This is a genomic window from Luteibacter sp. P1_D3 (genome assembly GCF_056406135.1).
The window spans coordinates 57333-114545 of the sequence record NZ_JBFUAT010000029.1; the positions used below are offsets into that span (position 1 = coordinate 57333).

General features: G+C 65.9%; 47 protein-coding genes (1 of these 47 cut by a window edge). 33 read left to right on the plus strand and 14 right to left on the minus strand.

Annotation, left to right across the window (positions count from 1 at the left end; translation table 11 throughout):
* The 6 genes from AC1DYM_RS17230 to AC1DYM_RS17255 form a co-directional block, all read right to left on the minus strand.
* Positions 1-1391 carry the 5' portion of a CocE/NonD family hydrolase gene (locus tag AC1DYM_RS17230; RefSeq protein WP_477340396.1) on the minus strand. The gene continues 553 nt to the left of window position 1, outside the view, so the window shows 1391 of its 1944 coding nt (coding positions 1-1391); the start codon lies at positions 1389-1391; its stop codon lies off the left edge, out of view.
* Positions 1392-1401: 10 nt separating this feature from the next.
* Complete coding sequence (locus AC1DYM_RS17235) at positions 1402-4422, minus strand: TonB-dependent receptor (RefSeq protein ID WP_477340398.1); 3021 nt, start codon at positions 4420-4422, stop codon at positions 1402-1404.
* 118 nt (positions 4423-4540) lie between these two features.
* The gene (locus AC1DYM_RS17240) at positions 4541-5296 is read right to left on the minus strand and encodes a DeoR/GlpR family DNA-binding transcription regulator (protein WP_046968943.1); all 756 of its coding nucleotides are present in this window, start codon (positions 5294-5296) and stop codon (positions 4541-4543) included.
* Positions 5286-6944, minus strand: a complete 1659-nt coding sequence (locus AC1DYM_RS17245) for an ABC transporter permease subunit (protein ID WP_477340400.1) — start codon at positions 6942-6944, stop codon at positions 5286-5288. The genes AC1DYM_RS17240 and AC1DYM_RS17245 overlap by 11 nt, the downstream gene beginning before the upstream one ends.
* Positions 6941-7942: an ABC transporter ATP-binding protein gene (locus AC1DYM_RS17250; protein ID WP_477340402.1), complete on the minus strand. Its 1002-nt coding sequence runs from the start codon at positions 7940-7942 to the stop codon at positions 6941-6943. Before AC1DYM_RS17250 ends, AC1DYM_RS17245 begins: the two co-directional genes overlap by 4 nt.
* Before the next feature lie 28 nt (positions 7943-7970).
* Positions 7971-8972: an ABC transporter substrate-binding protein gene (locus AC1DYM_RS17255; protein ID WP_477340404.1), complete on the minus strand. Its 1002-nt coding sequence runs from the start codon at positions 8970-8972 to the stop codon at positions 7971-7973.
* Positions 8973-9142: 170 nt separating this feature from the next.
* Between AC1DYM_RS17255 and hisN the strand changes: the two genes are divergently transcribed.
* The 14 genes from hisN (at position 9143) to AC1DYM_RS17325 (ending at position 24417) form a co-directional block, all read left to right on the plus strand.
* Positions 9143-9934, plus strand: a complete 792-nt coding sequence (hisN, locus tag AC1DYM_RS17260) for a histidinol-phosphatase (RefSeq protein ID WP_477340406.1) — start codon at positions 9143-9145, stop codon at positions 9932-9934.
* Positions 9935-9942: 8 nt separating this feature from the next.
* Positions 9943-12090, plus strand: coding sequence for a phosphocholine-specific phospholipase C (locus tag AC1DYM_RS17265; RefSeq protein WP_477340408.1), 2148 nt, complete (start codon positions 9943-9945; stop codon positions 12088-12090).
* A gap of 208 nt (positions 12091-12298) precedes the next feature.
* A complete protein-coding gene (gene prmB, locus AC1DYM_RS17270; protein WP_477340410.1) occupies positions 12299-13219 on the plus strand; it encodes a 50S ribosomal protein L3 N(5)-glutamine methyltransferase in 921 nt (306 codons plus the stop codon).
* An 18-nt stretch (positions 13220-13237) separates the two neighbouring features.
* Positions 13238-14353, plus strand: a complete 1116-nt coding sequence (aroC, locus tag AC1DYM_RS17275) for a chorismate synthase (protein ID WP_477340412.1) — start codon at positions 13238-13240, stop codon at positions 14351-14353.
* On the plus strand, positions 14346-15344 hold the full coding sequence (locus tag AC1DYM_RS17280; protein ID WP_477340414.1) for a 2-hydroxyacid dehydrogenase: 999 nt from the start codon (positions 14346-14348) through the stop codon (positions 15342-15344). The genes aroC and AC1DYM_RS17280 overlap by 8 nt, the downstream gene beginning before the upstream one ends.
* Before the next feature lie 31 nt (positions 15345-15375).
* Positions 15376-16404, plus strand: coding sequence for an aspartate-semialdehyde dehydrogenase (locus AC1DYM_RS17285; protein WP_477340416.1), 1029 nt, complete (start codon positions 15376-15378; stop codon positions 16402-16404).
* Complete coding sequence (locus tag AC1DYM_RS17290) at positions 16404-16694, plus strand: hypothetical protein (protein ID WP_477340417.1); 291 nt, start codon at positions 16404-16406, stop codon at positions 16692-16694. The genes AC1DYM_RS17285 and AC1DYM_RS17290 overlap by 1 nt, the downstream gene beginning before the upstream one ends.
* Positions 16695-16863: 169 nt before the next feature.
* Positions 16864-19356, plus strand: a complete 2493-nt coding sequence (locus tag AC1DYM_RS17295) for a motility hub landmark protein FimV (RefSeq protein ID WP_477340419.1) — start codon at positions 16864-16866, stop codon at positions 19354-19356.
* 226 nt (positions 19357-19582) lie between these two features.
* Positions 19583-20350 carry a tRNA pseudouridine(38-40) synthase TruA gene (gene truA / locus AC1DYM_RS17300; protein WP_477340421.1) on the plus strand — a complete coding sequence of 256 codons (768 nt, stop codon included), beginning with the start codon at positions 19583-19585 and terminating at the stop codon, positions 20348-20350.
* On the plus strand, positions 20347-20958 hold the full coding sequence (locus tag AC1DYM_RS17305) for a phosphoribosylanthranilate isomerase (protein ID WP_477340423.1): 612 nt from the start codon (positions 20347-20349) through the stop codon (positions 20956-20958). Before truA ends, AC1DYM_RS17305 begins: the two co-directional genes overlap by 4 nt.
* A 10-nt stretch (positions 20959-20968) precedes the next feature.
* A complete protein-coding gene (gene trpB, locus AC1DYM_RS17310) occupies positions 20969-22180 on the plus strand; it encodes a tryptophan synthase subunit beta (RefSeq protein WP_046981935.1) in 1212 nt (403 codons plus the stop codon).
* Entirely contained in the window at positions 22180-22980 is an 801-nt protein-coding gene (gene trpA / locus AC1DYM_RS17315; protein ID WP_477340425.1) for a tryptophan synthase subunit alpha, read from the plus strand. The genes trpB and trpA overlap by 1 nt, the downstream gene beginning before the upstream one ends.
* Positions 22981-23017: 37 nt before the next feature.
* Positions 23018-23896, plus strand: coding sequence for an acetyl-CoA carboxylase, carboxyltransferase subunit beta (accD, locus tag AC1DYM_RS17320; protein WP_071924995.1), 879 nt, complete (start codon positions 23018-23020; stop codon positions 23894-23896).
* 182 nt (positions 23897-24078) lie between these two features.
* Positions 24079-24417 carry a helix-turn-helix domain-containing protein gene (locus tag AC1DYM_RS17325; RefSeq protein ID WP_477340427.1) on the plus strand — a complete coding sequence of 113 codons (339 nt, stop codon included), beginning with the start codon at positions 24079-24081 and terminating at the stop codon, positions 24415-24417.
* 269 nt (positions 24418-24686) lie between these two features.
* Here the strand turns inward: AC1DYM_RS17325 and AC1DYM_RS17330 are convergent, their stop codons facing one another.
* On the minus strand, positions 24687-25229 hold the full coding sequence (locus AC1DYM_RS17330) for a phosphatase PAP2 family protein (protein ID WP_477340429.1): 543 nt from the start codon (positions 25227-25229) through the stop codon (positions 24687-24689).
* Positions 25201-26361, minus strand: coding sequence for a glycosyltransferase family 4 protein (locus tag AC1DYM_RS17335; RefSeq protein WP_477340431.1), 1161 nt, complete (start codon positions 26359-26361; stop codon positions 25201-25203). Before AC1DYM_RS17335 ends, AC1DYM_RS17330 begins: the two co-directional genes overlap by 29 nt.
* A 133-nt stretch (positions 26362-26494) precedes the next feature.
* Here AC1DYM_RS17335 and gltX point away from each other — a divergent pair, with 133 nt between their 5' ends.
* The 6 genes from gltX to AC1DYM_RS17365 all read left to right on the plus strand — a co-directional run bounded on the left by gltX (position 26495) and on the right by AC1DYM_RS17365 (position 30609).
* Positions 26495-27898 carry a glutamate--tRNA ligase gene (gene gltX, locus AC1DYM_RS17340; RefSeq protein WP_477340433.1) on the plus strand — a complete coding sequence of 468 codons (1404 nt, stop codon included), beginning with the start codon at positions 26495-26497 and terminating at the stop codon, positions 27896-27898.
* Complete coding sequence (locus AC1DYM_RS17345) at positions 27891-28208, plus strand: hypothetical protein (protein ID WP_477340435.1); 318 nt, start codon at positions 27891-27893, stop codon at positions 28206-28208. The genes gltX and AC1DYM_RS17345 overlap by 8 nt, the downstream gene beginning before the upstream one ends.
* A gap of 39 nt (positions 28209-28247) precedes the next feature.
* A complete protein-coding gene (locus tag AC1DYM_RS17350; RefSeq protein WP_046977562.1) occupies positions 28248-28721 on the plus strand; it encodes a transcriptional repressor in 474 nt (157 codons plus the stop codon).
* 169 nt (positions 28722-28890) lie between these two features.
* The gene (locus AC1DYM_RS17355) at positions 28891-29358 is read left to right on the plus strand and encodes a MerC domain-containing protein (RefSeq protein WP_477340438.1); all 468 of its coding nucleotides are present in this window, start codon (positions 28891-28893) and stop codon (positions 29356-29358) included.
* A gap of 36 nt (positions 29359-29394) precedes the next feature.
* Positions 29395-30360, plus strand: coding sequence for a cation diffusion facilitator family transporter (locus AC1DYM_RS17360; protein WP_477340440.1), 966 nt, complete (start codon positions 29395-29397; stop codon positions 30358-30360).
* 84 nt (positions 30361-30444) lie between these two features.
* The gene (locus AC1DYM_RS17365; RefSeq protein WP_071924997.1) at positions 30445-30609 is read left to right on the plus strand and encodes a 30S ribosomal protein THX; all 165 of its coding nucleotides are present in this window, start codon (positions 30445-30447) and stop codon (positions 30607-30609) included.
* Between the two features lie 63 nt (positions 30610-30672).
* Here the strand turns inward: AC1DYM_RS17365 and AC1DYM_RS17370 are convergent, their stop codons facing one another.
* The 5 genes from AC1DYM_RS17370 to AC1DYM_RS17390 form a co-directional block, all read right to left on the minus strand.
* Positions 30673-31401 carry a class I SAM-dependent methyltransferase gene (locus tag AC1DYM_RS17370; protein WP_477340442.1) on the minus strand — a complete coding sequence of 243 codons (729 nt, stop codon included), beginning with the start codon at positions 31399-31401 and terminating at the stop codon, positions 30673-30675.
* Between the two features lie 20 nt (positions 31402-31421).
* The gene (locus AC1DYM_RS17375; protein ID WP_477340444.1) at positions 31422-33203 is read right to left on the minus strand and encodes a hypothetical protein; all 1782 of its coding nucleotides are present in this window, start codon (positions 33201-33203) and stop codon (positions 31422-31424) included.
* Positions 33204-33309: 106 nt separating this feature from the next.
* Positions 33310-34548, minus strand: coding sequence for an imidazolonepropionase (gene hutI / locus AC1DYM_RS17380; RefSeq protein WP_477340446.1), 1239 nt, complete (start codon positions 34546-34548; stop codon positions 33310-33312).
* Entirely contained in the window at positions 34545-35900 is a 1356-nt protein-coding gene (locus AC1DYM_RS17385) for a chloride channel protein (RefSeq protein ID WP_477340448.1), read from the minus strand. Before AC1DYM_RS17385 ends, hutI begins: the two co-directional genes overlap by 4 nt.
* Complete coding sequence (locus AC1DYM_RS17390) at positions 35897-37468, minus strand: GNAT family N-acetyltransferase (protein WP_477340450.1); 1572 nt, start codon at positions 37466-37468, stop codon at positions 35897-35899. Before AC1DYM_RS17390 ends, AC1DYM_RS17385 begins: the two co-directional genes overlap by 4 nt.
* 54 nt (positions 37469-37522) lie before the next feature.
* Between AC1DYM_RS17390 and AC1DYM_RS17395 the strand changes: the two genes are divergently transcribed.
* On the plus strand, positions 37523-38884 hold the full coding sequence (locus tag AC1DYM_RS17395) for a formimidoylglutamate deiminase (RefSeq protein ID WP_477340452.1): 1362 nt from the start codon (positions 37523-37525) through the stop codon (positions 38882-38884).
* Here AC1DYM_RS17395 and AC1DYM_RS17400 read toward each other — a convergent pair.
* On the minus strand, positions 38848-39276 hold the full coding sequence (locus AC1DYM_RS17400) for a hypothetical protein (protein ID WP_477340453.1): 429 nt from the start codon (positions 39274-39276) through the stop codon (positions 38848-38850). The genes AC1DYM_RS17395 and AC1DYM_RS17400 overlap by 37 nt on opposite strands.
* 321 nt (positions 39277-39597) lie before the next feature.
* On the opposite strand from AC1DYM_RS17400, the gene asnB reads away from it, so the two are divergent.
* The 12 genes from asnB to treS form a co-directional block, all read left to right on the plus strand.
* Positions 39598-41268: an asparagine synthase B gene (asnB, locus tag AC1DYM_RS17405; protein WP_477340454.1), complete on the plus strand. Its 1671-nt coding sequence runs from the start codon at positions 39598-39600 to the stop codon at positions 41266-41268.
* A gap of 161 nt (positions 41269-41429) precedes the next feature.
* A protein-coding gene (prfB, locus tag AC1DYM_RS17410; RefSeq protein ID WP_125903080.1) for a peptide chain release factor 2 occupies positions 41430-42555 on the plus strand; the annotation gives its coding sequence in 2 pieces (ribosomal slippage) (positions 41430-41504 and positions 41506-42555; 1125 coding nt in all).
* Between the two features lie 57 nt (positions 42556-42612).
* Complete coding sequence (lysS, locus tag AC1DYM_RS17415; RefSeq protein ID WP_477340456.1) at positions 42613-44145, plus strand: lysine--tRNA ligase; 1533 nt, start codon at positions 42613-42615, stop codon at positions 44143-44145.
* A gap of 80 nt (positions 44146-44225) precedes the next feature.
* A complete protein-coding gene (locus tag AC1DYM_RS17420; RefSeq protein WP_477340458.1) occupies positions 44226-44921 on the plus strand; it encodes a hypothetical protein in 696 nt (231 codons plus the stop codon).
* A gap of 49 nt (positions 44922-44970) precedes the next feature.
* On the plus strand, positions 44971-45705 hold the full coding sequence (locus tag AC1DYM_RS17425; protein WP_477340460.1) for a hypothetical protein: 735 nt from the start codon (positions 44971-44973) through the stop codon (positions 45703-45705).
* Between the two features lie 52 nt (positions 45706-45757).
* Positions 45758-46057: a YciI family protein gene (locus tag AC1DYM_RS17430; protein WP_046980791.1), complete on the plus strand. Its 300-nt coding sequence runs from the start codon at positions 45758-45760 to the stop codon at positions 46055-46057.
* A complete protein-coding gene (locus AC1DYM_RS17435; RefSeq protein ID WP_477340463.1) occupies positions 46054-46317 on the plus strand; it encodes a BolA family protein in 264 nt (87 codons plus the stop codon). Before AC1DYM_RS17430 ends, AC1DYM_RS17435 begins: the two co-directional genes overlap by 4 nt.
* A gap of 146 nt (positions 46318-46463) precedes the next feature.
* Positions 46464-49964, plus strand: coding sequence for a chromosome segregation protein SMC (gene smc / locus AC1DYM_RS17440; RefSeq protein WP_477340465.1), 3501 nt, complete (start codon positions 46464-46466; stop codon positions 49962-49964).
* Positions 49965-49986: 22 nt separating this feature from the next.
* A complete protein-coding gene (gene zipA, locus AC1DYM_RS17445; protein WP_477340467.1) occupies positions 49987-51075 on the plus strand; it encodes a cell division protein ZipA in 1089 nt (362 codons plus the stop codon).
* Positions 51075-51713 (plus strand): FMN-binding negative transcriptional regulator, encoded by a 639-nt coding sequence (locus AC1DYM_RS17450; protein WP_477340469.1) that lies wholly within the window; start codon positions 51075-51077, stop codon positions 51711-51713. Before zipA ends, AC1DYM_RS17450 begins: the two co-directional genes overlap by 1 nt.
* A 400-nt stretch (positions 51714-52113) precedes the next feature.
* Positions 52114-55386, plus strand: a complete 3273-nt coding sequence (locus AC1DYM_RS17455) for a maltotransferase domain-containing protein (protein WP_477340471.1) — start codon at positions 52114-52116, stop codon at positions 55384-55386.
* A gap of 3 nt (positions 55387-55389) precedes the next feature.
* Positions 55390-57213 (plus strand): maltose alpha-D-glucosyltransferase (treS, locus tag AC1DYM_RS17460; RefSeq protein WP_477340473.1); only part of this gene is annotated, 1824 nt, incomplete at its 3' end.

Here is a 57213-nt window from a genome sequence, read left to right on the forward strand (position 1 = left end):
GACCACGCCTGGATCGGGCGGACCCGATAGGGCACGGGCTTGGCCGGATCCGACACGTAATCGTCCGACCCCTGCGCCGGCGCCGTGACACCGAGGCCGCCATCCGCTTCCGCATACCAGCGTTGCATCGTCGGCGCGCAACCGGAGCGGCAGGCCGACGGCCAGGTGTCCAGCTTGCGCCACGTGTTGTCGCCGGTGACGAACGCGTTGACCGGGGCGATATCCGCCTTGGGCGCGTCGTCCTTCAGGTACTGGGCGAGGAAGGGACGCAGGATGTCCTGGCGGAAGGTCGTGCCGGTATCGCTGCCCAGGTCGAGCGCGCCGATCGTATTGGCCTTCTCCCAGGTCTTGGCATGCCGCCACGGCCCGATCACCAGCCACACTTTCTTGTGATCCGGATCGCGCGGTGCGAGCGCGCGGTAGACGGCCATGTCGCCGTAGTTGTCTTCCTGGTCCCACAGGCTGTGCACGAGCATCGTCGGCACCGTCATGGGTTCCTTCGCGGCGATCTTGTCCAGCGCCTGGTCGGACCAGAAGCTGTCATAGGCCGGGTGGGCGAGTACTTTCTGCCAGAAGCCGAGGGCCTCCATGCCGTAGGCGCGACCGATGTCACCGGCCGAGCCGCCGCGCAGATAGAGGTCGTAATCGTCGCGGTAACCGCTGGTCCAGCCGATGTTGCTCTCGCGCGAGTTCACCATGCCGTAGATGTAGGGAATCATCTGCTGGCGGAAGGCGCCCCTGTGGAACCAGTCGTCACCCATCCAGCCGTCGATCATCGGGTTGATCGGTACGGCGACCTTGAGCGCGGGGTGCGGATGGATCGTGGCGATCATCGCCTCGAAGCCGTCGTAGGAAATGCCGATGATGCCGACCTTACCGTTCGACTCCGGCACATGCTTCACCAGCCAGTCGATGGTGTCGTAAATGTCCGAGGATTCGTCGACCGGTGTGGGATTGCCAGGGCCGATCGGCGGCCGGTTCATCACGAAGTCGCCTTCGGAACCGTGCTTGCCGCGGATGTCCTGGATGACGCGAATATAGCCGTCCTGGACGATCACGTCCGACGGGTTGTCGTAACCGCGCAGGGTAGGGCCGAGGTGTGGGCTATCGCCCCGATGACCCATGCCGTCGGCGCCGTAGGGCGTACGTGTGAGCAGCATGCCCGCGCGCGTCGCGCCCTTGGGCAGCAGGATCACCGTATGCAGCTTCACCCCGTCGCGCATGGGGATGTCGACGGTGCGGCGTTCGAAATCGAAGCCCGCCTTCGTCGGCGTGAAATGGGCCGGCGTCTCCGTCGGCAGGTCTTTGTAGGTTTTCTCGCCGCCGACCGCCGGGGTCGCGAGGACCCCGGCGGCAAGCGCGACGATACCCAGTCGCAGTAGTGCGTGCATGACGTCCCCGTCAGAAGTCGTACGTGATGCCGAAACGGGCGTAACGCGGCTGCGTGTAGCTGATCACCTGGTTGTAGCCGTCGTTCACCGAGTTGGTGCTGCCGGAAACCGGGTTGAGTGCCTGCGCGCGCTGCTGGTTGAGCAGGTTGAACACCGAGACGTTGAAGGCGAGCTTGCGGTCGGCCCACAGCGGACGGTACTCGACATTCGCGTCGATCAGCTCCTCCCAGGGGTTGCGGCCCTTGTCGCCCGGCCGCGACGGCACGCCGAAGCAGTAGTGGTAGTAGCTGCCGTAACCGGACGGATCGCTTTCATCCGCGCCGTAACGACCCAGGCACGACTTCGGCGTACCCGACTGCACGATGATGTTGGCCGAGACCAGCCATTCCGGGGTGATCTGGTACGAGCCGTACAGCTTGATCTGGTGCTTGCGATCGTTAGCGAGGTTGCCGTTGGCATATTCCATCAGCGTGGCGTAATCCCAGTCACGCGTCGCCGATACCGAGCCCTGGCCCACGTCCGAACGCACCTGGCCTTCCGTGTTGCCGTAGCTGCGCGAATACAGGTAGTCGATCTTGGCCGACCACGTCCCGTCGAACGGGTGCGAGAGATAGGTGTCCAGGCCGTAGTAATTGCGCTTGAGCTGGGTGAAACCGAAGTCGTCGTTGGTGACCGTGACGTTGTAATACCCGCCACCCTGTTGGGCCAACTGGTACACGTTGGCGCGGCCGGGATTGGAGAGGTAGCAGCTGCCCACCGTCGTCGCATCGATGTCGGCGCCCTGGGCCACGGCGGCGCGGGTGATCGCACCGTTGTCGCAGACGTCATCCAGTGCGTTGCGCAGCTTGCGTACCGTCGCCTTGGTACCCCACACCCACGACGCATTCAACTGCTGGTCGAAGCCAAGGATGAACTCGTCCTGGTACTCGGACTTGATGTTCTTGGCGCTGACCGTGCGGGGGTCGGGCGGCTGGCCGTACTCGCCGTTGGGAGACACGGCGCCACCGGTGGCCGACTTCACGAAGGTCATGCCGGTCGGCATGCCACTGGCATCGATACCCGTATAGGTGAAGTACTGGTTGGTGGCGAGCGAGCCGGCCGAGGTGCGCAGGGCGACCGAGGCGGGCATCGCCAGGAAGTAGCGACCCGCGTTGCCGTAGATCTTCATGCTCGAATCGCCGAGCACGTCGTAGCTGAAGCCCAGGCGAGGCGCCCACTGCGGCTTGGTCAGGCGAAGATACGGCTGGCCGCTGGGGTTGTAGTTGGTGAATTGGTCGTTGCGGATGCCGAGCGAGAGCAGCAGCTTGTCGCTCACCTGCCAGTCGTCCGTGACGTACTGCGCGCGCTGCTTCACGCGGACCGAGGCCAGGGTGTTGTAGTGGCGAATATAGCCGTAGTAACCGTTTTCGCCGCCGGGATAGTTGCCCGGCTTGTCGACGAAGGGGCTGTCGCTGATGTTGAGGTTCGGATCCTGCTTCGCGTACCACAGCTCGTAACCGTCGCCGCCGATGGTGGTGCCATCGTCGATATCGTGCGAATCCTGGTTATCGATACCGGCCGTGATCGAGTGGCTGCCGATCTTGTAGTTCAGGTCGACGCGCAGGTTGCGGTTGGTCGAGGTGTGGTCCGGATTGTCGACGGTGTCCAGCGTCTGGCCATTGGTGATCGGCACGCCGCCGGTCAGCGCCAGGTTCTCGCCGCTCGCGTTGCCGATGAAGGGACCGGTGACGCCGGTGTCTGGCGGCTCGTTGTAATAGGTGAGCTTGGACTTGCCGTACAGCGCGGTCAGCGTCAGGTCGTCGGTGATGTAGCTGGTGAACTTGGCGACATAGACCATGGCCTTGGTCTTGTACGTCGAGTCGGTGCTGACGAAATCGCCCTTGGTATCCGTCTGGTAATCGTAGTCGTACTTGTTACCGTTGGAGCGGTGCGTCTGGTTCACCCCGGTGAGCTCGAGGATGTTGCTGTCGTTGATGTTCCAGTCGATCTTGCCATACCACTTCGGATCCTTGTACGTGTACTTCGTATCGTAGGAGTGATTGATGTCACCGACCGTGTTGCCTTCGCTGCGCGCCATTTCCACGGCGGTGAAGACATAGAGCTTGTCCTTGATCAGCGGGCCGCCGGCGTACGCACTTACCGTAGAGGTCCACTCGTGGTTCTCGTCGTTGCGCTGCTCGATCGTACCCGGCGGTTGCGGGTTGTTCTGACCGAAGGTGATATTGCGTGCATCGGCACGGGCGAAGTCCGGCTCCCAGAGGACCTGGGCGCCGAAATGCCATTCGTTGGTGCCGCGCTTGCCGACCTGGCTGATCACGCCGCCGTCGGAGCGGCCATACATGGCGGAATAACCGCCGCTGAGCACTTCCTGCTGATCCACGGCGCCGTAGGGCAGGCTGATGCCACCGAAGCCGCTGAGCGGGTCGGTCGTGTTCATGCCGTTGATGTAATAGGCGTTCTCGGTCACGGACGAGCCGGAGAAGCTGACCAGGGAGTTGCCCATGGCGCCCTTGAAGCTGCTGCTACCCGGCGAAGCGCCCGGTGCGAGCAAGGCGATGCCTTCGGCGGTGCGGGTCAGCGGCAGGCGAGCGAGATCGGCCGAGGTGATGACCGTGCTCGAGGCCACCGTCGCCACGTCGATGGTCGGCAGCTTGTTCGCCGAGACCATGACGCCCGACAGGTCCTGAGCGTTGCTGGCATCTGCCGAAGCGCCGCTCGCGAAGGACACGTCGGTGGCGGCACCGACGCGCAGCGTGATGTTGTCGCGCGAGTCGACGACGGCGCCATTCGCTTTCAGCGAGACCTTGTACGTCGCAAGGGGCAGGGCTTCGGCGCTGTAACGGCCGCGTGCGTCCACGTTGACTTCGCGGACGATGCCGTTGCTGCCTTCGATGAGGACGGTTTCATTGGCGGCGACGGGGGCCTGGCCTGCGATACGGCCGGTCGTCGACTGGCCGTGGGCAATGCCGGTAAGCGAGGCCGCGACGGCGGCGCAGAGAAGGGTGCGTCGGAGGGTGATGCGGGAACTCATGGGATGCTCCGGAAGGGCTTTTAACATGATGGTGAGGATTCAATCGATCCAAGTAACAGGCGGAACAGGCCTTCCTGGCGCGTTCTTGTTTCAGGTGGTGCGGGTGGGGCTAGGTCGATCAGGCATAGGCGATCTCCCCGATGGCTTTGCCGATGCCGGCGATCGCGCGCGATTTTTCCGAGCGCCGGTCGGTGACCAGCACGTCGATACGATCCGCGGGGCACCACGCGACGCGACTGCGTACGCCGATCTTCGAGTGGTCGGCCGCGATGACGATGCGGCGTGCATTCGCGCACATGGCCCGTGCGATTTCGGCTTCTTCCATTTCGAAACTGCTGGCTCCGGCTTTCGCCTCGATACCCACGGGCGACAGGATCGCCAGGTGTGGCTGGTAGCGGGCGATCTCGGCGATGGTCGCCGAGCCGTTGGTGCATCCGATCTGCGCGTTGAAGCGGCCGCCGAGAAAATGGACTTCATTGCCCGTGCGCGCTGCAAAGCGTGCGGCGACGTCCACCGCGTTGGTGACGATAGTCAGGCCGCTGCGCGTGGCGAGCGCTTCGGCGACCAGGGTCATCGTGCTGCCGGCGTCCATGAAGATGGTCTGCCCGCTTTCGACAAGGCTCGCGACCTTCTTCGCGATCGCCCGCTTCTCGCGTACGCGGGTGGCATGGCGCACATCGATCGGCGGTTCGTCACCGGTGAGCACCGCGCCGCCGTGTACGCGACGGATCTCGCCGCGCTCGGCGAGTTCGACGAGGTCGCGGCGGATGGTCTCGCGCGATACGCCCAGCTCGGTCACGATCCGTTCGACCGACACCTGGCCGCTGGTGCGGAGCAGGTCGCGAATTCGGGTATGCCGTTCTTCATGCCACATGGCGTCGGTCCTTGAGTACGTGGAGGAGGAGGCGCATCGTCCCGAGGGCGAGCGCGCCGGCGACGACGACGCACATGGCGTACGCCGCGGCCTGGGCGAGGAACCCGTTCTCGTCCAGTCGCATGACGGCGACGGACGCGAGTCCCAGACCGGGTGTCACGAGGAAGATCACGCCCGACAGGGTCACCAGCGAGCGCATGAACAGATAAAAGAACGCCGAGACGGCCGCCGGCATGGCGAAGGGCAGGACCGCGTCGCGTAGCACGTGGCGTGTGTCGCCGCCGAACGATGCGACTGCGTCCTCCAGGGCGTCGGGCACCTGGCGCATGCCGGTCTGCATCGTGAGGAAGGCTTGTGCGTGATAGTGGTAAAGGCTGCACGCGGCCACGATGGCGGCGCTGCCGTAGAACCAGCCCGACAGGGCGCCGTGGTTGAAGGTCAGTACGTAGCCCAGGCCGAGCACCATGCCCGGCACGGCGGCGGGCAGCGAGGCAAGCACCTGGAGCGGTCGCGCGATACGCGGCGACGCGCGGCGCAGTCCCGCGGCGAGGGCGAAGATCATCACCACGCCGACAACGGCGGCGAGCAGGGAGACGCCGAGCGAGGTGGCCACCGGACCATAGCCATCGGGCATGCCGCCGGTGTAGTTGGCCAGGGTGAGTGTGCGGTCGTAGGGCCACAGTTTCACGATGCTCACATAAGCCACGGTACCGACCACCGCGACGACCGGCACCAGGGCGAGCACGGCGAGGGCCCCGAGCAGGATGTCGCGTAGCCGATGCGGGGCAGGAACCAGCGCGCGTCCCGGACTGGCATCGCCGCTGTCCTGCCGGCGCTTGGCGAGCCGGCCGAGCCACACCGAGAGCAGCGCCGGGGCGAGCAGTACGACGCCCAGCGTGGCGCCCATCGAAAAGTCGAGCTGACCGACCACCTCGCTGTAGATTTCCATCGCCAGCACGCGGTAGCTGCCACCGACGACGACGGCACTGCCGAAATCGGTGAGCGTCTCGGTGAAGACGAGGAAGGCCGCGGCGAGCAGGGCAAAGCGCAGGCGTGGCACGGTGACGTCGATGAACTGACGCCAGGGTGTGGCGCCCATGGACTCGGCGGCGTCGTAATGGCGCGCCGGCGTACGTTCGAGCGCGGCCGACACGATGATGACGATCTGCGGGAGTCCGTACAGCGTATTGGCGATCAGCAGGCCCCAGAAGCCGTAGATATCCGTGGGTAAGCCGGTGAGTCGATGGATCAGGCCGTTGCGACCGAGCAGGCAGACCAGCCCGAGGCCGAGCACGAGGGACGGCGCAAGCATGGGTAGCAGCAGGGTGCCGCGGATCAGGAACTTGCCGGGCAGCCGCGAGCGGTGAAGCGCCATCGCCAGGCCGAGGCCGAGCGCCATCGTGGTGCACGTCGTGGCGACGCCGATGCTCAGGCTGTGCAAGGCGGCACGCGGCAAGCCCGGGTCGTCGAACAGACGCGCGTAGTTGGCGAGGGTGAACGCGCCATTCGCGTCGGTGACGCTGCGCCAGAGCACGGTGAGCAAGGGATGGACGAAGAAAAACAGCAGGCCCAGCACGGGCAGGGCGAGCAAGAGAGCGGCGCCGACGCGTGGGCGTGCGACAGCGCGGGGGATGGCGATGCTGCTCACGTGTTCACCCAGGCGCCGCGGACGGCGTCGATCGACACGGCTTCGCCACGCACGAGCGGGCTGCGTCCGGGCAACTCGGCGAGGATACGGCGGCCGCGCCAGGCGACGTTGACGCGTGCCAGGTTGCCGAGGAAGGTGATGTCCTCGATCACGCCTTCACCGCGCGGATCGGCATCGACCACGAGGTCTTCGGGTCGCAGGCAGAGTTCGAAGGTTGCATCCGCACCGGGCGGACGGCGTTCGAGGAAGGCCGGCAGCGTCTCGCGGACGAAGTCCGTCGGCAGCAGGTTGGCGTGGCCGATGAAGTCGGCGACGAAACGGGTCTTTGGGCGCTCGTAGAGACATCGCGGCGTACCGATCTGTTCGATCCGTCCCTGGTTCATGCAGACGATGGTGTCGGCCATGGCCAGCGCTTCGTCCTGGTCATGCGTGACCATGATGGTCGGGATGCCGAGCGAACGCTGGAGCGCGCGAATCTCGCCGCGCAGCTGGCCGCGGATGGCCGGATCGAGCGCGGACAGGGGTTCGTCGAGCAAAAGCATGGACGGGTTGGCGGCCAGCGCGCGCGCCAGCGCCACGCGTTGCTGCTGGCCACCGGAGAGCTGGTCGGGAAAACGCGCGGCGAGTGCGCCGAGACCGACGCGCTCCAGCCACTGGCCGGTGTGCGTGGCGATGGCTGCCGGCGATTCGCCGCGCAAACGCATGGGGTAACCGATGTTCGCCGCGACCGTCATGTCGGGAAACAGCGAATATGACTGGAAGACCAGGCCCATGCGGCGTTCCCGCGCGGGCAGGGTGGTGATGTCGCGGCCGTCGAGGATGACCCGGCCGCGGTCGGGCGCGGTCAGTCCGGCAACGATGCGCAGCAAGGTGGTCTTGCCGCAGCCGCTGGGGCCGAGCAGGCAGACGAAATCGCTCTCGCCGGCATGAAACGACACACCGTCGAGCACGGTATGTCCGCTCCAGGCCTTTCCGATGTCATCGATGCGAAGATGCATTCCCCTCGTCTCCCCGGCAGCCGACGCGTCAGCGCGTCAGTTGCTTGAATCTGGCAATGAGTGCCGCGCGCTCGCGCGCTGCGGTGGCGAAGTCGCGCGCAGGAAGCGCCGCGACAAGATGGGCAGGCAGGCCTTGCCGAAGCTGTTCGTCCGTGGGCTCGCTTCCCGGCGTCGCGACGATCTCCTTGAAGCCGCGATACAGCGCGGCGGCGTCGGCCGAGGCGGTCCAGTCGAGAAAACGCCGGGTATCCACGGCGTGCATGCTGTTTTTCATCAGCGCCGAGCCTTCGAGCTCGTAGCCGGCGCCGTCGTCCGGAATCACCATGGTGATCGGGTAACCCTGGCGGATCGACTGCATGGCCGAGAATGCGAACGAGATGCCGATAGGAAACTCACCGATGCGCGCCAGTTTGCAGGGCGCCGACCCGGAGAGCGTTTCCTGACCGACATTGCGCGCGATGTCGGTCACCAGACGCATGCCTTCCGCGTTGCGTCCTGCGTCGGAAAGCGACGAGAGCACCATGTATCCCGTCCCGGAGGAGGCCGGATCGGGCATCGCGATCTGGCCGCGATACATCGGTGAGGTCAGGTCGCGCCACGTACGTGGCATCGGCAGTCCGCGCTCGGCGAGCGCCTCGCGGTTGACACAGAGCGCCGCCAGGTAGCCGGTGGGCGCGAACCACCTGGCGTCGCTGCCACGAAAGCTCGCCGGTATCCGGTCGATGTTGCTACCGTGAACGGGCTCGAGCAGGGCGGCAATGCGGGGGTCGAGCATATCGGTGACGGCCATGCCCCAGATCGCATCGTTTCGCGGCTCGGCCGATTCGGCCAGCAAGCGGGCGGCGAGATCGCCGCTGGACAGGCGGAGCACGTGCACGTCGATATCCGGCAAGGCTTGCTTCGCTGCAGCCAGATAGATGGCTATCTCGTCGCTTTCCAGCGCCGAGTAAACGGTGACGTCGCCGGCATGCACGGTCCCGCCTGCCGCGAGCAGCGCAAGTACGCTTCCGATTTGGCGGTATGCACGCATGGTTGCCGGCCCAGTCCCCAAGGTTGAAAGATGACACATCTGTGTGGCGATTTGGGTATATTTGCAAACATGGGGCATACGGTCCAGCGAAGAATTTTCGTTTTTGTCATCAATCCGAAACGTGCAAACGCTAGATGGCGCACGTTTTTTTCAGCCCGGGAGTGTCATTGATGGAATCGTTGTCCGCCGCGGAGCGGAAGGAATTCGAGGTGTTTGCCACCGGCATCGCCGACAATGCACGCGCCTTCTCGTTGCCGCGCTTCCGCCAGCCGGTCGACGTCACCCTGAAGGGTGACATGAGTCCCGTGACAGCCGTGGACCGGGGCGTGGAGTCCATGCTTCGCGAACGGATCGGCAGCGCCTGGCCGGAGCATGGCCTGCTGGGTGAGGAATACGGGGCGACCCGCACCGATGCCGAGTTCGTCTGGTCGATCGACCCGATCGACGGCACGCGCAGCTTCATCTCGGGCTGGCCGCTGTGGGGTACGCTGCTGGCCTTGCTTCGCAACGGCACCCCCATGCTCGGCATCCTCGATATGCCGGCGCTCGACGAGCGCTGGATTGGCCACGTCGGCGTCGGTACGACGATGAACGGCGCACGCTGCCGCACGAGCGGATGCACCACGCTAGAGGCCGCCACGCTGTACACCACTACGCCGGACATGTTTACCGCCGACGAATGGGCGCGTTTCGACCGGACCAGCCGGGCGGCGTATACCCGCCGCTTCGGCGGCGACTGCTACGGTTACGGCATGCTGGCTTCCGGCCACATCGACGCTGTGATCGAGGCGAATCTCATGCCCTACGACTATCTGGCCATCGCACCGGTGGTCCAGGCGGCGGGTGGCGTCATCACCGACTGGGAAGGCCGCGCGCTGGGCCTCGACAGCGGCGGTCGCGTGGTCGCCGCGGCTACGCCGGCCCTGCATGCCGCCCTGATCGAATCGCTGGCCAGGGACTGAGTCGAACCATGGTTTCCCGCGATCGCCGCCGTTTCCTTCATGCCGCTGGCGCCACGGTAGCCGCGTCCCTGATCGCGCAAGGCGTACCGGCGTCCATCGCGCGTGCGTTGGCGACGCCGGCAGACCGGCGGACCGGCACCATCGCGGACGTGGCCCATGTGGTCATCCTCATGCAGGAGAACCGTTCGTTCGACCATTACTTCGGCAGCCTTCGGGGTGTCCGGGGCTTCGCCGATCCGCGTGTCGTGGAGTTGGCCAATGGCGATCCGATCTGGCGCCAGCCCGTCGCCACGACACATACGAAGTACTGGAAATCGCGTGGCGTGGCCGATGACGTGGCCTGGGTCTATCCCTTTCACCTGGACACGCACGCCAGCGGCGACCACCACGAGGGCACCGACCACGGCTGGAGCACCGGCCACGGGGCGTGGAATCTCGGTCGCAGTGATCGCTGGATCGAGCAGAAGCAGGACGTGCTGACGATGGCGCATCTGCGCCGTGAGGACGCCGCGTTTCATTACGCTCTGGCGGATGCGTTCACCGTCTGCGATGCGTATCACGCGTCCGCACTCGCCGATACGGCGATCAATCGTATCTACCTGTGGAGCGGCACCTCCGATCCGTCCGGACGTCTGGGCAGCAAGGACAACGGCCCGGGTAGCGAGGAGCGTCCCGGCACCAACGGCTATACGTGGACGACGTATCCGGAACGTCTCGAAAAAGCGGGCGTAAGCTGGCGGATTTACCAGGGCGGCACGGGCGAGCCGGGATCGCCAACGGACAACTACACGGACAACTCGCTCGAATTCTTCGCCCGGTACCAGGTGAAGGAAGGCGCCGATCCGACGGGTCCCCTGGTGCGCAACGGGGTGTCGACGCACACGTTGCGCGAACTCCGCGACGACGTGCGGCATGATCGTTTGCCGCAGGTGAGCTGGATCGTCGCACCGTACAAGTACAGCGAACATCCGACCTCGTCGCCCGCGGACGGTGCGTTCTATATCCGCAGCGTGCTCGATGCCCTTACGGCGAACCCGACGGTGTGGGGCCGCACCGTGCTGTTCCTCAACTACGACGAAAACGACGGCTTCTTCGACCACGTCGTGCCACCGGCGCCGCCCCTGGAGAGCGGGCAGGGGGGCGGCGGCGTGGTCTCGGATGACCTGGTCGCGGGTCTTGGCGAAGAGATCATGGATCTCGATGCCCACCCACGCATCGTCGCGCCTCTGGTTCCAGGCAGCGACCCGGGTGGCGAGCAGCCGGTCGGCCTGGGCAATCGCGTGCCGATGATCGTCGTGTCGCCGTGGACACGCGGCGGCTGGGTGTGTTCGGAGACCTTCGATCACACCTCGGTGCTGCGCTTCCTGGAAAAGCGCTTCGGTGTCGAGGAGCCGAATATCAGCAACTGGCGTCGCTCGATCTGTGGCGACCTGACCAGCGCGTTCGATTTTGCCGGGACGACGGATCGCCATGTGCCGAGGATCGCCCTGCCGGAAGGTTCAGTGGGGAAGGCACCGATCCACGTCCCCTCCGCACAGTCGATGCCGACGCAGGAGGCCGGCGTGCGCCCGGCGCGAGCGCTCGGCTACGCGTGGACCATCGAGCACCGTCTCGAAGGGGGCGTAAGCCGCATCGCCATCACCAATACCGGTGTCAACGGCGCGGCGTTTCTTGTCTATGACGGACTGGATCGCGAGGCTGCTCCGCGTCGTTACGCGGTCAGTGCCCGCCAGCGCATCGCCGACGAGTGGAAGCTGGCGCGCGCGGGCGATGCGTATAACCGCCGTGTCCATGGGCCCAACGGGTACCTCGCGGCCATGCGTGGCTTTACCGATGACACGCTCGAGGCAAGCGTTCACGGGGTGGCAGGCGCGCGTGCCGTTGAGGTGGTCCTGACCAATTCTGGCCCCAAGCCGGTCGATTGCCGGGTCGCCAACGCCTACGCCGGCGGGCAAGGTCAAACGCTCACCCTCGCGCCCGGGGCCCGCGGAACGCTCACTCTCGAGCTTTCCGCCAGCGCGGCCTGGTACGACATTGCGATCACGATGCCAGACGTCCCTCGCTACCTGCGACGCTTCGCGGGCCATCACGAGGACGGCCGGCCAGCCACGAGCGATCCCGGCCCTAGCGCCGGTAACGACACGCGGTCCCGGTAGGAGCCGATTCATCGGCGATCCCGCGGCAGCGGGCCAGCGTACTGCTGGCTAGCATGCCGCGAGCACCCATCGCCGATGAATCGGCTCCTACCCAAGCCACGCGAGCACCCATCGCCGATGAATCGGCTCCTGCCAAAGCCATGCCAGGCGGCTCAGCCTCGCTGCGGCCGCTATACTCACGAGCCAGCCACACCGAAAGCCCCCGCCCGTGACCAGCGAACTGTCCTCCATCATCGATTTCATCCGCTACGGCGCCAGCCGTTTCTCGGCCGCCGGCCTGACCTTCGGGCATAGCCACGACAATCCGATCGACGAAGCCACACACTTGGTCCTGGCCGCACTGCACCTGCCGCCGGACCTGCCGCCGGCCTATGGCGCCGGCAAGCTGGTGTCCGATGAGCGTGAGAAGGTCCTGGCGCTGATCGAGCGCCGGATCGCCGAGCGCGTGCCGGTGGCCTACCTGGTGGGCGAGACCTGGTTCGCCGGCCTCAAGTTCAAGAGCGACCGTCGTGCCCTCGTGCCGCGCTCGCCCATCGCCGAACTGATCGAGAGCCGCTTCACCCCGTGGCTGGACGACCGTCACGTGGAACGCGCGCTCGACCTCTGTACCGGCTCGGGCTGCATCGGCATCGCCATGGCCGAGTACAACACCGACTGGCAGGTCGATCTGGTCGACGTCAGCGACGACGCCCTGTCGCTGGCCAACGAGAACATTGCCTTCCAGCACGCCGAAGACCGCGTGCGGGCGATCAAGTCGGACCTCTTCGATGGCGTGAAGGGCGAGGTCTACGACCTCATCGTGTCCAACCCGCCGTATGTCACGAATGACGAATACGCCGCCATGCCGGCCGAATACAGCCATGAACCGGTCCTCGGCCTGACATCCGGCGATGATGGACTGGACATCACGCTGCGCATCCTCGACGAAGCCGCCGACCATCTCAGCGAAGATGGCCTGCTGATCGTCGAAGTGGGCGATAGCGAGCATGCGCTGGTCGCGCTGCTGCCGCGCCTGCCCTTCGTCTGGCTGGAGTTCAAGGTCGGCCAGATGGGCATCTTCGCGCTGGAGCGCCGCGACCTGCTCGAGCATGCCGCTGATATCGCCGCTGCGCGCGCCGCGAGAAACTAAACCCTTATCGGAAGCACCGTGTCCTCCAATACGTTCGGCAAGCTCCTCTCCGTCACCACGTTCGGCGAAAGCCACGGCCCGGCGATCGGGTGTGTGATCGACGGCTGTCCTCCCGGCCTCGCGCTCGATGCCGGTGAGTTCCGTGCCGATCTCGAACGGCGCGCCACCGGACGCTCGCGACACACGTCGCAGCGCCGGGAGGCGGACGATATCGAGATCCTCTCGGGGGTCTACGAAGGCGTCACCACGGGTACGCCGATCGCCTTGCTAATCCGCAACACGGATGCCCGCAGCAAGGATTACGGCAACATCCTCGAGACGTTTCGTCCCGGCCACGCCGACTACACCTATTGGCAGAAGTACGGCGTGCGCGATCCGCGCGGCGGCGGCCGTTCCTCGGCGCGCGAGACGACCATGCGCGTCGCCGCCGGTGTCGTGGCCAAGAAATGGTTGGCCGAGCGTTACGGCGTCACCGTCCAGGGCCATGTCTCGCAGATCGGCGAGGTCGTGCCCCGCGGGTTCGACGCCGCCGCCATCGAAACCAGTCCCTTTTTCTGGCCGGACGCCGCGCAGATTCCCGAACTCGAGTCCTATATGGATGCCCTGCGCAAGTCGGGCGACTCGGTGGGTGCCCGGGTCACCGCGGTCGCGGACAACGTGCCGGCGGGTTGGGGCGAGCCTATCTACGGCAAGCTCGACGGCGAACTGGCTGCGTCCATGATGTCGATCAATGCGGTGAAAGGCGTGGAGATCGGTGACGGTTTCGCCGCCGTGGCCCAGCGGGGCAGCCAGCACCGCGATGAAATGACCGCCGACGGTTTCCTGTCCAATCATGCGGGCGGGATCCTCGGCGGCATCGCCTCGGGCCAGCCCGTGGTGGTTTCGGTGGCCTTCAAGCCGACGTCGAGCATCCTGATTCCCGGCCGCAGCGTGGACCGGGCGGGGGAAGCGACCGACGTCGTCACCAAGGGTCGCCACGATCCCTGTGTCGGGATTCGCGCGGTACCCATCGTCGAAGCCATGCTCGCCCTGGTCCTGATGGACCAGGCCCTGCGCCACCGCGCCCAGTGCGGCGACGTCGGCGCGGTACCGCCGCGCATCCCCGGAACGCTTCAGGGCGCATCGCATGACTAAGCCGAAAGTCTGGATCTCCCGGCCGTTCTTCCCCGATATCGTCGACCGCCTGCGCGAGCATTTCGACGTGCGCGCCGAACCTGAAGAACGCGCCTTCTCCGCCGCCGAACTCGCCGAGCGTCTCGCCGATAGCGACGCGGCCATCGTCGGCCTCGCCGACAAGATCGATGGCAAGGTGCTCGAGGGTGCCCCGAAGCTTCGCTTCGTGGCCAACCTGGGCGTGGGCTACAACAACCTCGACATCGATGCCCTGACCCAGGCGGGCGTCGGTGCCTCGAACACGCCCGACGTCCTCAACGAGACGGTGGCCGACTACGCCTGGGCGCTGATGCTTGCCGCGGCCCGTCGCGTCGGCGAGGCCGAGCGCTGGCTGCGCGATGGCCAGTGGCATGGCTCGCGGTTCGAGGGCTGGCTGGGCGCGGATGTCCACGGCAAGACCATCGGTATCCTCGGCATGGGCCGCATCGGCCAGGCCATCGCCCGCCGCGCCGCCGGTTTCCGGGCGAGGGTGATCTATCACAATCGTTCACGGCTCGATGCCGGGCTCGAGCGCGAATGCGCCGCGACCTATGTCGACAAGGCCAGCCTGCTGGCCCAGTCCGATCATTTGATCCTCGTGCTGCCCTACACGCCGGCCAATCGCCACGCGATCGGCGAGGCCGAACTGAAGGCCATGAAGCCGACGGCGGTGCTGGTCAATATCGCCCGCGGCGGCATCGTCGACGATGTCGCGCTCGCCCGTGCCCTCGCTGCCGGCACCATTGCCGCGGCGGGGGTCGATGTGTTCGAAGGGGAGCCCTCGGTGCACCCCGATCTGCTGAAAATCGAAAATATCGTGCTCAGTCCGCACATCGCCAGCGCAAGTCGCGACACACGTCGCGATATGGCGGCGCTGGCTGTGGACAATGTGCTGGCGGCGTTCGGACATGGTCCTCACGCCGGCCGGCCACCCACGATCATCAATCCGGGTGCGCTGGCCGACGCCAGCTGACCTGTTTCTCCACGCCCTGACGAAAGCGAAAATGAGCAAGAAGACGAGTTACAAGGTGGCCATGGTGGGTGCGACCGGCGCGGTCGGCGAAACCCTCCTCTCGATCCTCGCCGAGCGGGACTTCCCGGTCAGCGAACTGGTGCCCCTGGCGAGCGAGCGCTCGGCGGGCGGCACGGTCGACTTCGCCGGAAAACCTTACATCGTCCAGGATCTCGCCAAATACGATTTCGAGGGCGTGGACATCGCCTTCTTCTCGGCCGGCGGGTCGGTCAGCCGGGAGCACGCGCCGCGCGCCGCCGCGGCTGGCGCCGTGGTGATCGATAACACCTCCGAATTCCGCTACCAGGACGACATCCCCCTGGTGGTCTCGGAAGTGAATCCGCATGCCATCGCCCAGTACACGGTGCGCGGGATCATCGCCAATCCGAACTGCTCGACCATGGGCATGCTGGTGGCGCTGGCGCCGATCCACCGCGAGGCGGGCATCGAGCGGATCAATGTCGCTACCTATCAGTCGGTGTCCGGCGCCGGTCGCAGTGGCCTGGAGGAATTGGGCAAGCAGACCGCCCAGATGCTCAACTTCCAGGAGGTCGAGACCTCCAAGTTTCCCAAGCAGATCGCCTTCAACGTCATCCCGCAGATCGACGACTTCCAGCCCAACGGCTACACCAAGGAAGAAATGAAGATGGTCTGGGAGACCCGGAAGATCCTCGAGGACCCATCGATCCAGGTGAACCCGACGGCGGTCCGTGTGCCAGTGTTCTACGGCCACTCCGAGGCCGTGCACATCGAGACCCGCGACAAGATCACCGCCGAGCGCGCCCGTGAGCTGCTGGAAGCCGCACCGGGTGTGGTCGTGCAGGACGAACGCAAGCCGGGCGGCTATCCGACGCCTGTCGGCGATGTCGCCGGCAAGGATCCGGTCTTCGTCGGCCGCATCCGCGAAGACATTTCCCACGACCGCGGGCTCGACCTGTGGGTCGTCTCCGACAACATCCGCAAGGGTGCGGCACTCAACGCCGTACAGATCGCGGAGATCCTGATCGAGGACTATCTGTAATGAACCATCGCGCCGCCATCGCCTGCCTGCTCGTTGTGCTCTCGCCCCTGGCGACCGCCGCCCAGCAATCCCAGACGAAGGCGGCGCAGGCCGACCCAGCCGCCGTGACCCGTGCCAAGGTCGCGGCGGTGCATGGGGAGGCCAAGGCCGAGGACGCCAACGTGAAGCAGCTCAAGGCCCGGGTTGACGCGCTGGAGTCCGATACGCATGCCGCAAGCCGCCAGCTGGACGATCGGGACCGGAAAATCGCCGAACTCGAGCGCGAGCTGGATGCCCAGCGCAAGCCATAACATGTAAGGGGGGCGTGTACAGGCCTCGCGACCGACTCAACGTTGTCGCGTAACTGCCCGTACTCGCTATTGTTAGTTGTTGCTGGGGTGCACTACAGTGGCGCCTTCGCGGCCGACCGCCCGAAAGAGGCGTGCCGTCAGCATGGTATTAGTTCGGGGGAAGCGAGTGATGAACCGTACGTTGAAGCTGTCGATCATGCTGGCGCTTGCCACGGGGGGCGGTCATGCCCTGGCGCAGGACCTGGGCCCGGTCCAGGTGCGCTCGACCATGGACCAGCCGCTGGTAGCGGAAATCCCACTGACTGGCGTATCGAGCAAGATCGATAACGTCCATGTCGCCCTCGCCTCGGAAGAGGCGTTCGCGCGCGCGGGCCTGAACCGCGGCGGCCTGCCGGTGGCGCTCACCTTCGTGGTGGCCAAAAACGCCAGCGGCCAGCCGGTCATCAAGGTGACCAGTTCCGCCCCTGTGCGCGATACCTATCTCGATTTCCTGGTCGAGGTCTCCACCGACGGCAACAAGGTCGTCCGGGAGATCACGATGCTCCTCGACCCGCCGGGTACCCTGGCGTCCACGGTCGGCACGACGGCCAGTGCGCCTGCGGCCAGGCCATCGCGCACCTCGGACGTGCCGTCCCGCGTGCCTGCACGGGCCAGCGAATCGCGTGCTTCGCATAGCGAATCGACGCCGGCTCCGGCTCCGGCTCCGGCCCGCGCCGCTGCGTCATCGAGCGATGGCTCGGTCACCGTTCAGCGCGGTCAGAACCTCTCGACGATCGCTCGCGACCACACCAGTGGCGCCGATATCAACCAGGTGCTGCTGGCGCTGCACAAGGCCAATCCGGACGCCTTCTACCGCGACAACATCAATGCGCTGAAGACCGGCGCCGTGCTGCGCATTCCTTCCGCCGACGACGTCCAGGCCCAGTCGGCCGTGGCGGCGCTCGCCGAAGTGCGCCGCCAGAACGAGGCATGGCGCTCGGGAACGGCTCGTTCGCCCTCCGTGGTCGCCGACGCCGCCTCCACGGGTGCGGCGCAGGCGCCGACCAAGGCGGCGGCGCCCGCTAACGATCGCCTCGCCATCGTCCCTTCGAAGGAAGGCGGTGACGCTGCGTCCACCCGCGCCGGTACCAAGGACGGCAAAGGCGATGCCCAGGTGGCTGGCCTGAAGCAGGAGCTGAGCACCTCGCAGGAATCCGTCGTCTCGCTCAAGCAGCAGGGCGCCGAGCTGAAGTCGCGGATCGGTGACCTCGAAGAGATCAATACCAAGAACCAGCGCCTGATCAGCTTGAAGGACTCGGAGATCGCCGAGCTTCAGCGCAAGCTGGCGGAAACGCGCAAGGCCGCAGGGCAGCCGGCAACGGCCGCCACGGCGGCAACGCCTGCGCAGGCCGTCGCTCCGGTAGCACCGGCCGCCACGCCGGCCGTGCCGGCGACGGCTGCCGTCGTGACCGCGGCCCCGGTCGTGCCCGCCCATGCGGCGACCGTGTCGTCTCCCGCGGCCGTCACGACGCCTGTTCAGGCGCCGGCTCAGACGCCGGTCGCGGCGACTCCCGCGCCGGCTGCCAAGCCGCCCGTGCACAAGGTCACGCCGCCGACGGTCGTCGAGGACGATCCCTGGTACCTGCAGACCTGGGCATGGGGCGGCGGTGCGATCGTCATCCTCCTGCTCCTGGTTGCCGCGGTATTCGGCCGCAAGAAGACCACGGTCGTCGCCGGTCCGGCCTCGGCCTCGCTGGCGGATCGTTTCGCCCGCGAGCCGAACTTCGACACCTTCGGCCACAACGATGCCATGGACCAGGACCAGCGCGAGATCCTCGACGCGCTGGCCGAGCACCCGGATGACATCGGCCTGCACCTGGAGCTGGTGAGCCTGTATTACGGTCGCCGCGACGTCGAGCACTTCGAAGCCGCCGCCGAGGCGATGTTCGCCCACGTCGCCGACCCGGAGCAGCCGGAATGGCGCGAAGTGGTCACGATGGGCGAGGACCTCGCCCCTAGTCACCCGCTGTTCGGTGGCGTGCCGGTGGACGAGATCGATGATCCGTACGATCACGAGGATCGCCTTCCCGACGACCATGACCGTTACAAGCCGGGCGCGGTTCACGCTGTAGACGATGTGGCCGCCGTCGAGCAGTTCGACCTCGGCAACTACGTGACGGGTGCGGACGAGGACGATCGTCCGGCCGTGCCGACGCCGCAGAAGCACAGCGAATATCACTTCAATTTCGACCTGACGCCGGTACAGCGCGCCGAGGCCGAGCGGCGTCCGAACGCACCGGGTGTCTTCGACGCCGACGCGCCGGATTCGCTCTACAGCGAGGCACTGGCACACGGTTCGGCCGGGCATGGTGCGAGCGACTCGGTGCCGGTCAGCGACGACCGCGCCTCCTGGTCGTTCAATGACGAGACCGAAGCGGCTGCCACCTCCGCTCACGACCTTCCGCGTTTCGACGAGCCGACCTTCCCCGACGAAGAGCCGCTTGCCGACCATAACCCGGAAAGCTTCAGCGACGACCCGGTCGACACCAAGCTCGACCTGGCCCGCGCCTACCTCGACATGGGTGACGCCGAGGGCGCCCGCCTCATGCTCGATGAAGTGATGTCGGAAGGCACGCAGATGCAGCGAGACACCGCCAAGCGGATCCTCAACGACATCGTCTGACCCTCTCCGCCCCGCCCCCTGTAGGAGCCGATTCATCGGCGATTCCCTACCTGTGGGAGTCGATTCATCGGCGATGCTCTTCCCAGAAGCCCCGGTCGCCACCGGGGCTTTTTTTGTCTCCGCAGCCTGGCTATCGCCGCTGAAGCGGCTCCCACATGGGGTGCCGTTGGGTGCCGCTGGGGGCAGGGTGCTACCCTTCACGGTTTCCACCGCACCGAACCGCCCCATGCGTATTGCCCTTGGCGTCGAATACGACGGCACCGACTTCCTCGGCTGGCAGCGGCTGAGCCATGCGAAGACCGTGCAGGGTTCGCTGGAGCAGGCGCTCAGCTTTGTGGCCCACACGCCGATCGAGGTGACTGCCGCCGGCCGTACCGACGCCGGTGTGCATGGTCGTTGCCAGGTCGTGCACTTCGATACGGAGGTGGTGCGCGACCTGCGTGGCTGGATCCTCGGTGCCTGTTCCAACCTTCCACACGCGGTGGCGGTGACCTGGGCGCAGCCGGTCCCGGATGACTTCCACGCACGATTCTCCGCGCGGGCCCGCCGGTACCGCTACCGTATCCTGCCGCGTTTCGTTCGTCCCGCCCTCGATGCGCGCTTCGTCGCCTGGGAGCGGCGCCAGATCGATGCCGAGGCCATGAACGAGGCGGCCCAGGCCATCGTCGGCGAACACGATTTCACCGCGTTCCGGGCCATTTCCTGCCAGGCCGCGCATGCGCGCCGCAACGTGCGCTCGATCCGGGTTTTTCGCGAAGACATCCACGTCGTGGTGGAGATCGAGGCTAACGCCTTTCTTCACCACATGGTGCGCAACATCGTCGGCTCGCTGCTGCGGATCGGGCGCGGCGAGGAGGGCGTCGGCTGGATGGCCGAACTGCTCGCCGGCCGCGATCGCGAGGTCGCTGGCGCCACCGCACCCGCGGAAGGTCTGACCTTTCTCGGCCCGCTCTACGAAGCCCATTGGGGTCTGCCGCCGGAAGTGACGCTATGACGCGGATCAAGTTTTGCGGACTTACTCGCCTGGACGACGTGCAGCTGGCCGCGAGCCTGGGCGTCGACGCCATCGGTTTCGTGATGACGCGGCGTAGCAAGCGCTGCGTCGAGCCAGCCGCCGCGGCGCGTCTGCGTGACGCCGTGCCTCCTTACATCACGACCGTGGCCCTGGTGATGGACGACGAGCCGGCGTTCATCGACGAAGTGCTGCGTGTGCTGCGCCCGGACATGCTGCAATTCCACGGCGATGAAACCGACGAGGCATGCGCTGCCTACGGTGTCCGCTATACGAAGGCCATCGCGATGGGCGAGGGCGCGGGTGCGCTCGAGCGGCTGCGTCGATTCCCTCGTGCGGCCGGTCTGCTGCTCGACGGCCATGGCCTGGGCGAGCAGGGTGGTAGTGGCCAGCGCTTCGACTGGTCGTTGATGCCGAAGGATCTTGCGCAGCCGCTGGTCCTTGCCGGCGGCCTCGATGCCGACAACGTGGCCGAAGCCATTCGCGTGGCGCGGCCCTGGGCCGTGGACGTCTCCAGCGGGATCGAGTCGTCGCCCGGCATCAAGGATCGGGCTAAGATGGAACGCTTCATTTCTGCTGTACGACGATAACGAGAAGGCAATGACCGAGATCGCGGATTTCCACGCCTATCCGGATGCGCATGGGCGCTTCGGGGCTTACGGCGGCATCTACGTGGCTGAGACGCTCATGGAGCCGCTCGCCGAACTGACCGCCGCGTACGAAAAGCTGCGGACGGATCCCGCTTTCATCGCCGAACTCGATCGCGACCTCAAGTACTACGTCGGTCGCCCCAGTCCGGTCTATCACGCCGAGCGCCTGTCCGCGCATGTCGGCGGCGCGCGCATCCTGCTCAAGCGGGAAGACCTCAATCACACGGGCGCGCACAAGATCAACAACACCGTGGGCCAGGCGCTGGTTGCCCGGCACATGGGCAAGACGCGGATCATCGCCGAGACCGGTGCCGGCCAGCATGGCGTGGCGAGCGCGACCGTCGCCGCGCGCATGGGCCTGAAATGTGTGGTCTACATGGGCGCGGTGGATATCGAGCGCCAGAAGATCAACGTCTACCGCATGCGCCTGCTCGGCGCCGACGTGGTGCCGGTCACCTCGGGCTCGAAGACACTCAAGGATGCGCTCAACGAAGCGATGCGCGACTGGGTGACCAACGTCGCCGACACCTTCTACATCATCGGTACGGTCGCCGGGCCGCACCCGTATCCGCAGATGGTGCGTGACTTCAACGCCATCGTCGGCCGCGAAGCGCGCGAGCAGGTGCTCGAGCAGTTCGGCCGTCTGCCCGATGTCGTCACCGCCTGCGTCGGTGGTGGGTCAAATGCGATCGGCATCTTCCACGCGTTCCTCAACGACCGCGACGTGCGCATCGTCGGCGCCGAGGCGGCCGGTGACGGTATCGAAACCGGTCGGCACGCCGCCTCGCTCGCCGCCGGCAAGCCGGGCGTGCTGCACGGCAACCGTACGTATGTGTTGTCGGATGCGAACGGACAGATCGTCGAAACCCATTCGGTCTCGGCGGGCCTGGATTATCCCGGCGTCGGCCCCGAGCATGCCTTCCTGAAGGATGCCGGCCGTGCCGAGTACGTCGGCATCACCGACGACGAAGCGCTGGAAGCCTTTCATCTGCTGGCGCGTACCGAAGGCATCCTCGCCGCGCTGGAGTCGAGCCACGCCATCGCCCAGGCGATCAAGCTCGCGCGCGAGTTGCCGAAGGACGGCCTCGTGCTCGCCAATCTTTCCGGTCGTGGCGACAAGGACGTGCACACGATTGCCGAGCGTGAAGGGATCGAACTCTGATGGGCCGCATCGAACGTCGTTTTGCGGCGCTGAAGGCCGCCGGCCGCACCGGTCTGATTCCTTTCGTCACCGCGGGCGATCCGTCGCCCGATGACATGGTGCCGATGCTGCACGCCCTGGTCGCCGCCGGCGCCGACGTGATCGAGCTGGGTGTACCGTTTTCCGACCCGATGGCGGACGGTCCGGTCATCCAGCACGCCAGCGAACGCGCCATCGCCAAGGGCGTCGGCCTGCACAATGTGCTGGCCTGGGTCGCGGCATTTCGTGAGACGGACGACGAAACGCCGATCGTCTTGATGGGTTATCTGAATCCCATCGAGATGTACGGTTACGAGGAGTTCGCCGAAGATGCCGTCGAGAAGGGCGTCGATGGCATCCTGATGGTGGATTGTCCGCTGGAGGAGTCGCACGTGCTCGCACCGCTCCGGGCAGCGGGCCTCGACCAGATCCTCCTGGCGTCGCCGACGACGACGGCGGCGCGGCTGACCGCCCTCAGCGAGGCTGCTGCGGGCTTCCTGTATTATGTGTCGTTTGCTGGCATTACCGGGGCGGCCCAGCTGAGCACCGGCGACATCGCCGAGCGCGTGGCAGGCATCCGGGCCCGGTCGAAGGCGCCGGTAGCCGTCGGCTTCGGTGTTCGCGACGCGGCCAGTGCCGTGGCGATCGGCGCCTTTGCCGACGCCGTGGTCATTGGTAGTGCCCTGGTCGACCGCCTTTCCGGCGCGACGTCGGCAGACGATCTCGCGGGCAGGGCACACGAATTTCTCGCGCCGATCCGCGCTGCGCTCGACGCGCGCTGAACGGCCGTTGCGTTAGAACGGATCCACGGAGAGAACGATGAACTGGCTGCAGAAAATCATGACGCCGAAGACCCGCGCCCAGCAGCGCGCGGCCGGCGACAACAAGGGCAAGGTGCCCGAGGGCGTGTGGGAAAAGTGTGCCGGTTGCGGCACCGTCCTCTACAAGCCCGAGCTCGAGAAGTCCCTGATGGTCTGCCCGAAGTGCGGCCATCATCACGCGATCAGCGCGCGCGTGCGCCTGAACGCTTTCTTCGACGAGGGCAGCACCACCGAGCTCTGGGCGAAGATGGAAGCGGTCGACGCGCTGAAGTTCAAGGACCAGAAGAAGTACAAGGATCGCGTCACCGCGGCGCAGAAAGCCACGGGCGAGAAGGACGCGCTCATCGCGATGTCCGGCCGCCTGCTGGATCGCCCGGTGGTCTCGGTCGCCTTCGAGTTCGCCTTCATGGGCGGCTCGATGGGTTCGGTGGTCGGCGAGAAGTTCGCCCGCGCCGCCGAGCGCGCCCTGGCCGACAAAAGCGCCCTGGTGTGCTTTGCCGCCACGGGTGGCGCACGCATGCAGGAAGGCCTGTTCTCGCTGATGCAGATGGCGAAGACCTCGGCCGCGCTGGCACGCATGCGCGACGCCGGCGTGCCCTACATCTCGGTGCTCACCCATCCGACCACCGGTGGTGTCTCGGCGAGCCTGGGCATGCTGGGTGACATCAATGTCGCCGAGCCGAAGGCTCTGATCGGCTTCGCCGGCCCTCGCGTCATCGAGCAGACCGTGCGCGAGACCCTGCCGGAAGGTTTCCAGCGTCCCGACTTCCTCGTCGAGCACGGCGCCATCGACGTCATCGTCGATCGCCGCGAAATGCGCGACAAGCTCGGCGCGATGCTGGGCATCATGCAGAAGGCGCCCCGCGCCGCAGCGTGACGTGAATGTGTGGGAGCCGCTTCAGCGGCGATAGCAAAAAGCCCGACTCAGTCGGGCTTTTTGCGTTTTGGGCATCGCCCAGGGCGATCGCTGACACAAACTGTCGAAAAGCCTTCAGGGCGCGCACCTTGACGAGCAGCGCCTTGTCGTTAATATACAGAAAACCGTATATCGAGATTCTTATGTCGAATATCCCTAACGACCCGCATCGGCTTCGCTATGAGAATCCCTTCGATGCGATCACGGATGACCCGGCCGAGGCCGCTGACCTCCAGTACCGGTCCCGGGTCATGGCCACGCTCCGCGAATACTTCAAGGCAAAGGGCATGAGTCAGGCGGACATTGGCGAGGTGCTCGGCGTGCCGCAGCCAAGAGTGAGTGAGCTGATGACTGGCAAGATCACGGCGTTGTCCTCCGCAACCCTCAACGGTTACATGGGGCGAATCCGCGTAGGCGTCATGGTGTCGTTCGAGCCGGAGCCTGTCGGTCGGATCGAGGCTCGCGCTGTGGAGTACGTCTAGGCGCGTTAGCTTCTCGTACGTAAGCGTCCCATGAGTTCCTTATAGCGCGCGTTCGGACGAAGAGGGAGGAAGTCCTTGCTGAAGCGAGTCGAAGTCAGACAGGAAAGCCATCTGCTCATCCGTAGGCAATGAGCGAAAATCTCGCTTGGCTGCTGCGGAAACGAATTCGAATCCTTTCTTGACCACGATTTGCTCCGGTAAGTCCGGAGCAAAGCATCGTGATTCGCATCATCCTTGTATGTCGGCATAAACCGCTGGTTGGCCTGGCGTCAAACCAACACGCGCTCCGCCCACAACGACAGCGTACCAAGCCCCGCGCCGATCGCGGTCGCGGCCAGCACATCGCTCGGATAGTGCAGGCCAAGCACCACGCGAGACGCGCCGACCAGCGCCGCAAAGCCGATCAGGAAAGGCGCGAGGATCGGGTAGTGCGCCACCGCGACAACAGTGAAAGCCACGGCCTGCAACGTATGCCCGGACGGGAAGCTGAACTCGTCGAGCGGCGGCACGTGGGCGATGACGCCGGGGCAGGTGCGGAACGGTCGCGKACGACGCGTCCAGCGCTTGAGTACGCGATAAAGCATCAGCGCGGTCAGGCCGGTGACGGCCATCTGCACGGCGACAGCGACGCCACGCCAGCCGCCGACGAGCGCGATGACCGTCATCAGCGAATACCAAAAGACGCCATCGCCGAGCCGGCTGATGGCGCCGAAGAAGATCCCGATCGCCCGACGTGCGCCCCAGCGATTGGCGGCGACGCACATGCGGCGATCGAGGCTCGCCCTACGCGGCGACGGCGGTGCTCCGTTCATGGACATTCTCCTCGGACAGGGATCGCATGATGGCTTCGAAGTCGTTGACGACCGACTCGGGCGAGAGGCTGGCGACAGAAGCGCGTGCGGCGTGCCCCATGGCCGTACGCACGGTGGCATCGGCACCCAGGGTGGCCGCGCGCTCGATCAGGCCGCCTTCGTTACCAGGCGCGACGCGAATGCCGTTCTGGCCGTTGCGGATGAACTCGCGTGCGGCAGCTTCGGCGTAAGCGACGACCGGAATGCCGGAGGCCATGGCCTCGAGCACGACATTGCCGAAGGTTTCGGTGAGGCTGGGAAAGACGAAGAGATCGGCGCTGGCGTAGAACGCGGCCAGTTCATCGCCACGGCGCGTGCCGGCGAAGATCACATCCGGGTTGGCCGCTTCGAGTGCCGCCCGGCCCGGGCCGTCGCCGACGATGACACAGCGCGCGTGGGGCACACGACGGGCCAGTGCGCGGTAAGCCTCGATCACCACATGCAGGTTTTTCTCCGACGCCACGCGCCCGACGCTCAGCACCACCGGCGTGTCGGGACTGGCACCCCAGCTATCGCGCAGGGCCTCGTCGCGATGCTCCGGATGAAAGCGCGCGGTATCGACGCCACGTCGCAGGACGCGCACGTCGTGGACACCGAGATCGTTGAGCTCGCTGGCGAGCTGGCCCGTCGGTACGAGGGTCGTCTGCGCCCGGCGATGGAAGCGGGCCAGGTAGCGGCGGACGATGGGGGTCAGGGCACCGAAGCCGTAGTGGCCGACGTAGAAATCGAAGCGTGTGTGGAAACCCGTGGCGACAGGGATGCCGAGCCGACGAGCGGCGCTGACAGCGGTCCAGCCCAGCGGGCCTTCCGTCGCCACGTAGATCGCATCGGGGCGGTCGGCGCGCCAGCGGCGTTCGATGCGGAAGCGGGCGGGCAGGCCGAAGCGGAGGCCAGCGTAGCGGGGCAGGGCGGCGCCTTCGACGGCGAGGACGTCCATGCCGGCGTCGCTCAGTGGGGGCGTATCCGGATGGATCGGCCGGATGAGATCGACGGAGTGGCCCCGCCGGACGAGCCCGCGGGCGAGCGCCTGGACGGTAAGGGCTACGCCGTTGACCTCCGGTGCGTAGGTCTCGGTGACGATGCCGACTCGCATGGCGGTGCCCCTTCTGGCCTGGCTTGACGCATGCTCGCGCAATGGCGTGTCCGGGCGGTTATCGGGGCATGACCGGCATATGACAGCATGGCTGGGTTAAAATCGCGGTCTTGCCTGCCGAACGACCCTCACGATGACCGTACGTACCCGCTTCGCTCCCAGTCCCACTGGCTACCTGCATATCGGCGGTGCCCGCACCGCGCTGTACTGCTGGCTGGAATCCCGTCGCCGTGGCGGCGAGTTTGTGCTGCGCATCGAGGACACCGACCGTGAGCGGTCCACGCAGGAGGCCGTGCAGGCCATCCTCGACGGCATGTCCTGGCTTGGCCTCGTGCACGACGAAGGCCCGTACTACCAGACCCTGCGCATGGATCGTTACCGCGAGGTCGCCGAGCAGCTGCTGCGTGAGGGGAAGGCCTACTACGCTTACGAGACCAAGGAAGAGATCGAGGCGATGCGCAACGCGGCGATGGCTGCTGGCGTGAAGCCGCGTTACAACGGCTATTACCGCGATCGCAACGAGCCGATGCGTGACGATCCGAACCGGGTCATTCGTTTCAAGAACCCGGCCACCGGTAGCGTCGTTTTCGACGACAAGGTGAAGGGCCGTATCGAGTGGTCCAATGAAGAGCTCGACGATCTCGTCATCTTCCGCTCGGATGGCTTCCCGACCTACAACTTCGCCGTCGTCGTGGACGACATCGACATGGGCATCACCGAAGTGATCCGTGGCGACGACCACGTCAACAACACGCCGCGCCAGATCAACATCTACAAGGCGCTGGGTGCACCCGTGCCCGAGTTCGCCCATCTGCCGATGATCCTGGGCCCGGATGGCCAGAAGCTTTCCAAGCGCCACGGCGCGGTGAGTGTCATGCAGTATCGCGACGATGGCTTCCTGCCGCACGCGCTGCTCAATTACCTGGTTCGACTCGGCTGGTCGCATGGCGACCAGGAGATCTTTTCGGTCGACGACATGAAGACCTTGTTCGACGTTTCCGATGTCAACAAGGCCGCATCGCGTTTCGACGTCAACAAGCTGTCCTGGCTCAACCAGCACTATCTGAAGACGGACGATCCGGCCACGCTCGGTCTCGAGCTGGCCTGGCATCTGGAGAAGATCGGCATCGACCCGGCGAAGGGCCCGAATCCGGCCGATGTCGTTGTCGCCTTGCGTGACCGCGTGCAGACCTTCAAGGAAATGGGCGAGCGCGCGATGATCTGGTACGGCCCGATCGTGACGTGGGACGACAAGGCCATCGAGAAGCACCTGCGCACCGAGACGGCGCCGGCCGCGCTCGAGGCGGCGAAGACCGAGATGGCTGCGCTCCCTGAGTGGACGCCCGAGGCCATTCACGGCGCGGTCGAGCGCGTGGCGGCGTCGCTGGAGCTCGGTATGGGCAAGGTCGCCGCGCCGCTGCGCGTGGCGATGACGGGCACCCAGGTGTCACCGTCCATCGAGCACACCATTTACCTCGCCGGTCGCGAGGGTGCCATCTCGCGCATCGACGAGGCGCTCGCCCGCTCGCGTGGATGAGCTTCTCGCGCGAGCGATGCAAGGGGTCGATCCTGACGACCCCGGTGCGTCGCTGCGCATCTTCAGTAACCTGATGGGCCTGGTGCCCTGGTGGAACCTGATTGCCTGGCAGGTCTTCTTTATCGCCGTCGGCGCCTTACTGGGCTGGTGGCGGGGGAGGACCATGGCGGGCATCATCGGGGCGCTGGTCCTGGGTCCCTTTGGATGGGTCATTCCCTTCATGCCGAAGCGGGGCCCGCCACCGCTGCCGCCGTCATCGCCGGTCGGCGGCCCGCAGCCCCCACCGCTACCGGGCTCGAAAAATCGTTGACGTGGCCTCATGTTAGACTGAAGCACACGAGGACTCGATGTGACCACGCAAGCCGCCCACCGACACGATCATGAGCACCACGACGACGCACGCAGCTTCGTCGCGGCGGTCGAGCACGCCTCGAACGAGCGTGGCCTGCGGTTGACGCCGCTGCGTCGCGAAGTCCTCGAGCTGGTCGCGAGCGCGGGCAAACCCGTCAAGGCCTATGACTTGCTGGATCGTCTTCGCGAGAAGCACGGTAATGCGGCGCCGCCGACGGTCTATCGGGCACTCGATTTCCTGCTCGAGAACAGCTTCATTCACAAGCTGGAGTCGATCAACGCCTACGTGTCCTGCCACCATCCGGCCGAGTCGCATCAGGTGCCCTTCCTGATCTGCGACAAGTGTCAGTGCGCTCAGGAAGTGTGTGACGAGCGCGTGGCCGACCTGATCGAGGCACAGGCCAAGGCGTTCGGATTCCGTCCGCAGGCGCAGACCCTCGAAGTGCACGGCATCTGCAAGAACTGCCGTTAAGACATGTCGCCTGGCCCGTGAAGGGGCTCGGCAACTGGGTTATCGCCGATGAATCGGCTCCTACGGAAAAAGAGCGCTTGTCGGGCCGGACGGAAAGGATTGATTTTCTTGGCTTCTGCAATGTTATAAAGTATCATCGCTTGCCTGTGTCTGTGCAAGAAGTCACGCTATGCATCTCATGACCGATTTCCCTGTCGAATCCCCCGTCGATTCCGAAACGCCACGGCGCTGGTGGCATGCTGCCGATCGCGTCGGCGCCCTGGCCTCGTTCCTGTGCGCCATCCACTGTGCCGCGCTGCCTTTCGTCCTGGCCCTGCTGCCGGTACTGGGTCTGTCCTTTCTCGCCGATCACCGTTTCGAAGCCGGTTTCGTCGCATTCGCCTGCGTCCTGGCCAGTGCTGCGCTCATCTCGGGCTTTCGCCGGCATCGCCGCCGCCTGCCGTTGATCCTGGCAACGCCCGGCCTGATGCTGCTGATCCTGGGCGTGACCTTCCTGCACAGCGACTCGTTGATCGTTCATAGCGTGCTCGTCACCTGTGGTGGTTTCCTCTTGGCTTCGGCGCATTTCGTCAATTTGCGTGTGGACCGCAGCGAGCACGCCGGCCACATCCACGGTCCGTCCTGCGCCCACCCGTGATTGTGTAACCGCGGCACGATTCCCTAGCCTTCGCGCATGGCACACGACCACTCCCACGACCACGCCGGCCACTCGCACGGTGAGGCTCACGCGCACGACCACAGCCACTTCGAAGGGAGCAGCGAGAAGAAGCTGCTGTTCGCGTTCGTCCTGACCCTGATCATGTTGATGGTCGAGGCGGCTGGCGGCCTGGTCTCCGGATCGCTGGCCCTGCTGGCGGATGCCGGCCATATGCTGGTGGATGCGCTGGCCCTGCTGTTGGCCTTCCTGGGTGCGCGATTCGCTGCCCGTCCCGCCGACGCACGGCGAAGCTTCGGATACGGCCGCATCGAGGTGCTGGCCGGCTTCGTCAACGCGCTGACCCAGTTCGCCCTCGTCGCCTTCATCATCGTCGAAGCCGTGCAGCGGCTGTTCGATCCCCAGCCGATCCTCTCCGGCGTGATGCTGGTGGTGGCGGTGATCGGCCTGGTCGCCAACGTCGTGGTACTTCGCACCCTGCACGGGCACGACCCTGACGACGTCAACATCGCCGGCGCCAGCCTGCATGTCCTGGGCGATCTGCTCGGCTCGGTCGCCGCGGTGCTCGCTGCGCTGGCCGTGCGTTGGGCCGGCTGGCTCTGGGCGGATCCGGTCCTGTCGATCCTGGTGTCGCTGCTGATCCTGCGTAGTGCGTGGTCGCTGCTGCGCCGCTCGGGGCACATCCTGCTCGAGGGCACGCCGGAGGGTATCCATCTGGCCGACATCGAGAAAGGCCTGCGTGAGGCCGACGAGAACATCCTGGATATCCACCACGTGCACGTATGGCAGGTCACCGCCGGTGCACGAATGGCCACCTTGCACGCCGAATTGCGGCCTGGCGCCGATCCGGCGCGCTGTCTCACGGCTATCAAGACCATGCTCGTCGAGCGTTGGCAGGTGGGTCATGCCACCGTCCAATTCGACCCGGGCCGCTGTCCGGATGAGCTCGAAGGCTGCGGAAAGGGCAGCCAGCACGTTCACTGAACGGCCGTCAGGCTTGCCATTTACGCCGCCGCTGATACGATGGCCGGCCGTTCCTCTTCATCATTCCGAATCAAGGAGTTTCCCATGGGCAAGGGCGATCGCCGCACCCGTCGCGGCAAGATCAACCGTTCCAGCTATGGCAATGCTCGTCCGCACGTTGACGTCGTCAGCGGTGCAGCCGTGGCAAAGCCGGCCGCTGCAAAGCCGGCTGCCGCCGCCAAGAAGGCGGCCCCGCGCAAGAAGGCGTAAGCCTTCACTGCGTGAGATGAGAAGCCCCGCGTATGCGGGGCTTTTTGTTTCCAGCGGCGCGGTTCACAGCTCCAGCCGGTCACCAAACTCGAAATGGCTATCCGCTGGCGCGGCGATGGCGTTCTGTTGGACGATGCCCGGGAAGATGTTGTTCTCGACGCCGGCATGGTTGTCGCTGTTGTACAGGTAAGGCACGTGTGACCACACGCGGTAGCCGAGCGCCTTGATCGATGCGACTTCCTGGCCCGCCTGTTCCATGCCCGACAGGCGCACGTAGAGCAGGGGCCGGTGCTCGCGCAGGGTCTCCCTGGCGCCGGCGAGTGCGTCGACCAGGGTGTCGGCAAGATTGAACTTCATCAGGTGGATGGCGTCGAGCTGGAGGCTGTCGATGGTCACCGCGCGCACCGATTCCCTGGCGTCCAGCGGGCGCTGCCCGGGACTGCGGTCCAGCCAGACCGGATGAGTGAAGACGTTGTCGAGCTGGTTGAGAGCGACGTTGGCGCAGAGTTGCTGAAAGCGCAGGCGGCGAGGCTCCACGACATGCACCTGTCCGAGCGGGCCGACCGCGTGCGCCATCCACAAGGTGTGCGCTGCGAAATCGCCCCCGAACTCGAGGAGGGTCTGGCCTTCTTCGACGAGTCCGCTGAGCAGGTTGGTCTCGTGCTCGGCCCATTCGCCATAGAGCTGGAGAGAGCGGGCGACGACATTGTCGGTGGCGACCGCGGCGGTGATGCCGTATCGCGTATGCCAGAGCGGAGCTGGCGTGCCTAGGGGAGAGGGGTGAGAACTCATGGGTCTGCAGCGTTCCTGGTCTAGAGAGTGGCGCGCGCGATGGCCAACTGGCGCACCGCCTGGGCGAGTGCATGGCGATCGTGGCCGGTGGTGTCGGCGGTTTGCGTCCAGCCGCGACAGGCGTCGCGCCAGAGATTGAGCAGATGGGTGTCGCCGCCACCGCTGCGCCACGCGGCCTCGCACAACGCACTGGCGCCGGCGAAATCGCCCTCGCGCAGGCGTGTCGCCGCCATGGCCGTGCGCGCGCCGACGGAATCGGCGGCCATCGAGGCGAGTTCGCGTCCCAGTGATGCCGCCACTTCGCCCTGGATGGCCCGGCCGGGCAACGATTCGTAGGTCAGCTGGATCGCCAGGCGGCATTCGAGAGCGTCCATGCGCCAGGCCGGATCCTGTTCGGCGAGAAAGGCATGGGTGAGTGCCACGGCGCAGGCATCGACGGCGTCGGATGGCGGAAGCGTCATGGCGCGTAGTCGGGCGCAGCGTGCGAGCAGCAAGGCGTTACCGGCATCGTGGTCGCGCGTATAGGCGTCTTCGAGCAGCGCCTGCGCGTATCCCAGGTTGGCAAGGCGCGCCGCGGCTTTTTCGTTCTCCGCGCGTTGGAGGAAGATGTCGGCGCGCCGACGCAGGGCGCGGGTCGTCGCTTCGGGCCCGATGGCCGCAAGGCGATCGCACAGGGCCTCGGCTTCGGCCTGGCGTGCGGTCGCAMCGCCGCCGAGCAACCATCCGGCCCAGGCCAGTTGCACGTCGATCCAGGCATCGAGCACCGGCGTTTCCTCTGCGCCGAGGTCGATGAGCTGGCGTGACTGGAGGGCGCGTAGGGCGAACAGTCGCGTGGCGCCGGAGAGGCGTTCGATGCGAGCCAGCTCGACGCGGATGGCACGGCCTATCCAGTGTGGACGCTCATCCTCAGTGGCTCGATTCATGCCATCGCGTGTGCGTTGCGCGGCATCCTCGAGCAAGGCCTCGGCACCTCGCCGACGATGATCGCGCGAGCGAAGCACGAGGATGGCCGGTGAAAGCCAGCGCGCCAGCCGGGCGTCATCGTCGTCGCCCTTGCTGGTGTCTTCAAGGATGGCTTGCCATGCGTCGACGCTGGCGCCGCCTTCGCCGACGCGACGGATCTCCGGAAATCGCTCGTCACCGATCAGGTGCAGGGCCGGGCTGGCGTCGATGGCCTCGAGTTCCATCAGCAGCGCCTGGCGCCGCCGCGGCGAGGTGGGTCTCGCGGTCGACGGCTCGGACAGCGGGAGCGCGGGCAGCAGCAGGTCGACCGGCTCGGGGACCATGTAGAGCAAGGGTGTCGCATACGTCGAGTCGACATAGACCCATTCAGGTGATTTCAGTGCGGGGGCCCTGGCAGGCTGCGCAGGCGTATCGTCGGCAAAGGCGTGGGCGATCGATAGCCGTGGAGCGTTCGGCGAGCGTACCCGCCGTCGGCGTCGCCACCGAAAACCGGCGACGACGCTGCCGGCAGTGGCGATCGCGCCGAAGGCCAGCGCCCAGCCAGAGCCGTCGCGGAGTGGCGTCGACACAGGCGGGGTGCGGCGTGCCGCGTCGGAGGGCGATGGAGCCGCACCGGGAACGCCGGTGAATCTGGTATCCCCGCTACCGGGCAAGGGTGGCGTCTCCATAGCGTCGAGCATGCGCGAGACGTCTCGCATCTGCCGGGCGCGCGTGGCGCGCTCGGCGGCGGTCTCCCGTGGATCGGCGCACGCGACGAGCAGCGCCAGGGTCACTATCAGGCTTGCGACGTGGCGGGACGTGGCGCGTGCCCCGCGGCGCGCTGGCGGTGGTGCAATCAACGATGTTCCTTACAACGCGCAGCGTGTGCCGTGCGAGATCGACATCCCCGATCTTAGGCGAGACCTTCTCGCCTATCGATGGAACAATTCGGAAAAATCGTGCGGATTACGTCGCGTCGGGACGCTCGCCGGCCACCCGCACCTCGCGTAACAGATCGCCACCGATCCAGTAGCAGAGTTCCGGCAAGTGACGGATGTTCCAGATCGCGAGATCGGCGCGACGGCCGGCCGCAAGGATGCCGCGGTCGTCGAGCCCAAGGGCGCGCGCGGCATGGACCGTGGCGCCGCGCAGCGCTTCTTCGGGGGTCAGGCGAAACAGTGTGCAGGCCATGCCCATGGCAAGGCGAAGCGACAGCAGGGGCGAGGTGCCGGGGTTGAGATCGGTGGCCACCGCCATCGCCACGCCGTGGCGGCGGAACGAGTCGATCGGCGGCGGGCGTGTGTCACGCAGGGCGTAGTAGGCGCCAGGCAGCAGTACCGCCACGGTCCCCCCTTCGGCCATGGCGCGCACGCCTTCTTCGCTGGTCCATTCGAGGTGGTCGGCGGAGAGGCCGCCATAACGGGCGACCAGCGCCGCGCCGCCCAGGTCGGACAACTGCTCGGCGTGGAGCTTCACCGGCAGGCCCAGTTCACTCGCCTTGCGGAAGAGTCGTTCGGTTTCGGCGTGGGTGAAGCCGATGCCCTCACAAAACGCGTCGACGGCGTCGACCAGTTCCTCGCCGGCCAGGGAGGGCAGCATCGTGTCGCAGACCAGGGCGACGTACTCGTCGCGTCGCCCCGCGTATTCCGGCGGCAGGGCATGCATTCCCAGGAAACTGGTGCGCACGTCGATACCCAGTTCGACGCCGATGCGGCGCGCGACGCGCAGCATGCGCCGCTCGGCATCGGGCTCGAGGCCATAGCCTGACTTGATTTCAAGCGTGGTCACGCCATCCGCCAGCAAGGCCTTCGCGCGCGGAAGGGACTGCTGCAACAGCTCGTCCTCGCTCGCCGCGCGTGTCGCGCGCACGCTGGAGACGATACCGCCGCCAGCACGCGCGATGTCTTCGTACGAAGCGCCCTCGAGGCGCTGTTCGAACTCCTGCGCGCGGTCGCCGCCGAACACCAGGTGGGTATGGCAGTCGATCAGGCCGGGCGTCACCCAGGTCCCGGGCAGGGATTCGACCCGGTGCGCCAGCGCATGAGGATCGCCCGCCAGATCGCTACGGGGGCCGGCAAACGTGATAACGCCATCGCGCCAGCCGATCGCGCCGTCCGCGATGGCTCCGTAGGGCACGCCATTGTCGACGAGGGTGGCGAGGCCGACGTCCAGCAGCAGGCCATCCCAGCGGTCATCGGTGGTCATGCGGGTGTCGCTCCTTCGGTGAGGGGAGTGTCCCGACGCACGCGTTCTTCCTCGTAGCGTTCGATGAGTACGTCGGCCAGGGCCTTGTACACGGGAACACGGCAGACCAGGCCGGAGACGGCGCGCGCCAGCAGGCACGCGGCCATGATCGGTAGCGCCATCTGGTGATTGGCCGTAAGTTCCAGCGAGATCACCACGGCCGTCAGCGGGGCCTGCGTCACGCCGGCAAGATACGCCGCCATCCCCAGCAGGACGACGGCCGAGGTATCCGCACCAGGCAGGAGCTGGGCGATATTGCCGCCGAGCCCGGCGCCAACGGCGAGCGCCGGCGAGAAGATGCCGCCGGGAATGCCGGCCCACGAGGACGCGATGTTACCGAGGAACTTCAGTACGCCGAACAGGGGGCCGGTGTCGCTGTGGCCCTGCAGGATGTCGCGTGCCTGCGCATAACCCGTGCCGTAAAGTCCGTTCGCGCTGAGCAGGCTCAGCAGCACGAGCGCCAGGCCGCAGACGGCCGCGAACACCACGGGCTGGCGGGCACGCAGCCGTCCCATCGCGCCACGAAACCCTGTCGCCGACGGGATGATCAGGCGCGCGAACAGGCCGCCGGCCAGTCCGCCGACGACGCCGGTGAGCAGCACGGCGATCCAGGCGCGGCCCAGAGGCAGCGCGGCGGTGATGTCGCCGAAGTAGGCGTAGTTGCCGACGAGACCCAGTGAAACGACGCCCGCCACGACGATGGCGGTGAGCAGCGTGCCGCTGATGCGATGCTCGAACGTGCCGGACATTTCCTCGATGGCGAAGACGACGCCGGCCAGGGGAGTGTTGAACGCCGCAGCAAGGCCGGCCGCGGAGCCGGCAAGGATGAAGCGGCCCGCTGCCGTGGGATCGTCGAATCCGAACCGTCGACCCATGGAGTACAACAGGCCGGCGCCAATGTGCACGGTCGGGCCTTCGCGGCCTACCGACGCGCCACCGAGCAAGGCGGCGAGCGTCAGTGCCATCTTGCCGGCAGCCACCTTGAGCGAGAGCAGACGCGCACGGAAGTTCTCGTCTTCGACTTTCAAAGCGGCGATGGCTTGCGGGATGCCTGATCCACGGGTCGCCTTCAGGGCACCCTGGGTGAGCCAGCAGAGCAGGGCGAACGTCGCCGGCGTAATGATCAGTGGTACCCACCAGCCGTGCGATGCGACCACGTGGAACAGACCGAAGGCGAAATCCGCGGCTTTCGCGAAGAGCACTGCGGCGAGACCTACCACGATGGCGCCGGACCAGAAAAGAATGCGGCGACGCCACTGCTCGGGCGAAAGCCAGTCGTGCTGGCCGAAGGCCCGGAGCCGGTCGAAGTTCATTTGCCCTCCGGCATGCGCGACCAGCGCACCTGGTAGAGATCGAAACGACGATCCTTGAGGTTTTGCACCGCMCCGGAGTTGCGTGCGCGGGCGAGGTTTTCCAGGCGTAGGTCAGCGAACAAGACAGTCTCGATGTTGGGTGTGGAATCGGCGGCGATGCCGTCCCGAGCGAAGGGCAGGTCGCTCGGCGTGAGGATGCAGCTTTGCGCGTACTGGATATCGAAATTATTCACGCCGGGCAGGTTGCCGACGTTGCCCGACAGCACGACATAACACTGGTTTTCGATGGCCCGCGCCTGCGAGCAGTAACGTACGCGCAGGTAGCCCGCGCGTACGTCGGTGCAGAACGGCACGAACAGGATCAGCGCCCCCTGGTCCGTCAGGTGCCGTGCGACCTCGGGAAACTCCGAGTCATAGCAGATCATCACGCCGATCGGGCCGCAGTCGGTCTGGATCGTCGCCGCCGTATCGCCGCCGGTGATGTTCCAGACGTTGCGCTCGCTGGGTGTGGGATGCAGCTTCTCGCGCTCGTGGATCGAACCGTCGCGCAGGCAGACGTAGCAGACGTTATGAATGTCGCCGTTGGGCTGGCGCGTGGGGTGGGAGCCGCCGACGATGTTGATGTTGTAGTGCACGGCCAGGCGATGGAACAGCGCCTTGACCTCGTCGGTGTACTCGGAGAGGCGCCTTATCGAATCCACCGGCGACAGTTCGGCGTTTTCGATCGACAGCAGCTGCAGGGTGATCAGCTCGGGAAAGGCGACGAAGTCCGCATCGTAGTCGGCGGCGATATCGACGAAGTACTCGACCTGGGTGGCGAACTCGGCGAACGAGCCGATGCGTCGTTGCTGGTACTGCACCGACGCCACGCGCACCGAGTCGGGCAGGCGGTGGCTTTGCGATACCTTCGGCGTATCCGGATGATCGTGCAGTTGCGGGTTGCGCCAGATCAGGTGCGCCGCGTAACCCAGCGATTCATGGTCGGAGGGCACGTATTCACGCAGCAGGCCGATGACTTCGAAGCCGTTGCGCAGCTGGAAACTCAGCGTGGCGTCGCGGCGGCTGCCGTCGACCACGGCCTGCACGTAGCCTTCCGCGCTGCCGTAGCGACCGATCGCGCGGGCCAGCCCCGGCATGCGGCCGCCAAAGACGATGCCGCGCAGTTTCAGGTCGGTGCACACGCGTTTGCGCGCCATGTACAGCCGCTGCCCGATACGCATGCCGCGGTAATCGGGATGGACCACGATCTCCATCCCGTAGAGCCAGTCGCCCTTGGGATCGTGACGCGAAGCGAATCCGCCACCGGTGATCTGCATCCAGGTGTGCGGCGCCAGCGCCACGGCTTCGTTGATGCGGAACGTGGCGCAGAACCCGACGATTTTCCCCTCGTACTCGACCACGAACTGGCCTTCGGGAAAGTGGGTCTGCTGGCCCTGCAGCATTTCCGCCGAGTGGCCCCATTCAGGCGTGTAGACCCGGGCGGTGAGGGCGACCAGTTCGGGCACGTCAGTCGGACGCGCCAGACGAAGCAGCAGCTTCGGCGATTGAGCGGCGATGATCTCGGTCATTCCCGCATTATGCCCGTCGGTTACCATGCCCGCTGGATCTCACAGGACGCCCCCATGTCGCCGACCCCCTTGACCGCGGATTTCCTCTGGCAGGACGGTAGCTGGCATGCGGGCGGGCCAGGCCTGTCGATTTCCGGCGCCCGCTTTGCCCCGGCACCCGCTCTGGCTGGCGGCGAACGTGTAGGTCGCTTCGTCCTGCCGGGCATGCCCAATCTCCATTCGCACGCCTTCCAGCGGGCGATGGCCGGCCTGGCCGAGCGGCGCGGCCCGGGGGAAGACAGCTTCTGGACCTGGCGCGAAACGATGTATGCCTTTGCCGAGGCGATCGATCCGGACGACCTCAAGGCGATCGCCACCCAGCTCTACATCGAGATGGTGAAAGCGGGCTATACGCAGGTCTGTGAATTTCACTATCTGCACCACGGGCCGCGCGGCGTGCATTACGCCGAACCCGCGGCGATGTCGCTGGCATTGATCGAGGCCGCCAAGGAGGCCGGCATCGGGCTGACCCTGCTGCCCGTGCTCTACATGACCGGCGGCTTCGACGGCCGCCCGCTGAACGAGCGCCAGCAGCGCTTCCGTCACGACGTCGGCCAGTACGTGGCCTTGCTCGAGCGGCTGGCCCCGTTGCAGAACGACATGCTGCGCCTGGGCATCGCGTTGCACTCGCTGCGCGCAGTACCGGAGGATGCCATGCGCGCCCTGCTGGCCAGCGGCGTGTGTCGTGAATTGCCGATCCATATCCATATCGCCGAACAGCTCGGTGAAGTGCAGGACTGCCTTGCCGTGCGCGGCGCGCGCCCGGTCGAGTGGCTGCTCGACCACGCTGAGGTCAATTCGCGCTGGACCCTCATCCACGCCACGCATCTCACGCCGCACGAAACCGATCGCCTCGCCAGGAGCGGCGCCGTCGCGGGCCTGTGCCCGACCACGGAGGCGAACCTCGGCGACGGATTGTTCCCGCTCGCGGCCTTCATCGATGCGGGCGGTACGCTGGGTATCGGCTCCGACTCGCATATTTCCGTGTCGCCGGTGGAAGAACTACGCTGGCTCGAGTATGGCCAGCGTCTGATCACGCGTCACCGCAACGTGGCGGCGCGGCGACCGGAAGAGAGCGTGGGCACGGCGCTCTGGCAGCGTGCCCTGCAAGGCGGTGCGCTCGCCGCCGCCACGGATATCGCACGGCTGGCCGACGGTGCGCGTGCCGATCTTCTCGTGCTCGACGATCGTTCACCGCTGCTCGCGGCGCGTGACGAAGCCGACGTGATCGACAGCTTCCTGTTCGCCGGCAATACGCCGCTCGTGCGCGATGTGATGGTCGGCGGCCAGTGGCGCGTGCGCGACTTCTCGCACGCAGCCGAACAGTCGGCCGCCGAGGCCTACCGTGTCGTGGTCGAGAGGTTGGCCGCGGCTTGAGACGCAGGGCCTGACGGGCACTTCGACTTGCCGTAAAGACCTTCCGCGGAAGGTTCGTTACGCTTCGCCGCCTCGGGCGAGGCGTACACCGTGACGCCGAGATCGCAATGGTTTTCGCGAAGGGTGAATCGGACCGTGTCCATGCGTGTCGGCGGCGCGTCGTCGAGCGTGCACGTGCTGCCTTTCGCCAACCGGATCGTCACGCTGTTGTCGCTGCTGTCGACGACGTCGAAACCCGCGTTGGCGCAGCCTTTCCAGCTGAGCGTGTTTTTGCCAACGCTGAGCATGTGCAGGCCGATGAAGGCGTTGCTGTAGGGCTCCCAGTCGCCGGTCAACCAGGCGGGCGTGGGCTGGGCACTCGAGAGCAGGGCCAGGGCAAGGAGGGGGTGCATGGGAGATCCTTCGCATAGGGCTTCGCAAGGATCGCCGATGAATCGGCTCCTACCAAGCAAACGTGGCCCGCCTGGTAGGAGCCGATTCATCGGCGAACGGGTGCTTGCATCACCCTCCCAATCATGCTCTATTCGATCCATGACCCGCCTCACCGCCAATAACGCCAACACCAATAATCCCCGGAACCTCGGGAGGGTCGGCGTGTAGGCGGTTTCAGCGAAAGCACCCCACACACGAAAGGCCCGCCCTCACCAGGCGGGCCTTTTTCTTTGCGCCGTTTCATCAGCGACTTCCAGTGACCGACCAGGAGTGACAAGGCCATGTGTTCGATCTTCGGTATGTTCGGCCTTGCGGCCGGCGACGACCTGATTGCCCTGCGTACGCAGGCGATGGAGCTTTCCCAGCGGCAGCGCCACCGCGGTCCGGACTGGAGCGGCGTCTACGTCGACCAGGGCGCGATCCTCGTGCACGAGCGCCTCGCCATCGTCGACCCGGCGAGCGGCGCCCAGCCACTTCGTTCGCCCGAAGGCGATCTGGCGCTGGCAGTGAACGGCGAGATCTACAACCACCGCGAACTGCGGGCAGCCAGTGACTACGCTTTCACCACGGGCTCCGATTGCGAAGTCATCAATGCGCTCTACCGCGCCGAGGGCGCCGGGTTCCTCGGCAAACTCAACGGCATCTTTGCTTTCGCGCTATGGGATGCGGGCCGCCGTCGCTTCCTGATCGCGCGCGACGCGCTCGGTGTGTGCCCGCTCTACTGGGGTCACGACCGGGCAGGGCGCCTCTGCGTGGCCTCGGAAATGAAGTCGCTGGTCGGCGTGTGCGCCGACGTGGCGCCGTTTCCCCCGGGCCACGTCTACGACAGTGAGACGGGCGAAGCCGTGCGTTACTGGACGCCGGCATGGCGCGACTACGACGCCACCGCGGGGCGAACGATCGAGCCGAAGGACCTTCGCGCCGTGTTCGAAGCCGCCGTGCATCGGCAGATGATGACGGACGTGCCGTATGGCGTGCTCCTTTCCGGCGGCCTCGATTCCTCGCTGGTCGCCGCCGTTGCTGCGAGCTTCGCGCGGCGCCGTATCGAGGAAGACGATCGTGGCGAAGCCTGGTGGCCGCGGCTGCATTCCTTCGCGATCGGCCTGGAGGGCTCGCCGGACCTCAAAGCCGCCGAAGTCGCTGCCGAGGCCCTGGGTACCGTGCACCACGGCTTCCGCTACACCTTCGAGGAAGGCCTCGATGCCTTGCCCGAAGTCATCCGGCATATCGAAACCTACGACGTCACCACGATCCGCGCCTCCACCCCGATGTTCCTGCTTGCCCGGCGGATCAAGGCGATGGGGGTGAAGATGGTGCTGTCCGGCGAGGGCTCGGACGAGATCTTTGGCGGCTACCTGTATTTCCACAAGGCGCCTTCGGCCCGTGCGTTCCACGAGGAGACCATCCGCAAGCTGGATGCGCTGCACTATTACGACTGCCTGCGCGCCAACAAGTCCATGTCCGCCTGGGGTGTGGAGGCGCGCGTGCCCTTCCTGGATACGGAGTTCCTGGACATCGCGATGGCCTTCGACGCCGAGTCGAAAATGGTCGCACGCAAGGGCATCGAGAAAGGCATCCTGCGCGAAGCCTTCGAGGGCGCGCTTCCCGAAGAAATCCTCTGGCGGCAGAAGGAGCAGTTCAGCGACGGGGTGGGCTACGGCTGGATCGACGGGCTCAAGGCCCACGCCGAGGCGATGGTCTCCGACCGCGAGTTCGCGGCGGCAGGTGCCCGGTTCCCCCACAACACCCCAGCGACCAAGGAAGCGTTCTTCTACCGGACCCTGTTCGAAAAGCACTTCCCCGGCGAGTCCTGCGCCGCGACGGTGCCGGGCGGCAAGTCGATCGCCTGCTCGTCACCGGCGGCGCTGGAGTGGGACCCGGCCTTTGCCGCAGCAGCCGATCCATCGGGCCGGTCCATCCGCGGGGTCCACCAGGAGGCCCTCCCGGCCTGACAAATACTGTGGGAGAGAGCAGGGTGCCGCAAGCACCCGTTCGCCGATGAATCGGCTCCTACTGAAGTGACGGTGTGCTGCGGTGCGGCGCAGGGCGGGATTTGTTAGGATTGGACGCTTTAGCCGGCGCGTCCCGCGCCGCACCAGCAGGCAAGCCAACCATGATCGAGACCAATCCGATCCTCGCGCAGATTGCGGACCTTACGGGCCGCGTCGAGTCGCTTAGGGGGTATCTTTGACTACGCTGTCAAGAAAGAACGCCTCGAAGAAGTAACCCGCGAGCTGGAGAATCCCAAGGTATGGGATGACCCCAAGCGCGCCCAGGAGCTGGGCCGCGAGCGTTCGCAGCTCGACGGTATCGTCACCGGCATCGACGAGATGTCCGGCTCGCTGGCCGATTCGAAAGAACTGCTCGAGATGGCCGCCGCCGATGGCGACGACGACACCGTGCAGTCGATCGTCGGCGATCTGGGCAAGATCGACGCCCGCGTGAGCAAGCTGGAATTCCAGCGCATGTTCTCGGGCGAGCTCGATTCCGCCGCCGCTTTCGTCGATGTCCAGGCCGGTGCCGGTGGTACCGAAGCCCAGGACTGGGCCGAAATCCTCCTGCGCATGTACCTGCGCTGGGCGGAATCGCGTGGCTGGAAAACCGAGATGATGGAAGTCAGTGCAGGCGACGTCGCCGGCATCAAGTCGGCCACCTTCCGCGTCGAAGGCGACTACGCCTATGGCTGGCTGAAGACCGAGATCGGCGTGCATCGCCTGGTCCGCAAGAGCCCGTTCGACTCCGACAACCGCCGGCACACCAGTTTCACCTCGGTGTTCGTCTCCCCGGAAGTCGACGACAACATCGAGATCGACATCAATCCGGCCGACCTGCGCACGGACGTCTACCGTTCGTCCGGCGCCGGTGGTCAGCACGTCAACAAGACCGAGTCGGCCGTGCGTATCACGCATGTCCCGACTAACACGGTCGTGGCTTGCCAGACCGAGCGCAGCCAGCATGCCAACCGCGACCGCGCGATGAAGATGCTCAAAGCCAAGCTGTACGAGCTGGAAGTGCAGAAGCGCAATGTCGAGCGTGATGCGCTGGAAGCGACCAAGTCCGACATCGGCTGGGGCAGCCAGATCCGCAACTACGTGCTCGACCAGTCGCGTATCAAGGATCTTCGCACCGGTCTTGAACGCACCGACACGCAGAAGGTGCTCGACGGYGATCTCGACGGATTCGTCGAAGCCAGCCTGAAGTCCGGTCTCGAAGCCGGCTCCAAGCGACTCGATGCCTGATGTTCCCGGGGGCGCAAGCGCGCCCCCGTTCTCTTTCAAAGAAGCCAGAAGCACACCATGACCGACGACACCAGCGCCGATACTCCCGTCACCGCCGCCGAAGAGAACCGCCTCATCGCCGAGCGTCGCGAGAAACTCAAATCGCTGCGTGCGCAGGGCATCGCTTATCCGAACGACTTCAAGGTAGACAGCTTCGCGGGCGACCTGCAGGCCGAGTTCACCGACAAGGATACCTGGACGGCTGAAGCCATCGAGGGCACGCCGCGTCGCGTGACGGTCGCCGGTCGCATCATCCTGATGCGCGGGCAGGGCAAGGTCAGCTTCGTGCAGATGCAGGACGGCACGGGCCGCATCCAGCTCTTTGTCCACCAGGGCACCCTGGGTGAGGAAGGCTACGACGCGTTCAAGCGCTGGGACCTCGGCGACATCGTCGGCGCGGAAGGTGTCCTTATGCGCACCAAGACCGGCGAGCTGTCGGTCAAGGTCGATGCGATCCGCCTGCTGACCAAGTCGCTGCGTGGCCTGCCGGACAAGCACCACGGCCTGGCCGATGTCGAGCAGCGCTATCGCCAGCGCTATGTCGACCTGATCGTCACCGAAGAGTCGCGTCGTACCTTCGCGCTGCGTTCGAAGATCATCAGCCATGTGCGCCGCTGGCTCGAAGCCGAGCCGCGTCGCTTCATGGAAGTCGAAACGCCGATGATGCACGTGATCCCGGGTGGCGCCACGGCGCGCCCGTTCACCACGCACCACAATGCGCTCGACATCCCGCTGTTCCTGCGCGTGGCGCCGGAGCTTTACCTCAAGCGCCTGGTCGTCGGCGGCTTCGACCGCGTCTACGAGATCAACCGCAATTTCCGTAACGAGGGCGTGTCCACCCGGCACAACCCCGAGTTCACGATGCTCGAGCTGTACCAGGCGTACGCCACGTACCACGAGATCATGGACATCACCGAAGGCATGATCCGCACCGCGGCAGCCGATGTCGTCGGTAGCACGGTGATCGAATGGGACGGCGCGACGATCGATGTCGGTCCGGCGTTCCGTCGCTGGCGCATGGAAGACGCCGTGCTCGAGCTCAATCCCGAGATCAAGCCGACCGACCTCCGTGATCGCGAAACCATGGCTGCCCACGCGAAGCGCCTCGGCATCCACGTCAAGCCGGGCTATGGTTGGGGCAAGCTCCTGCTGGAAGTGTTCGAGGCGACGGTCGAGCACACGCTCATCCAGCCGACCTTCATCACCGACCACCCGGTCGAAGTCTCGCCGCTGGCGCGCGAAAGCGACACCGACAAGGGCATCACCGATCGCTTCGAGCTGTTCATCAATGGCAAGGAACTCGCCAACGGCTTCTCCGAGTTGAACGACTCCGAAGACCAGGCCGCACGCTTCCAGGCCCAGGTGGACGCGAAAGACGCTGGCGACGACGAGGCCATGCACTTCGACGCCGACTACATCCGCGCGCTCGAGGTTGGCCTGCCGCCGACCGGCGGTCTCGGTGTCGGCATCGACCGCCTCGTCATGCTGCTGACCGGCTCGGCGTCGATCCGCGACGTGCTGCTTTTCCCGACCATGCGCCCCGAGGCATGATTGGCGCCTGTTAAGTAGCCAGGCCGCCCCGGGGTGGGGTGGGCCTGGTGGTTTCCGTCCCACCATCGAAAGGACTCGTCATGCGCCTCCGCTTCGCGGTGCCGTTGCTCACGTTTGCTGTCGTTCTCCTCACCGGCTGCGGTCCGGCCGTGATCAAGCCGCCGATTCCGTTGGAGCAGTCGCTGCTTCCGGCCACCATCTACGTTCCGGATTGTCCCTCCGAGGGTGGCTTCAGCGGCTTCATGAACGCGGCCGACGGTGCGATGGGCCAAAGCGCGTGCCGCGCGATGGCCGCTGCTCTGGTCGAGAAGGCCCAGGGTCTGGATGGCAAGGTGAAGTTCGTTGCCTATAAAGTGGACCTTAAGGCGCCCAAGCCCGTCGAGCCGGATACAAGCGTGGAAGCGTCGAACGGTAGCCGCTACCGCATCGTGCTCAGGCCTGCCTCATCGTCTCGCATCAGAACCGACCGTATTTCCTACGTCGCTGCGACCGAGATGTTCACCGTGCTCGATATTGCTACCGGTACGCGCGGCTGGGCCACGGTCGAAGCCTCGCCCGGCGGCGTGCCCGGCGCAACGAAGGCGGCGGAGACGATTATCGCGGGCGTTCGCGGACCTCGTTGCGAAGTGCTGAATTCTTTTTCGGCGCGTACCGCGTTCCACGTCCTCGGCGAACCGAAGTGCACGACGTTCATGCTCTATCCGTCGCACCGTGACGACGATGATGAGGATGAAGACGACGAGGCGAAGGACAACAAGCCCGCGAAAGCGAACTGACGCAGACGCGAGGTACACCCATTCCATGGCCTCACAGAAGGGATTCTCGATGCAAAGCCGTTCGTTGCTTGCCGCGCTGTTCGTTGGCGCCTCGATCCTGCTCGCCGGATGTGGCGAAGCCGTCAAGCGGGCGCCCGTGCCGCTGGACCAGCCGCTGACGCCGTCGACCATCTATCTACCCACGTGTCCGCCGAACGAACACACCGGGCTTTTCGACAGCCGCGCAGCCCAGGACTTCGAGTTCGGGCGCAGAAGCTGCGAAGCGATGGGCCTCGTCCTGACCCGTGAGCTCGAACCGCTTTTCGACAAGGTGCGGATCGTGCAGTACACGCCTTCCAAGGAAGCTGACCGATTCGCCGTCGAGCCTGACAAAGCCACCGAAGCAGCGAACGGCAGCCGCTACCGGATCGTCCTGATGCCGGCCTACGCCTCTCGCACCCGGACGCCGGGCGTGCAGCAGTACGGCAAGGTGGAGAAAGAAGTGTCGACATGGCTGGACTTCGCGGTCTTCTCGACCGCGACGGGCCAGCAGATCGGCACGGCCTCGCTTTACTCGATGAATGGCGGCCCCGCTGGCGCACAGGAGATCGGGCACCTGATCGCGCTGGGGGTGAAAGGACCCCGTTGCCAGGCATTGAACAAGTATTCGATGCGTGCGTTCAGCCATGCGTTCGACGGCTGCCAGTCGTTCGCCCTGTATCCCGTCGATGCGGAGCAGGCTGAGGACGACGACGCCAGGGCCGACGCCAGGGCGCCGGCTCCCACCACGGCAAAACCGAACTGACGTCGGCCCCCGTCCGCCGATACAATGCGCGGTCTACTGAGCGGAGCGACCCATGTTCTACGCCATCACCGGTATCGATCACCCGAACTCCCTGGAAGGCCGTCGCGCGTCGCGTCCGGCGCACCTTGCCCGCCTTTCGGCACTCAAGGAAGAAGGGCGTCTGAAGCTGGCTGGCCCGTTTCCGGCCATCGACGCCGAGGACCCGGGTGAGGCCGGCTTCACTGGCAGCCTGATCGTGGCCGAGTTCGAAAGCCTCGAGGCCGCGCAGGCCTGGGCCGATGCCGATCCGTATATCGGTGCGGGTGTCTACCGCGAGGTCACCGTCCGTCCGTTCAAGGTCGTCCTGCCGTGACTGTCGAGAAAGTCGAGCGGATCCGCCAGCTGCTGACCGAGGCCCTGGCCCCGGTCGCGCTGGATGTGATCGACGAGGGGCACAAGCATGCGGGCCATTCGGGTGAAGGGAAGGGGCATTTTTTCGCCCGTATCGTCAGCCCCGCCTTTGCCGGAAAAAACCCGATCGAGCGGCACCGTATGGTCTACGCTGCACTGGGCGACATGATGCCGGACGGCATCCACGCCCTCGCGATCGAGGCAAAAGCTCCCGGTGAGTGATCGTTAGGCCGAAAAACAACGGGTTAGCGCTTTAACCTCATGCTGCTTCGCGTATTGCGCACCCCGCCCCCCTTTGGCAAAGTGATCGATCAGCCAGGGGGTGGCTCCCGAACGGAGSCCTCGGCCGCGTCCCAACGGAAACCATAATGCGTCTGACCACGATCAAGCTGGCGGGATTCAAGTCGTTCGTCGACCCCACCACGCTGCACCTGCCCACCAATATGACCGGCGTCGTCGGCCCTAACGGCTGCGGCAAGTCGAACATCATCGACGCCATCCGCTGGGTCATGGGGGAATCCGCCGCCAGCCGCCTGCGCGGCGATTCGCTCACCGACGTGATCTTCTCCGGCTCCAGCGCGCGCAAGCCGGTGGGCCAGGCCACGGTCGAGCTCATCTTCGACAACAGCGACGGGACCATCCAGGGCGAGTACGCGAGCTTCGCGGAAATCTCGGTCAAGCGCATCGTCAGCCGCGACGGCCAGTCCTCGTATCACCTCAATGGCGCGCGCTGCCGTCGCCGCGACATCACCGACCTATTCCTCGGCACGGGCCTGGGCCCGCGCAGCTACTCGATCATCGAGCAGGGCATGATCAGCCAGATCATCGAGGCGGCGCCGGAAGAACTGCGCACCCACCTCGAGGAAGCGGCCGGCATCTCCAAGTACAAGGAGCGCCGCAAGGAAACCGAGAGCCGCATCAAGGCCACGCGTGAAAACCTCGACCGCGTCCGCGACGTGCGCGACGAAGTCGAAAAGCAGCTCGACCACCTCAACCGCCAGGCCCGTGCGGCCGAGCGCTGGAAGGCCTTCAAGGAAGAGCACACCCATCGCGAAGCCGAACTGCGCGCCCTCGAATACCGCACCTTGCATCGCCAGCACGAAGGCGAGGGCTCGGGCCTGCGTGAGGCCGAGCTGGAGATCGACAAGCACCTTGCCGGCCAGCGCCAGATCGAAGCGCAACTGGAGACCGTGCGTGAGCGTCACCAGGGCGCCAGCGAGCATCTGAACCAGGTCCAGGCCGAGGTCTACAAGGTCGGCGCCGAGATCGCGCGCGTGGAACAGCAGGTCCGTCACAACCGCGACCTCAGCGAACGCCTCACTCGTTCGCGCGCCGACACCGAGCGCGAGTTCGAGGAACTGCAGGGTCACATCACCGCCGACCGCGAGCAGGTGGAAACCCTGCGCATGGCCCTGGCCGAAGGCGAGCCGAAGCTCGAAGCGCTGCAGCAGATCCAGGACGAGACCGGCGAAGCGCAACGCGCCACCGAGACCAAGCTGGCCGACTGGCAGCAGCGCTGGGATGCGCACACCCGCGGCGCCTCGGAATCGAGCCGTGCCGCCGAAGTCGAGCGGACCAAGCTGGCCTACCTGGATCGACAGACCGTCGACCTGTCGCGCCGTAAAGAGGCGCTAGAAACCGAGCAGCGCGCGACCGACGTCGCCGCGCTCAACGCTGCGTCCGAGCAGCTGGATATCGAACACGATACGCAACGCGAGCGCGTCGAAACGCTCGGCGGCGTGCTCGACCAGCACAAGGTGTCGTACGAGCGCGTCCTCGACGAAGAGCGCCAGGTGCAGTCGTCGCTCAACGAGGCCCGCCAGCAACTGCAGACCGCGCGTGGCCGCCAGGCCTCGCTCGAAGCCCTGCAGAGCGCTGCGCTGGGCCAGGAAGAGACCGCGGCGAGCGGCTGGCTGGCACGTCTGGGCCTCGACCGTTCACGCCGTCTCGGCGAGTCGCTCCAGGTCGATGCCGGCTACGAGTCCGCGGTGGAAACCGTCCTCGCCGGCGTGCTCGATGGCGTGCTGGTGGACGCCATCGGCGCCTTGACCCCTGAATTCGAAGCCCTCGGCAATGCCGATGTGGCGCTGTTCGCGAAAGAGCAGGTCGGCCCCGGTGCTGCCGGCACCCTGGCTGCCTATGTGCGCGGTCCGGTCGCCGCGATGGCGCTGCTGGGGAATGTCTTCGTCGCCGACTCGGTCGAGGATGCCGCGGCACGTGTTTCCTCGTTGGCCCCACACCAGTCCGTGATCACGCGCGACGGTGCCTGGATGGGTCCGGGTTGGGCGCGCGTGCTGCGCGCGCAAGGCAACCAGGTCGGCGTGCTCGCCCGCGAGCGCGACATCCGCCAGCTCGCCGAACAGATCGAAACGCTGGAGGCTTCCAGCGAAGAATGGACCGAACAGCTCGAGACGCTGCGCACGCGCAAGTTCGAGACCGAACGCCAGCGCGACGACGCACAGCGTGATCTCTACGCGGCCCATCGCCGGCTCTCCGAGCTGGCCGGCCAGTTGCAGAGCCACCGCGGCAAGATGGAAACCGCTCGCGCCCGCGCCGAGAAGGTCGGTGGCGAGATCAGCGTCATTCTTGAGCAGGTGGACGAACTCGCTGGCCAGACGCGTGACGCGCGCTCGCGCCTGGACGAGGCCGTCGGCCTGATGGGCGATCGTGAAGACGAGCGCCGTGGTCTGGAGAACGAGCGTCGCGAACTGCTCGAGGCGCGCGAGGAAGCGCGCATCAATGCACGCGAAGCCGCCGATCAGTCGCACCAGCTCGCCCTGGGCATGGAATCCAAGAGGGCAGCGCTCACCTCGCTCGAGCAGGCGCTGGCCCGCCTCGACACGCAGTTGCGCCAGGTCACCGCGCGCCGTGACGAGATCGACCAGCAGCTCGCCGCCGGTTCCGACCCCATCGCCGAACTCGAGGAAGAGCGGCAGACCTACCTCGATCAGCGCCTGCTGGTCGACAAGCAGTTGGTCGAAGCGCGCCGTGCCCTCGAAGACTGCGACGCCGAGTTCCGCCGCCTCGAGCAGGAACGGCAGCGCACCGAACACGTCCTCAACCAGGTCCGCGAGAACGTCTCCGAGAAACGTCTCGCGGCGCAGGCCCTGCAGCTTCGCGCCGAACAGCTGGCCCAGGCGATCAAGGCGTCGGGCCTCGAGCTCGAGGCCCTGTTGACCGAACTGGCCGAAGATGCCGAGCCCGAGCGCTGGCAGCAGCAGTTGGTCGACCTGTCACAGAAGATCGCCCGCCTCGAGCCGGTCAACCTCGCCGCCATCCAGGAACACGCCGAGCAGTCGCAGCGCAAGGAATACCTCGATGCGCAGCTGGCCGATCTGGTCAGCGCCATGGAAACGCTGGAAGGCGCGATCAAGAAGATCGACCGCGAGACCCGCCAGCGCTTCAAGGAAACCTTCGATCGCGTCAACGCGGGTGTGCAGGAGCTATTCCCGCGTCTGTTCGGCGGTGGACACGCGTACCTCGAACTCACCGGCGACGACCTGCTCGACACCGGCGTGGCGATCATGGCGCGGCCGCCGGGCAAGCGCGTCAGCAACATCACGCTGCTCTCCGGTGGCGAGAAAGCGCTCACCGCCGTGTCGCTGGTCTTTGCCATCTTCGGCCTCAATCCCGCCCCGTTCTGCCTGCTGGACGAGGTGGATGCGCCGCTGGACGAAGCCAATGTCGGGCGCTTCTCGGCCATGGTCCGTGAGATGAGCGAGAAGGTGCAGTTCATTTTTGTCAGCCATAACAAGGCCACCATGGAGGCCGCGTACCAGCTGTGCGGCGTTACCATGCGTGAGCCGGGCGTGTCCCGCCTGGTTCAGGTCGACCTCGCCGAAGCGTCCAAGCTCGTTGGCGTGGCTTAAGCACTAAACAAGGAATCGAAGCATGAATCCCGTCATCGGCCTCGCCTGGAATCCCGCAGTAGGCATCCCGATGCTTTTCGTCGGCGTCGTTGTCCTTGTGCTGATCTGGCTGTTCGGCCAGCCGCGCAAGGAGCAGCAGGGCCGTCGCAAGCCCGTGCCAGAGGCACAGGAGCGTTCGCGCGAGCGCCGCGAACCTGTCTTCAACGACGAGGGTGAAGAAATCGCGGACGGCGGTGAATCCTTCAGCGCCCGGGACGATCGTTCCTACGACACGCGCGACGAGCGCGAATTCAGCGCCCGCGACGACGAAGCCAACGACCCGCTGTTCCGCCCCTCGCCCAAACAGGGCGAGCTGGATGTCGACCTGCGTGCCGAGCTGGAACGCCTGGGCGCGTCGCTGTCCGGCGATCGCGGGGCCATCCATCCGCCACAGGCTCGCGACGAAGCCGCCACACCGGTCGCGCCGCCGCCTTCACCACAGCAGCGTGTCGAACCGCGCTTCGATCTGCCGTTCGACCTCGACGAACCCGTTGCCGCGGCGCCCGCACCGGCCGCTCGGCCGGCTGCACCGGCTCCCGCACCGATCCCGGCTCCTGCTCCGGCGCCTGCCGCGCCGCCGAAGGCTCCGCCGCGTTCGGATCTGGGGCGGCGTCCGTCGCACGCGCCGGTCGAGCGCATCGTCAGCCTCTACGTCGTTGCTCGCGAAGGCAGCAAGTTCCATGGCTCCGACCTCGTCGTCGCCGCGGAAAAGGCCGGCCTCGAATTCGGTGACATGGGCATCTATCACCGGCTGGTCGACGGTCACCCGGAACAGGGTCCGATCTTCAGCGTGGCCAACCTGACCAAGCCTGGCAACTTCGACATGGGGCGGATTGCCACCCTGCAGACCTCGGGCCTGTCGTTCTTCATGGCGCTGCCGGGTCCGGCACCGGCGCTGGATGCCTGGGATGCCATGCTGCCGACGGCGCAGCGCCTGGCCGAACTGCTCGACGGCCTGGTTCTGGACGAGGAGCGCAACGCGCTCGGTCGCCAGCGCATCGCGCATATCCGCGACGAACTGCGTGGCTGGGACCGCGGGCACGAAGGCGAAGAGATCAAGTTCGGCCAGTAATGTATACGCCGAAGACCTTCGTCGAATCGCGCCTGCCGGTACTGCACGAGGCGATCCGTTCGATCGCCTTCGGCACCCTGGTCACGGCAGGCGAGGGTGGCATCGAGGCGAGTCATCTTCCGTTCGTACTCGTGCCGGACGAGGGTCCGCTGGGTACGCTGTACGCCCATGTGGCCCGGCCCAATAACCACGTAAGCCGTCATGGCGGCGAGGTACTGGCGATCTTCGCCGGCGCCCACGCTTACATCTCGCCCAACGGCTATCCAGGCAAGGCCACGCATCACCGCGAAGTGCCGACCTGGAACTACATCGCGGTCCACGCCTATGGCCGCGTGGAAACCTACGACGATCCCGCACGCCTTCGCGCCCATCTGGTAAGCCTCACCGACCAGTCGGAACACGCTGCGGCGCAGTCCGTGCCATGGAAGGTCGACGACGCCCCCGACGACTATGTCGCCGCGAACCTCCGCGCCATCATCGGTATCCGCCTGCCCATCGATCGTCTCGAAGGCAAGTGGAAGCTCGGCCAGAACCGTCCGGTCGAAGACCGCCTCGGTGCCGCCACGCTCCTCGCTGAACGCCCCGGCGACGACGAGCAGGCGATCGCCCGGGCGATGGTCGATAGCACCAAGAGCTGATGCTGTCAGTGTGGGAGCCGCTTCAGCGGCGATGAAGACAGGTAGGAGCCGATTCATCGGCGAAAAACCAACGGAGCGGAGACGCCGAGAACCTCGGAGTTATCCGAAAGCCGGGAGGGGCAAGGCCCTTGGGGCCGCCGGCGCAGCTCTTCGAGGCGGGCGGTAGCTGTTCGCTCGGCGTATGCCGCTCGAGACATGCGTCCGCGCAGCGGACGGTCCGCAGGAAAGCTGTGACGAAGAACTCACCTGCACAGCGTAACTCCCGCAAAAACCCACGTATTCACACTGCCGCAACACCCGTCTGCGTCACTGTGAATGCCTTCGCGTGTCCGGGTCCATTGGCACGACGCATACATCCGACCCGGCATGCTTGTTCCACCCCCAGAGGAACACGAGAGACATGTCGGCAAGCATGCGTGCGCCCCTATGCATTTATTACCTGCATCCCCTGCTTGCAGGGCCGATGACCGCTTGGAATCCCTGGATCGAGCATGCGGCCTCGCTGGGCTTTCGACAGCTGCTGATCGCACCGCCTTTCGAACCCTCGGCCTGCGCTGACGTTTTCGTCACGCGGGACTTCGACCGGCTCAATCCCTCGTTGGGCGCCGATGGCGATGCCACCACACGGCTGGGCCAGATCGCCAAGGCGTGCCGGGCGCAGCACGTGGAGTTGTGGCTGGACGTGTCACTGGATGAACTGGCGTCGGATTCGCCGCTGCGCGGAGAGCATCCGGACTGGTTCCGGGCGATCGCCGCCCAGCACGGCACGCCCGATCCGCGTTGGACTCCGAGCGAAAGCGACAGCGCCCGCTGGCGATTGAATGACCCCACCGTGGCCGATGCCGCCACCCAATGGTGGATCGACCGCCTCCGACGATGGACGGCGGTCGGCGTCGCCGGCTTCCGCCTGATGCACCCGCAGCGGCTCCCCGCATCGCTTTGGAAAACCCTGATCGATGCCGTTCATGAGGGTTCGCCCGACGCGGGCTTTCTCGCCTGGACGCCGGGAAGCACGCCCGAGGAATTGGCTTCGATGCAGGGCGCGGGCTTCGATGCCGTGGTGTCGTCAGCCAACTGGTGGGATTTTCGTGCACCCTGGTACGCCGAGGAGGCGGCCCGCCTGCAGGCGATCGCGCCGGCGCTGGCCTGTACCGAAGCACCATTCGCCACTCGCCTGGGCGATGAACTGGGTGAGGAAAACCAGCTCGACCATGCGTATCGCCGCGCCATCGCGTTCGCTGCGACGGCGCCGGGTGGATGGATGATGCCGGTAGGCTTCGAATTTGCCGCGCACGATGCCCTTGATCCAAGGCGGGGCGCGGCGATCACTCCTGCCGACCTGGCGGCGGGCGCCGTCCTGGATGTTACTGCGACCGTCAAGGCGGCCAATGCCGCGGTCGGTGAGCGCATCCACGGCGTGCCGACGATGGCCACGGGCAAGGGCATTGCTACCTTTCTTACCGTGGACGGCGCGGATCCGCGCACGGCCACGCGCGCCACGCTCACCCTGGTCAACGCCTCGCTCGATCGCGAAGCGCCGCTGACCGCCGCCGACGCCTTGATCGGCGACGCGTCCCACTTCGGTCCCTGGACTACGCCCGACGGCCGCAAGGTCTTCGATGAAGGCGACGGTGTCGTCCTGCATCCGGGCGCCGTACTGACCTTGACCGCCCATGCGGGCGCGCCTGTGAAACGCAAGATCGGCGCCACCGCCCATAAGGAATTCATGCAGTCTGCTACGAAAGCCCCGCGCATCATCATCGAAGCCGTCCAGCCCGTCGTGGATGGCGGTCGTTTCCCCGCCAAACGCATCGTCGGTCAGGCTATCGATGTCAGCGCCGATATCTTTGCGGACGGCCACGATGTGCTCGCCGCGCGTCTGCGCTACCGCGCCCTGGATGAGAAAGCCTGGCGCGAAGTCGTGCTCGAGCCCGTCAACAACGACATCCATACGGCGCGCTTCACACCGACCCGCATGGGGCGCTACGAGTTCCAGATCGAGGCGTGGCGCGATCCGTTTGCGACCTATCGCCACGAGCTCGAGGTAAAACACGCCGCCCACGTGCCCATCGGCCTGGAGCTGGAGGAGGGCAGGCTGCTCGTCGAGGCACGCGCGAAAGACGCGGCTGGCGCAAAAGCGAAGGGTTTGCGCAGCCTCGCCACGGCGGTCGCACGCAGCGACGGCGACGAGCGCCTCGAACTTCTGCTTGCCGAGAGCACGCTGGCCCTGATGACGGCGACGGATCCCCGCCTCCGTTCGACCCTCACCGAGACCTTCCAGCTCGAGATCGACCGCCGCGAAGCCGGATTCGCCAGCTGGTATGAATTGTTCCCCCGGTCGATGACCGACGACAAGGCGAAGCACGGCACATTCCGCAGCACCATCGCGCGCTTGCCGGCCGTGCGCGACATGGGCTTCGACGTGCTTTATTTCCCGCCGATTCATCCGATCGGTACCGCGTTCCGCAAAGGGCCGAACAACACGCTCACACCCGGTCCGGACGATCCGGGCAGTCCGTACGCGATCGGCTCGCCCGACGGCGGCCACACCGCGCTCCATCCGCAGCTGGGCACGATCGAGGATTTCCGTGCGCTGCGCGACGCCGCGCACGAACACGGCCTGGAGCTTGCGCTCGACTTTGCGATCCAGTGCTCGCAGGACCACCCCTGGCTGAAAGAGCATCCGGAGTGGTTCGACTGGCGTCCCGACGGGAGCATCCGCTACGCGGAGAATCCGCCGAAGAAGTACCAGGACATCGTCAACGTCGACTTTTATGCCGAAGGCGCGATTCCCTCGCTGTGGCAGGCGCTCTGCGACGTGGTGCTGTTCTGGGCCAACGAGGGCATTCGCACGTTCCGTGTCGATAACCCGCATACCAAGCCATTCCCGTTCTGGGAGTGGATGATTGCGCGGGTGCGTGCAAAGTACCCCGACGCGCTGTTCCTCTCCGAAGCATTCACCCGGCCCAAGCCCATGTACCGTCTGGCCAAGGTGGGCTTCAGCCAGTCCTATACCTATTTCACCTGGCGAAACTCGAAGCAGGAGTTCGTCGATTACCTCACCGAGCTGACGACCACGCCGCCGAAGGATTTTTTCCGGCCGAACTTCTTCGTCAACACGCCGGACATCGATCCTTACTTCCTGCAGACGTCGGGGCGGCCGGGATTCCTGATCCGCGCCGCGCTGGCGACCACGCTTTCGGGTCTCTGGGGCATGTATTCGGGCTTCGAGATCTGCGAAGCCGCACCGATGCCGGGCAAGGAGGAGTACCTGGATTCGGAAAAGTATGAAATCCGCGTCCGCGACTTCAATGCCCCGGGCAACATCGTTGCCGAGATCACCCAGCTCAATGCCGTCCGTCGTGCGCATCCGGCGCTGCAGAGTCATCTGGGTGTGCGCTTCCTGCCAGCGAACAATCCGCAGGTACTTTTCTTCGAAAAGCGCTCGGGCGACGACATCGTGCTGGTGGCCATCAGCATGGATCCGCATAACGCCCAGGCCGCCGACCTTTCGCTACCGCTGGGCGACTGGGGCTATGCCCCCGACGCGCAGCTGGATATCCACGACCTGCTTCATAACCAACCCATCGCCTGGCGCGGCGCCGATCAGCATGTGTGGCTAGGCCTCGGCCAGCCCTATGCGATCTGGCACGTGCGGCTACCCGGAGTCTGATCCATGGCTACACGCGCCAAAGCAAAGAAACAGGCCGCCGCTCCCGACTTCTCGAGCGATCCGCTCTGGTACAAGGACGCCATCATCTACCAGGTGCATCTGAAGTCGTACTTCGACTCCAACGATGACGGTGTGGGTGACTTCCAGGGCCTGATCGAGAAGCTCGACTACATCGCGGAGCTGGGCGTCAACACGCTGTGGCTCCTGCCGTTCTATCCCAGCCCGCGTCGCGACGATGGCTACGACATCGCCGAGTACAAGGCGGTGCACGAGGACTACGGCAAGCTCGCCGACGTGAAGCGCTTCATCAATGAAGCGCATGCGCGCGGCCTGCGCGTGATTACCGAGCTGGTCATCAATCACACCTCCGACCAGCATCCCTGGTTCCAGCGCGCACGCGCGGCAAAGGCGGGTTCGGCGGCGCGTAACTTCTACGTCTGGTCGGATACCGACCAGGCCTACGACGGCACGCGCATCATTTTCCTCGATACCGAGAAGTCGAACTGGACCTGGGATCCGGTCGCCGGCCAGTACTTCTGGCATCGCTTTTTCTCGCATCAGCCGGACCTGAATTTCGACAACCCGGCCGTCCTGAAGGCCGTGCTCGACGTCATGCGTTTCTGGCTCGACATGGGTGTCGACGGCCTGCGCCTGGATGCCGTTCCTTACCTGATCGAGCGGGAAGGGACGAACAACGAAAACCTTCCCGAAACGCACGACATCCTCAAGGTGATGCGCGCGGAGATCGACCAGCATTATCCCGACCGCATGCTTCTTGCCGAGGCCAACCAGTGGCCGGAGGACACGCAGGACTATTTCGGCAACGGCGACGAATGCCACATGGCGTTCCATTTTCCGCTGATGCCGCGCATGTACATGGCGATCGCGCGCGAAGACCGCTTTCCGATCACGGACATCATGCGGCAGACGCCGGCGATCCCGGAGAATTGCCAGTGGGCGATCTTCCTGCGCAACCACGACGAGCTGACGCTCGAAATGGTGACGGATAACGAGCGCGACTACCTGTGGCAGACCTACGCCGCGGACAAGCGTGCGCGCATCAACCTCGGCATCCGCCGGCGCCTGGCCCCGCTGCTCGAGCGCGATCGTCGTCGTATCGAGCTGATGAACGCGTTGTTGCTGTCGATGCCCGGTACGCCGGTGCTCTATTACGGCGACGAGATCGGCATGGGCGACAACATCCATCTCGGCGACCGTGACGGCGTGCGTACCCCGATGCAATGGTCGGTCGACCGCAACGGCGGTTTCTCGCGCGCCGATCCGGCCAGCCTCGTGTTGCCGCCGATCATGGATCCGCTCTACGGCTTCCAGGCGATCAATGTCGAAGCCCAGTCGCGCGATCCCCATTCGCTGCTGAACTGGACGCGCCGCATGCTCGCCGTGCGCAAACGCTACAAGGCCTTCGGTCGCGGCACGCTCAAATTCCTCTATCCGGGCAACCGCAAGGTGCTGGCGTATCTGCGCGAGTTCGACGGCGAACACGTGCTCTGCGTGGCGAACATGTCGCGCTCCCTGCAGGCCGTGGAACTGGATCTCGCCGCGTTCGATGGCCAGGTGCCGATCGAAATCATGGGTGGGTCGTCGTTCCCACCCGTGGGACAGCTGCCATACCTGCTCACCGTGCCGGCATACGGCTTTTACGCGTTCCAGATCTGCCCGAACGCGCAGATGCCGGAGTGGCACGAAATCCCTGCCGAACCGATGCCCGATTACGAGACCCTGGTGGTTCGCGGAGCCCTGGTCGAAGGCCCGGTGATGGCGCATCACCGTGGCGTTATCGAAAAGCAGGTGCTGCCGACCTACCTC

Coding starts and splice junctions, on each gene's coding strand:
- AC1DYM_RS17305 (WP_477340423.1), top strand. CDS start 20,347: ATGACGCGGATCAAGTTTTGCGGACTTACTCGCCTGGACGACGTGCAG.
- AC1DYM_RS17430 (WP_046980791.1), top strand. CDS start 45,758: ATGTTCTACGCCATCACCGGTATCGATCACCCGAACTCCCTGGAAGGC.
- AC1DYM_RS17400 (WP_477340453.1), bottom strand. CDS start 39,276: ATGCACCCCCTCCTTGCCCTGGCCCTGCTCTCGAGTGCCCAGCCCACG.
- AC1DYM_RS17325 (WP_477340427.1), top strand. CDS start 24,079: ATGTCGAATATCCCTAACGACCCGCATCGGCTTCGCTATGAGAATCCC.
- hutI (WP_477340446.1), bottom strand. CDS start 34,548: ATGACCACCGATGACCGCTGGGATGGCCTGCTGCTGGACGTCGGCCTC.
- AC1DYM_RS17255 (WP_477340404.1), bottom strand. CDS start 8,972: ATGCGTGCATACCGCCAAATCGGAAGCGTACTTGCGCTGCTCGCGGCA.
- lysS (WP_477340456.1), top strand. CDS start 42,613: ATGACCGACGACACCAGCGCCGATACTCCCGTCACCGCCGCCGAAGAG.
- AC1DYM_RS17450 (WP_477340469.1), top strand. CDS start 51,075: ATGTATACGCCGAAGACCTTCGTCGAATCGCGCCTGCCGGTACTGCAC.
- AC1DYM_RS17385 (WP_477340448.1), bottom strand. CDS start 35,900: ATGAACTTCGACCGGCTCCGGGCCTTCGGCCAGCACGACTGGCTTTCG.
- AC1DYM_RS17370 (WP_477340442.1), bottom strand. CDS start 31,401: ATGAGTTCTCACCCCTCTCCCCTAGGCACGCCAGCTCCGCTCTGGCAT.
- AC1DYM_RS17355 (WP_477340438.1), top strand. CDS start 28,891: ATGCATCTCATGACCGATTTCCCTGTCGAATCCCCCGTCGATTCCGAA.
- AC1DYM_RS17455 (WP_477340471.1), top strand. CDS start 52,114: ATGTCGGCAAGCATGCGTGCGCCCCTATGCATTTATTACCTGCATCCC.
- accD (WP_071924995.1), top strand. CDS start 23,018: ATGAACTGGCTGCAGAAAATCATGACGCCGAAGACCCGCGCCCAGCAG.
- AC1DYM_RS17335 (WP_477340431.1), bottom strand. CDS start 26,361: ATGCGAGTCGGCATCGTCACCGAGACCTACGCACCGGAGGTCAACGGC.
- gltX (WP_477340433.1), top strand. CDS start 26,495: ATGACCGTACGTACCCGCTTCGCTCCCAGTCCCACTGGCTACCTGCAT.
- AC1DYM_RS17280 (WP_477340414.1), top strand. CDS start 14,346: ATGACTAAGCCGAAAGTCTGGATCTCCCGGCCGTTCTTCCCCGATATC.
- smc (WP_477340465.1), top strand. CDS start 46,464: ATGCGTCTGACCACGATCAAGCTGGCGGGATTCAAGTCGTTCGTCGAC.
- AC1DYM_RS17290 (WP_477340417.1), top strand. CDS start 16,404: ATGAACCATCGCGCCGCCATCGCCTGCCTGCTCGTTGTGCTCTCGCCC.
- AC1DYM_RS17285 (WP_477340416.1), top strand. CDS start 15,376: ATGAGCAAGAAGACGAGTTACAAGGTGGCCATGGTGGGTGCGACCGGC.
- hisN (WP_477340406.1), top strand. CDS start 9,143: ATGGAATCGTTGTCCGCCGCGGAGCGGAAGGAATTCGAGGTGTTTGCC.
- zipA (WP_477340467.1), top strand. CDS start 49,987: ATGAATCCCGTCATCGGCCTCGCCTGGAATCCCGCAGTAGGCATCCCG.
- AC1DYM_RS17360 (WP_477340440.1), top strand. CDS start 29,395: ATGGCACACGACCACTCCCACGACCACGCCGGCCACTCGCACGGTGAG.
- AC1DYM_RS17250 (WP_477340402.1), bottom strand. CDS start 7,942: ATGCATCTTCGCATCGATGACATCGGAAAGGCCTGGAGCGGACATACC.
- AC1DYM_RS17395 (WP_477340452.1), top strand. CDS start 37,523: ATGTCGCCGACCCCCTTGACCGCGGATTTCCTCTGGCAGGACGGTAGC.
- AC1DYM_RS17425 (WP_477340460.1), top strand. CDS start 44,971: ATGCAAAGCCGTTCGTTGCTTGCCGCGCTGTTCGTTGGCGCCTCGATC.
- AC1DYM_RS17235 (WP_477340398.1), bottom strand. CDS start 4,422: ATGAGTTCCCGCATCACCCTCCGACGCACCCTTCTCTGCGCCGCCGTC.
- trpA (WP_477340425.1), top strand. CDS start 22,180: ATGGGCCGCATCGAACGTCGTTTTGCGGCGCTGAAGGCCGCCGGCCGC.
- AC1DYM_RS17265 (WP_477340408.1), top strand. CDS start 9,943: ATGGTTTCCCGCGATCGCCGCCGTTTCCTTCATGCCGCTGGCGCCACG.
- AC1DYM_RS17240 (WP_046968943.1), bottom strand. CDS start 5,296: ATGTGGCATGAAGAACGGCATACCCGAATTCGCGACCTGCTCCGCACC.
- AC1DYM_RS17420 (WP_477340458.1), top strand. CDS start 44,226: ATGCGCCTCCGCTTCGCGGTGCCGTTGCTCACGTTTGCTGTCGTTCTC.
- AC1DYM_RS17295 (WP_477340419.1), top strand. CDS start 16,864: ATGAACCGTACGTTGAAGCTGTCGATCATGCTGGCGCTTGCCACGGGG.
- truA (WP_477340421.1), top strand. CDS start 19,583: ATGCGTATTGCCCTTGGCGTCGAATACGACGGCACCGACTTCCTCGGC.
- trpB (WP_046981935.1), top strand. CDS start 20,969: ATGACCGAGATCGCGGATTTCCACGCCTATCCGGATGCGCATGGGCGC.
- asnB (WP_477340454.1), top strand. CDS start 39,598: ATGTGTTCGATCTTCGGTATGTTCGGCCTTGCGGCCGGCGACGACCTG.
- AC1DYM_RS17365 (WP_071924997.1), top strand. CDS start 30,445: ATGGGCAAGGGCGATCGCCGCACCCGTCGCGGCAAGATCAACCGTTCC.